The sequence below is a fragment of the Bradyrhizobium sp. HKCCYLS20291 genome (assembly GCF_051167715.1).
Taxonomy (GTDB): Bacteria; Pseudomonadota; Alphaproteobacteria; order Rhizobiales; family Xanthobacteraceae; genus Bradyrhizobium.
The window spans coordinates 1-57,671 of sequence record NZ_JBNPTO010000004.1; the positions used below are offsets into that span (position 1 = coordinate 1).

Below are 57,671 nucleotides of genomic sequence, written 5' to 3' on the forward strand. Positions count from 1 at the left end.
GGCGGTTTTGCGAGAACCGCCCGTTTGCGCATTCTGGCAGATCTGGCGCACACAAGGGGCGCTTCGCGGTCGTCACGAACGTCGAGGCGGGATGCGGTGGGCGTGTTGCCGTCGCAGCGTGGGGTGATCCTGCGCCGACGAACGATGGCGATGCGCACGGTCAAGTCGCGTGGTCCTGACACCCCGACGCTGGTGTCACGCCTGTGCCGGCGCTCACGCGCCGCGCGGGCAACGGTGGCCAGAAAGCCCGGCGCACCGGGGAGAACGCGAAGCAGCCGTTAAAACCATTGCGCGGGGAATGCCGGGTGTTCTCGGCTGAACCTGTGGTGACTGCCGCCTGCTTTTTTTCTGCAGGCGGGCCATGGGTGCGGCCGGCGCCCGGCATTCCCCGTGCCCTCTTCTCAAGAGAGGGCGGTCGATCAGCACAGCTCGGACGCGACAGCGCGCCGCGAGACAGCGAAGCCATGTTCATTCATCCGATCGAAGACTTTGAGCCCGCCGCGTCGGTGCCGCCGACGGCACCAACCGACATCGCGGCTTCGGCCGCCGCCCCATCCGGCGCACGTCCGCCTCCGCGCACGGCGATCCGCTCGCCAACGACCGGGCCTTCGATGCTCGTGATTCGATGATCGTGAAATGGACGAGGCTGGGTCACCGGCCGTTTCGGCCGATGGTGGGCACGACAGGGATCGAACCTGTGACCCCTACCATGTCAAGGTAGTGCTCTCCCGCTGAGCTACGTGCCCTAATCCAGAAAGTCCATTCGGGTGGGCGTCCCTATATCGGCTCCCACGCAGGCAGGCAAGGACGCAAAATGCCGAAATTGGGAATAATCCGCGTTTTCGCAGACACCGTTCCCGGCGGCTCAGGCCGCCAGCATCTTGTTGACTTCGCTGACGAGCTCGCGGAGGTGCACCGGCTTGGACAGCACCTTGGCGTTCTTGGGCGCCTCCGAATCGGAGTTGAGCGCGACCGCGGCGAAGCCCGTGATGAACATGATCTTGATGTCCGGGTCGAGCTCGGAGGCGCGGCGCGCCAGCTCGATGCCGTCCATCTCCGGCATCACGATGTCGGTCAGGAGCATCTCGAACGGCTCCTCGCGCAGCCGCTGGTAGGCCGACATGCCGTTGTCGTGGGGCGAGACCTGGAACCCGGCATTTTCCAATGCCTTGACCAGGAAGCGGCGCATGTCGTTGTCGTCTTCGGCGAGCAGGATTTTGTGCATGGCGAGGGATCGTGGTCCGGTGAGAGGCGGAGCGTTGCCGCCACTAAGCCTGACGGGCGGTAAATTTCGGGTGAAAGATTGCGCCTTTTGATCCGACATCGGCAAGGCAATTTGAGGGCCGAGCGTGCACTCTCCGCCCGAACGATCACGGCTGCTCAGAGTTGTTCCAAACCGCGGTTGAACTTTTTCATTGCTTTTCGCTTGGCAGAACGACCGGGATTATCGAAGATGCAGCTTGGCGAACGACTTGGCGAAACCTTGGCGAACAAGCAGTGCCTGCGTTGTCCAGCGCTCCACGGCCGGAGGATACCGGCGCATCAACGGACGTACCCCAAGGAAACACCCAAGGAAACGGCGCCCAGAGATGACGGACTTTGAAGGCGAGTTGCCGCCGTTCGAGATCATGGAGCCGGCCGAATGGCGCGCCCCCATCATCTTCAATTCGCCGCACTCGGGCTCGGTCTATCCCGACGATTTCCTCAGGGCGTCGCGAATCGATCTGCCGACGCTGCGGCGGTCGGAAGATTCGTTCATGGACGAATTGATCGCCGACCTGCTGACACGCGGCTTTCCGACCGTGCGGGTGAATTTCCCGCGCTGCTATGTCGACGTCAACCGCGAGCCCTATGAGCTCGATCCGCGGATGTTCACCGGCCGGCTGCCGAGCTTCGCCAACACCCGGTCGATGCGCGTCGCCGGCGGCCTCGGCACCATCCCGCGCGTGGTCGGCGACGGCCAGGAGATCTATCGCGACCGGCTCGTGGTCGACGACGCCCTGCACCGCATCGAGACGCTGTACAAGCCGTATCACCGCGCGTTGCGCCGGCTGATCAACCGGGTGCACCAGCAGTTCGGCACCGTCATCCTGGTCGATTGCCACTCGATGCCGTCGGTCGGCGTGTCCCGCGACGAGCCGCGGCGGCCCGACATGGTGATCGGCGACCGCTACGGCACGAGCTGCGCGGCGCTGCTGCCGAACCTGTTCGAGGACGTGCTTGGCCGTCTCGGCTATTCGGTCGGCCGCAACAAACCCTATGCCGGCGGCTTCATCACCGAGCATTACGGCAATCCGGCCAGCGGACTGCATGCGATCCAGATCGAGCTCAACCGCGCCATCTACATGGACGAGCGCCGGCGCGAGCGCGGGCCGCGCTTCACCCAGGTCGCGTCCGATCTCACCGTGCTCGCCGAGGTGCTGGCAACCGTGCCGCTCGGCGACCTCGGCCCGTTCCAGGCCGCCGCCGAATAGAGGTTTCTTGCGCTCTGTTGTCGGAGGGGCCGCGGCGCAAGACGCGCAAAAAAAAGGGCCGCTTGAATGACAAGCGGCCCAAGTCTAGGGAGGAAACGCCCAAGGAGGGCAGCGATAACGCGAAGCGCTACCGCACCGCAACAATATGCGGCCGCGCTGCACAAAGCGCAAGAGTTTTTCCGTCGAATCCCATGCAAAAAAGCATAGGCCGGGTTGCACACAGCGCGTGTCCGATCGAAATCCATCATGACTGCCAATGGGTTGATCAAAAAGTCTGATTGATGGATCGGACCACCTGGTTTCGCTTTCACTTTCGAATGATTGCGCGTCGCAGGACCCGTCGTCCTGCTCGGCGGTGACGAAACGCTATCCAAGATCCCAAGCGGCCGTTCCATATCCGGATGCACGCCAGACCGCTTTGCGATACGCATGAATGGCTTTGCCATCCGATTCCCTCACCGAAGGACGCGTTGTGACGGTCATCGACTTCTCAGCCTTTATCGGTCGCCTCGCGACCGCCTCGGGCGAAACCATCCTGCCGTTCTTCCGCACCTCGCTGTCGGTCGACAACAAGAGCAGCCGGCATGATTTCGACCCGGTGACCGAGGCCGATCGCGCCGCCGAGGCCGTGATGCGCCGCCTGATCAAGGCGAACTTCCCGCAGCACGGCATCGTCGGCGAGGAGTTCGGCAACGAGCGCGAGGACGCCGATTACGTCTGGGTGCTCGACCCGATCGACGGCACCAAATCCTTCATCGCCGGGTTCCCGATCTGGGGCACGCTGATCGCGCTGCTGCACAAGGGCATGCCGGTGTTCGGCATGATGCATCAGCCGTTCATCGGCGAGCGCTTCTCCGGCGACAACGGCTTCGCAAATTACAGGAATTCGGCCGGCGAGCGCCGGCTGTCGGTGCGCCGCTGCGAGCGGCTGCAGGACGCCGTCTGCTACACCACGTCGCCGCTGTTGATGAACGAGACCGACCGGGCCGCCTTCGCCCGCGCCGAATCCGAGGTCCGGCTGTCGCGCTATGGCGGCGACTGCTACTCCTATTGCATGCTCGCGGCGGGTCACCTCGATCTCGTGATCGAGACCGAGCTCAAGCCTTACGACATCGCGGCGCTGATCCCGATCATCAACGGCGCCGGCGGTGTCGTCACCGACTGGAACGGCGGCCCGGCGCAGAACGGCGGACGGATCATCGCCGCCGGTGACAAGCGCGTGCACGAGGCGGCGCTGAAGCTGTTGGCTGCGGGAGGATGATGTTCAAGGGAAGTTCTGGCGCCAGTAGAATTACGGTAAAAGCACCACAGGATACATTGTTAACGGCGGGTTGACCGCGCCTGACTAGATTACAGGCAATTTGACGAGAACGCGTAGCATTCTCGTCGCTGCATGTCTTTCTGGAGGGCGCGCTCGATGAGTCAAATCAGCTTCCGACTCACTCACAAGATCATGGCCATCGCGCTGATCGGAGTATCCGCACTGGCGGCGTTCGGTGCGATCTATCTGTTGGGTAACCGGTCGCAGGAGACTTCGCGCCAGCTCGCCGACACGGCCCGCGCCGCGTCTGATCTCAATCAGAAGCTGCTGACCGACCTGCTCGAAGCCCGACGCGCGGAAAAGGATTTTCTGCTGCGGCGCGATCAGAAATACGCGGCCCGGCACGCTGAATTGAGCACCGGCATCAAACGCGAGCTCGACGAGCTCAGGAGCATGAGCCGGACGTTCGACCAAGCCGCGATCGGCGATCGCATCGATACGGTCGCCAAGGGGTTTGCGGCCTACAGCACCGAGTTCAGCGCCACCGAACAGGCCGAAAACCGCCTCGGCCTGAACGAGACGCTCGGCCTGTCCGGCTCGCTGCGCTCTGCCGTCCACGACATCGAGGCCAAGCTGAAGGAGGTCAACGATCCCCGGCTGACGAGCGGGATGCTGACGCTGCGCCGGCACGAGAAGGACTTCATGCTGCGGCGTGATCCGAAATACGTCGCCGAGCTCAAGGCAGCCGCCGCCGAGTTCGGCAAAGCCATCGCCGGCGCAGACCTTGCGCCTTCCCTCAAAGCCGACATCGGTCAGAAGCTCGAGAAATATCAGAAGGACTTCCTGTCCTGGGCCGACGGATCCCAGGAGGCCGCGCGGCACAGCGCGGCGATGTCCAAGGCCTTCGCCGAGATCGAGCCGGTCATCGCCGAGATCGGCAAGACCGTTGGACGGCAATATTCGATGGCTCAGACTGCAGCGGCCGAGACCAGCAACACCGTCAAGCAGGGCATGCTGGTGACGCTCGGCATCTCGCTGCTGCTGGTTGGCGGCGCATCGTTCCTGATCGGCCGCGGCATTTCCAACGCGATCCGCAGCATGGTGCAGGCCATGACACGTTTGGCGGGCGGAGACTCCTCCATCCGGATTCCGGGACTTGGCCGCCGCGATGAGATCGGCGAGATGGCCGGCGCCGTGGAAGTGTTCAAGACCAACATGATCGAGGCCGAGCGGCTGCGTGCCGAGCAGGCCGAGGTCGAGCAGCGGCAGCTTCAGCAGCGCAAGGCGGACATGGCGGCCCTCGCCGACGGCTTCGAAACCGCGGTTGGAGAGATCATCGAGACGGTCTCCTCCGCCTCGACGGAGCTCGAAGCCTCCGCGACGACCCTGACGCGAAATGCCCAGCACGGCCAGTCGCTCGCCACCACGGTTGCGTCCGCCTCCGAAGAGGCTGCGGCGGGCGTGCAGTCCGTCGCCTCGGCGACCGAGGAGCTCTCGGCCTCCGTCAACGAGATCAGCCGCCAGGTGCAGGAATCGGCGCGCATCGCCGGCGAGGCGGTCGGACAGGCGCGCCGCACCAATGAACGCGTCAGCGAGCTGTCGAAGGCGGCGACGCGGATCGGCGACGTCGTCGAGCTGATCAACACCATCGCCGGCCAGACCAACCTGCTCGCGCTGAACGCCACCATCGAGGCCGCCCGCGCCGGTGACGCCGGCCGCGGCTTTGCCGTCGTCGCCTCGGAGGTCAAGGCGCTGGCCGAGCAGACCGCCAAGGCGACCGGCGAGATCGGCCAGCAGATCGCGAGTATCCAGTCAGCCACTGCCGAATCCGTCGACAACATTCGCGAGGTCTCGGGAACCATCGAGCGGCTGTCGCAGATTAGCTCGACCATCGCGGCTGCGATCGAGGAGCAGGGTGCCGCCACCCAGGACATCTCCCGCAATGTGCAACACACGGCGCAGGGCACTCAGCGCGTCTCCGACAACATCGTCGAGGTCCAGCACGGCGCCACCGAAACCGGTTCGGCGTCCGCTCAGGTGCTGTCGGCGGCCCAGTCGCTGTCGGAGGAGAGCAATCGCCTCAAGCTCGAGGTCGGCCGCTTCCTCGAGACGGTCCGCGCAGCCTAGGTTCATCACGAGGCCGCCCTGCGCAGATGATCGACCAGCAGTTTCGCAGGACGGGGCAGCGCCTTGAAGCTGCGCGCGCAGATCACGAGCCTGCGGCTGGCCCAGGCGTCGCGCAGTGCAATCAGGCCGATCGGCATCAATCGCGCGCAGCGCCGTGCGGCCGCCTCCGGCACGATGGCGATCCCGACACCTGCGGCGACCATCTGGCAGATGGCGTCGAAGTCGCGCAGGCGGGCGCGCACGTGCTGGCGAATGCCGAGCCGCGCGGCATGCTTGCCGATGTGGACGTTGAGGGCAGTCCCCTGCGTCAGCCCGATGAAGTCCTGCCCAGCGGTCTCGGCGAAGTCGACCTGCCGGCGGCCTGCGAAGGGACCGCGGCGGCCGGCGACGAGGATGAGCCGGTCCTCGCCGAACGCGAAGCGCTCGAGCGTGTCGGGCAGCGCGTGCTCCGCCGCGAAGCCGAGATCGGCGCGCCCCGACGCGACGGCCTCCGCGATGTCGGTGCTCTCTCGCTCCTCCACGTCGACATTGATGTCGGGATGCTCACGGAGGAACGCAGCCAGCGCCTGCGGCAGATGCTCGGCAAGGCCGACCGTGTTGGCGAGCAGCTGCACGTTCGCCCGCAGACCGGAGGCGAAGGTCGCGAGATCGCCCTGCATGATCTCGACATTGGCGATGATGATGCGGGCATGGTCGAGCAGGCTTTCGCCGGCCGCCGTCAGCACGACGCCGCGGCGCCCGCGCTTGAACAGTTCAACGCCAAACGTCTGTTCCAGCCCCTTGATCCGGGCGCTGGCGGACGCGAGCGCCAGATGAGCCCGCTCCGCGCCGGCGGTAATGCTGTGCGCTTCGGCGACGGCGATGAGCAGCTTCAGATCGACGAGATCGAACCGCATGTCGGCTTCTGCCTCAGGCAAACGCGAAGGCTCGCTCCGGAAGCTCCACATTGTGCCGCCGGCCCGGTTTGGTCAATGTCATCGCCATGATCGATCCGCTCCTCATCTTCATCGCCTTCGCGCTGACCCTTGCCGGCTTCGTCAAGGGCGCGCTCGGGCTGGGCCTGCCGACCATCTCGGTCGGCCTGCTCGCGATCGCCATGCCGCCCGGCCGGGCGCTGGCGATCGTGATCCTGCCTGCCGTCATCACCAACATCTGGCAGACCTTCGCCGGCCCCTACCTGCGCGACATCGCCAAGCGTCTCTGGCCGCTGATGCTCGGCACGGCGATCGGCATCTGCCTCAATGCCGGCGCCCTCAGCCATGCATCGACCCGCTGGGGCAACATCGCGCTCGGCGTGCTGCTGATGGTCTATGCCGTGCTCGGCCTCACCCGGCTGGCCTTCACGGTGGCGCGCCGGCACGAGAAGTGGGTCGGCGGCATCGTCGGCCTGGTGACCGGCCTGATCTCCGCGGCGACCGGCGTGCAGGTGGTGCCGTCACTGCCCTACATGCAGGCGATCGGGCTCGAAAAGGACGAGCTCGTGCAGGCGCTCGGCGTCTTCTTCACGGTGGCGACCGTCACCCTTGCCTTCAACCTCACGAATGCCGGCCTGCTCAGCACGGCGATCGCCCTGCCCGGCGCCGTCGCGATGGCCTGCGCGTTTCTCGGCATGTTTGTGGGCCAGGCGGCGCGGGCACGGCTGCCCGCCGCGGCCTTCCGCCGCGTGTTCCTGATCGCGATGATCCTGCTCGGCCTCTATCTGGCCGGAAGCGCCGCGATCGAGCTGATGTGGTGATCACCGCGCCTCCAGCATGGCGATCCGAACACCCAGATAGACGAACAGGCCGCCGATCACGCGATTGATCCAGAGCAGCGCGGCGGACGAGCCTCTCACGCGCCGCGCCGTCCGCGCGGCCACTGCCGCGACGCCGAGACACCACAACGTAGAGTTGACGATGAAGACTATGCCGAGCAGCAGGAAAGCGAGCGCCTTGTGGGGCGCGTCGGCCGCGACGAATTGCGGGATGAAGGCCAGGAAAAACATCGCGACCTTCGGATTCAGAACGTTGGTGAGCGCGCCCTGCCAGAACACCTGACGCAGCGAAGCCTGCCTGACAGCCGTGTCGGCGTCCGGCTGGGCAGCCGCGGGCTGCGCGCGCGCAAACAATTGCGTGATCCCGAGATACACGAGATAGGCGGCACCCGCCCATTTCACGGCGGAGAACGCCGTCGCCGATGCCATCAGCAGCGCCGACAGCCCGACCGCGCTCGCCAGCACATGAACGAGACAACCCGTGCTGATGCCGAGCGCGGCTGCTGCGCCGCCACGCCACCCCATCTGGGCGCTCCGGCCGACGATATAGGCCGTGTCCGGCCCAGGCGTCATGTTCAGCAGCAGGCCGGACACCAGGAACAGCAGCGGATCGTGAATTCCAAGCATGGTTGAACGTTTCCTAACAGTTCGGCTCTAATGATACGGGCGGTGGGATACGCCGCTCGATCCTCTGCGTGCAGGCGAGGTTCACGGTACACACCTGGGCGCCGGAAAAAAATTGGATTTGGCCGCCTGCGGCGTGGTATGCGCGGAGGCGGGAGCAAGACGTGATGGATAGACGCCTGGCCGCCATCGTTTGCGCTGATGTCGCCGGCTATTCGCGCATGATGGGGATCGACGAGGCCGGCACCCACGCCGCCTTCAAGGCCCATCGCGCCGCCATCCATCCCCTCATCCTCAACCACGCCGGGCGCATCGTCAAACACACCGGCGACGGCTTCCTTCTCGAGTTCGCGAGCATCGTCAGCGCGATCCAGTTCGGGATCGAGATGCAGCAGCTGATGGCCGACCGCAACGCCCATCTGCCGGCCGACCGCAACATGCGCTTCCGCGTCGGCATCCACATGGGCGACGTGATCATCGACGAGGGTGAGGTGTTCGGTGACGGCGTCAACATCGCCGTTCGTCTCGAATCGGTCGCGACGCCGGGAGGAATCGCGGTCTCCGCAAAGGCCCAGCAGGAAGCCGGCCGGCATCTGTCCGTGAGCCTCGTCGATGCCGGCGTGTTCCGCTTCAAGAACATCGACGAGCCGATGCAGGTGTGGAGTTGGAACGCCCCTGGTGAGCTCAAGGAGGTCCTTGAGCCGAGGAGCGGCGCCGGGCTGCCCAATTATCGGACCGCGGTGGTCGGCGTGCTGCCGTTCGTGAACCTTGCCGACAGCGCCGACGAATATCTCGCCGATGGCGTGGCCGACGACCTCATCCACGCGCTGTCGCTGCAATCCTTCTTCCGCGTTCTCAGCCGGACCTCGACGTTCGCCTTCCGAGGCCTCGGCCTCAGCCCCCGCCTGATCGCGCGCGAGATCGACGCCACCTACCTGATCCAAGGCACCCTCCGTCGGTCCGATGCCAAGATCCGAGTGACCGCGGAATTGATCGCCCCGGAAACCGGCGCGCAGCTCTGGGCCGGCCGCTATGACCGTCACATCAGCGATCTGTTCGCGATGCAGGACGAGATCACCACGAGTCTCTGCGCCGCTCTGATGCCCGAGATCTACCGCGCCGAGGCGTCGGTGCCGCTGCGCTCGCAGACGACCGACGCAACGGCCTGGGACCGGTTCCTGCGCGGCCTGTCGCACTATTACCGTTCCACCAAGGCCGACTATGAGAGTTCGATCGCCCTGTTCCGTGAAGCCATCGCGCTCGATCCGGCGCTCGGAATTGCCCACGCCTATCTGGCAACGATCCTGATGCAGGGCATCAGCTTCGGTTGGATCAAGGGCTCGCGCGAATTGTGGAGCGAGGCGCTGGGGCTGGCGCTGGCCAGTGTGAGGCTCGATCCGCGGTCGTCCTTTGCCTATTCGATTCTTGCGTTCGTCCACGCCATGGAGGGCGCCCATGACGACGGCATGAAAGCGGCGCGCAAGGCGACCGAGCTCAATGCCTATGACATGGGCGCGCGCGGGGTGCTCGGTCTTTGCCATCTCGTGGCGGGAGAGCATCAGAAGGCGATCGAGCTGTTCTCGATCGCGGCGCAACGCGGCAACAGCGATCCCCGCTATCAATGGCCGGCGCTGAATGCCTATAGCCATTATCTGCTCGGCCAATATGCCCCAGCGCTGTCCTGGGCGCGCGAGGAGCTGTTCCTCTATCCAAATCACCTGCAGGCGCTGACGATCCGCGCCGCGACGCTGGCGCAATTGGGCGAAAAAACCCTGGCGCAGGCGGCCGTCGCCGACCTGATCGAGCAATATCCCTGGCTGACGCTCGACCGCCATGTGAAGAATATCCGTTGGAGGCGCCCCGAGGACGTCGCCCATTATCGCGACGGGCTGCTCAAAGCAGGCTTGAAATAGGTCTAATTGCAAGCTGAGCCATTGCGCGGCCATATGTCCCGCGCATTCTTGACCCAAAAACATGGATTTCAGTAGGACTGCCGTGGTATCGCCCAATCCGGGAGCAAGATAACGATGGAGAGACGGCTGGCCGCCATTGTCTGTGCAGATGTGGCCGGTTACGCGCGGATGATGGGCGCCGACGAAGCGGGCACCCATGCCGCCTTCAAGGCCCATCGCAGCGCCATTCACCCGATCATCCTCAATCACGGCGGCCGTGTGGTGAAAAGCACGGGCGACGGGTTTCTGATTGAGTTCCCGAGCGTGGTCGGAGCGATCGAATCCGCCATCGAGATGCAGCTGCTGATGGCGGAGCGCAACTCCCATCTGCCGGCTGACCGCGTCATGGAGTTCCGCGTCGGCGTCAACATGGGCGACGTCATCTTTGACGAAGGCGAAGTGTTCGGTGACGGCGTCAATACCGCGGTTCGTCTCGAGGCGGCGGCTCAGCCCGGCGGAATCGCAGTGTCCGAGAAAGCCTACCTCGAAGCCAACAAGCACCTGAAGGTCGCTTTCGTGAACGGCGGCCCGTTCCGCTTCAAGAACATCGAGGAAACCATTCACGTCTGGACCTGGTCGCCCGGGGCCGACAAGGGCCGTGAGCCGCGCTCGGCTGCGGGGCTGCCGGGGCAGTATCGCACTGCGATCGTCGGCGTGCTCCCGTTCGTCAACCTCAGCGACGAGAGCGACGACTATTTCTCGGATGGGCTGGCCGAGGACCTGATCCATGCACTCTCGCTGCAATCGTTCTTCCGGGTGCTGAGCCGGAACTCGACCTTTGTGTTCAAGAATGCCGGGCTGAGCGGCCGGCTGATCGCCCGGGAAATCGATGCGAGCTACCTGATCCAGGGATCGGTCCGGCGCTCCGGCAACAAGGTCAGGGTGACCGCGGAACTGGTGACCCCGGAAAGCGGCGAGCAGCTGTGGGTCGGCCGCTACGACCGCGATATCGGCGATCTGTTCGCCGTTCAGGACGACATCACCGCCAATCTCTGCACGGCCCTCATTCCCGAGATCTACCGCGCGGAAGCCTCGGTGCCTGTGCGCTTCGTGAATACCGACCTGACCGCCTGGGACCGCTTTCTGCGCGGGCTTTCGCACTACTACCGGCCGACCAAGGCCGACTACGAGACCTCGATTACGCTGTTCCGGGAAGCCATCGCGCTCGATCCGGGCCTGGCGATTGCCCATACCTATCTCGGCACCATCCTGCTGCAAGGCATTCATTTCGGCTGGATCAGGAACACGAGCCTGTTGTGGGACGAGGCGATGACGCTCGCAGAGGCCGGCGTCCGTCTCGACCCGCGCGCGTCGTTCTCCTATTCGCTGCTGGCCTACGTCCACGCGATGCAGGGACAGGTCGAAGCCGGAATGGAGGCCGCCGAGAAGGCGCTGCGGCTCAATTCCTACGACATGGGCGCCCGCGGCGTGCTCGGCGTCTGTCATTTCGTCAAGGGCAGTCATCGCGAGGCAATCGACCTGTTCTCGATCGCCGCCCAGCGCGGCAACAGCGATCCGCGTTATCAATGGTCGGTGCTGAGCGCCTTCAGCCATTACCTGCTCGGGCAGTACGACGCGTCGCTGTCCTGGGCGCGGGAATCGCACTACCAGAACCCGAACCATTTGCAGTGCCTGTCCATCCAGGCCGCCGCCCTGGCCCAGCTTGGCCGCACTGCGGAAGCCGCCGACGCCGTTGCCGCCCTGCTGCGCGTCTATCCGTGGATGACGGTCGAGCGGCTGATCAGCAATCTGCGTTGGAGCAATCCGGCCGACGTCGCGCATTATCGCGACGGGCTTGGCAAGGCCGGCATTCCCCCGACGAAGCTGACGCTGGTCGAACCGAGGGCCAAATTCGGCACGGCGACTTGAGGTTGACACCGGACAGGGGTACTTCTCGTCTACGGTTGTATTGTCGTGTTCGGATAGCACTTGCTCGGCCTGCGCCTTAGCGCCGGCCTGAGGCGATCTGGTTTCTCTCGTTCGTTTTTCATGACTCGCTGCATTCCAAGGATGTTTTTCCATGCAAGAAGACAGCGCCCGCGTCCGTGACGCCCTGCCGGGACAGATCCCGGTCTCGTCCGACAATCCCTGCCCGTTCCTGCGTGCCCTGGTGGCCGGCGGCCTCGTCGACGGCCACAGCGTTCCGCTGAAGACGATCGCCGGCCGGATCGAGGCTGCGAGCGGCGAAACCGGATTCAAGAAGCAGGTGGTCGGGTTCCAGAGCTTCGGCGTCGCGCTGATGGCCAACGGCCTGTCCCCGCTGCGGCTGCTGAAGAGCCTGGTCTCGGGGGCCGATCTCGACCAGTTGCGCAACGGGCCGCTCGACAAGCATGGCGCCGGCTCGCGCATCCTCGATGCGGAAGCCAAGGTGCATCCCGAGGAAATCGAGCGGCTGGCGGGCTTCGGCTCCGACTATCCCGATCCCAATGGCGGCACCGAGCGGGGCCTGAACGCCAGGCAGATCGACGCCTTCATGGCGGCCAATATGACGCGCGCCGGTGACGAGGCGCGCTGGTACTATCCAAAGCTGATGGAGGGCGAGTGGCCGGTCCTGCTGAAGATTTTCGGCAAGGGTGACGGCGACGGCCGCTATCTCTCGGTGGCCGAGGTTCGCACCCTGTTCGTCGAGCGCCGCTTCCCGCAGCGGATCATGACGCGGCTGATGGTGAAGCCGAAGCCCGCCAACCTCATCGTTCGCATCGGCAAGGCGCTGGTTGGCGGCGCGATCGTCGCAGCGGTCGCCTTGTTGCTGGCCTGGATGGTTGCGCCCGACCCGGTCAGTGACAGGCTCAGCAAGATCCTGCCCGCGAAGGCCGCTGCGTTCATCCCACCCGCCCTGCCCGCGGTCGAGCCGACCAAGGCGGCGTACTGGCTTGACCAGGGCTGGACCACCAAGGACCGGCACTGGTTCCATCACGTGACGCAGGGCACGGCGACGTTTCCGATTCCCTACAATTGGTTCATGGCGATGGAGCAGCCTTATCTGTCGCTGTTCGGTACGCCCGGTCTGATCTCCGACACCGCCTATCTTGAACGCTTCGGTTTCATTCCGAGCCCCAAGAGCGTCGATGGCGACCCCAGTGCACTCCGTCCATTCGGCTATGCGGCCAATACGACGGCCAAGACGGCCATCGCCCCGGCGTTGCCCGCCGGACTGAAGCCGACGCCGGCCGGCAATGAAGGCGGCCTGCCGGTCGGCTTCGCAAAACTCTCCGGCGTGACCGATCCCGGCACCGGCGCCGCGCAATCCGACAAGATCGGCCTGACCTGTGCGGCCTGTCACGCCGGCAGCATTCACTACAAGGGTGTCAGCGTCCGCTTCGACGGCGGCCCCGGCATGGTCGACCTGCGCAAGCTGGAAGAGGCCATGGGCTTTGCGATGATCTTCACGCAATACGTGCCCGGCCGCTTCAGCCGCTTTGCGGACCGCGTGCTCGGGCCGAATGCCTCCGATGCCGATCGCGAGACGCTGAAGAAGGGGCTGAAGGCCGCGACCGCTTTCGCGCTCAACATGCAGGCCAACAACTACAAGAACACGATCGCGGCCAAGGGCCAGACCGAGACGGAAGAAGGCTTCGGCCGGCTCGACGCGCTCAACCGCATCGGCAATCAGGTGTTCTACCTCGACATGGCCGTGAGCGGGCTGCCGAACATGCTCGGCAACCAGGAGGCCATCGATGCGCCGGTGTCCTATCCGCCGATCTGGACCGTGCCCTGGTTCTCGTGGGCGCAGTATGACGGCTCGATCGCGCAGCCCCTGATCCGCAACGCCGGCGAGGCGCTCGGCGTCTCCGCACTGCTCAACGTCTCGCCCGAGCCGGCCAGCGACAGACTGTGGCGCTCGTCGATCGCGATCGAGAACCTGCTGCACATCGAGGACATGCTGCGCGGCCCGGATCCGTTCGCGACGACGACGCCCGCCTTCGGCGGCCTGACGTCGCCGAAATGGCCGGAGAAGCTGTTCGCCGACGACGATGCGTGGAAGCTCGATGCCGCGCGCATCGAGCGCGGCCGCAAGCTCTACGCCGCCATCTGCGTCGAATGCCATCTCGGCCCGGTCGCCGATCCGGTGTTCGACAAGACCTATCCGGACAAGAGCTTCTGGAAGATCAAGCCGGCCGAGGATTGGGAGAGCAAGGGCTGGAATGCCAAGGGCCCGCTGCTCGATCTCGTGCAGAAACCGGTCGAGGCGATGCAGACCGATCCTGGCCAGGCCAGCATTCTCGCCACCCGCAAGGTCACCGTGGCCGGCTTCCTCGAGGTCGACCCCGCCGAAGACCTCAAGGGCTGCGGCCTGCCGCAGGGGTCGACCACCGAGATGCCCTACGCGCTGGCATTGATGACGGTCGTGCAGAAGACCGGCGACAAGTGGATGGAGGACCGCAATCTGTCCGAAGCCGAGCGGACCGCGCTCTGGGGCGACCGCAAGAACTGTCCCAACCCCGCCGGCAAGAGCTATCGCGCCCGCCCGCTCAACGGCGTCTGGGCCACCGCGCCCTATCTGCACAACGGCTCGGTGCCCTCGCTGTACTGGCTGCTCACGCCAGCCGCCGAGCGGCCGACCTCGTTCTGCCAGGGCGCCCGCGACTACGATCCGAAGCAGGTCGGCTTCGCCGTCGCTCCTGGCGGCGAGAGCGATTGCAAGGTCGGCCAGACGCTGTTCAGGACCAAGGATTCCAGCGGCAAGCCGATCAAGGGCAACAGCACGCTCGGTCATTCGTTCGAAGGTCCCGCCAAGCCCAACAAGGACTACCCGAACGGCATCATCGGCGGCGCCTTCTCCGAGCAGGACCGCTGGGACCTGATCGAGTACCTGAAGACGCTGTGAGAATGCGAGGCGGCGGGTCTTTCTCAGTAAGGACTCGCCGTCGTCGCTGTGAGATCGAGATCTCGGCCGCGAAGCCGGTGGCCTCCCCTCCCCCTCTTGCGGGGAGGGGAGCGCACTGCTTGTGGTTCTTAGACACGAGCACCATGCACGACCTCGTCAGCGACACGCGCGTTGGACGGCACCGTCCAGCGTCGGCTCGCCAAGTTCATCCCCTGAGCAACGAACAAAGCGGCCAAACAAACATGCGATCGCGCTCTCGCGGCCTGGGAGGTCCGAGCTTTGTCGCCGATCGCCCTCGAAACTAACGGGAGGGCGCAGGGAAGGCCGGACCTCGACTGAGGCCCGTGGCCCGCCTGCGAAAAAAATGCAGGCGGCAGGAACCACAGGTCAGCCGGACGACCCGGCCCTCCCTGCGCGATGGCGTTACGGCTTATACGCGCTCTCCCCGGTGTACCGGCTTTTAGCCACCGTCACCCGCGCGCTTCGTGAAGAGAGCGCAGCAGGCTTGACGCCAGCATCGGGGCGCCAGGACCACGCGATTTCGCCGTGCGCACCGGATCGTTCGTCGGCATGATTCATCACGCTGCGACCCGTCGCGCCCACCGCATCCAGCCTCCGACGTTCGTGACGACCGCGATACGCCCCTCCTCGCGGAAGCCGGACGACGCGCAGACTACACGAATTCCGAAATTCGTAAATGGGAATATTTTTTGCGCGGGGGCTGGACAGCCTCTCGCCAGGCGTGGCCGACGGGCAAATCAGCAATGCGTCCGCGTGTTGCCGCAAGGGGCAACTCAGGGGGACGGGCCTCCGCCGCGCCTCTCGAAGGCATGGCGGGAAGGCCCGATCCCCGGCTGGTCAGAACATCGCCGGGCTGATGTCCACGCCCTGCTGAGCGAGCATGAGAGAGGCCACCAGGCCCACTAATCCGAACAGGGCCACCCAGACGAATCCGGACTCACGGGTGCTGCTCACCGACAGATTGGTCGCTAACGTAATCACTCGAGGCTCCTCCTGATTGAACCGGCGGAACCATGGGACGCGGCTGATTACGACAAAGTTTCAGAAATTGGAAAGCGCCGCGCTTGGTGAATGCTGCGTTGGATGCGCAGCGACCACGCGATGACTTTTTGGTTAACCGGACTCTCGACAGCGCTCATTCGCTTAGTCGAATACCACAAACAACGATGGCGCCGTCGCGGAGATGAATCGACCGGTGTCATAGTCCAGCTTCGAACTACCAGCCGTCAGCCCCCGCGTCCGTCCAAACACCGGGCCGGAGGCAGCGCCGGACCGTCCCCCGTTCATCCAAGGAATACAGCATGACCCAGCCATTGCTGACGAGGTCGCGCACACCCTGATGGCGCTGCATGATCGTGTCCATCGCGCTCTCCGGCGCGGCGATCACAACGTTGAGGCGGATCGGCTCGTGGATGAAGCTGGTGCCGTCATGCACGGATTGCCAGGGCAATCCGGTCCTGAGATCGCCGGCATTGCCTTCGAGCACACCGAGCTGGCCGACCACATTGTGCAGCACCTTGTTGCCGCTGCCGAACGCGGCGTTGTTCACCGACGAGCCGAAGTATTGCAGATTGATCCAGCTCGCGACCACCATCGGCGCCGTCATGATCAGTTCGAGCGTGCGGAAACCGTCGTCGCGCGCGGCCTCGTAGGAATGGAGGAAGGCGCGGCCACCGAGGTCGAGGCCACGGGTGAAGGACCGCGGCGCGGCGATGAAGGCGGCGTTGCCGGCGAGTCCCCATTCCGGCCGCACCTGCGACCAGTCGCGGCTGCGCGCGATCACGGCATCGTCGACATCGGGTGTGTCGCGGATGCCAAGCAGCACGCTGCGCTCGAGCCGCGCCAGCCGCGCGGCGTCGGCGAGCTTCACCTTCAGCCGCGCGAGATCCGGCGCGAGGCCGGCAGGGACGTCGCTCTCGTCGAACAGCGTCACCGCATCGGTCGTCGTATCGTGCAGCGCGCCGATGAACCAGCAATCGGCCGGGATGTCGATGCCCTTGGCGCGCAGTCCCTCGCGCACGCGCCAATCATTCAGCACGGCCGCAGCGACCCGCGCGTTGGCCTCGCCGGTGTGGCCGCCGCAGGCGCCGCAATCGAGCCCCGACGCATGCGGATTGTTGACCGTGGTGCTGCCGTGACCGGCGAGCACGACGAGCCGCGCAAAAGGCCCGGTCAGCGACATCGCCTTCAGCACCGCCTCGGCCATCGCGACGCGCTGGGCGTCGTCGAAGCCGGTGACGCGGCCGCCGAGCTCGCCCGGCGTCAGCCGCGGCTGCACACGCGCGGCGATCTCCGGATCGAGGCCGTCGACGACCGGCGACGGCACCGGCCGCGTCACGCCGGCGCTGTCGGTCGCGATCTTCGCGGCGAAGCCGAGGCCCGCGGTCTCGACGAAGGAGAACGACGAGACGGCCGAGACCTTGAACGACTTCCAGGCCTTCGCGGCCCGCCGCCGCAACAGCCGCAGGCCGAGCACCTCGGCCTCCTCGACGCCGTCGGCATCCCTGACCGCTTCGCAGACAATGAAGGCCGGCTTGAGCAGAACGGGGCACTGCGCGCCGCCCTTGGTGTGGCCAATCGGGACGTACTCGATCGGGAAGCCGAAGAAGCCGGCGAAGCCGATGGTCTCGGCGTCCGGATAGGCTGTCTCCAGCGCCCGCCGGAAGATCTCCGAACGCACGTCGATGCAGAAGGCCGCCTGCACCGGCGGGCGCGCTGGCGTCGGCGCGACGGCGGTTCGCCAACCGTGCTGCGCGAGCTGCGCAATCAGCTTGCGCCGGAAGGCGATCTCATAGGCCTCATGCAGGATGAGATCGATGGCGAGCTCGGGCGTCTCGTCGAGCCGGTGATCGGCCGGCAGCCTTGCGGCCTCCGCCATCGCCTGCGCCCAGGCCGCCGTGAACGCCTCGTCGGTGCGCGCCTGAAACAGCGCAAAACCCCAGGCGAGCCGGATGGCGAGCAGCTCGAGCAGCGTGTCGTCCCGTCCGCCGTCGAGCTCGGCGCCCCAGCCGATGTAGCGCGCATAGGCGGACCAGCCGCCGATGTCGAACAGCGCCCGCACCAGATAGTCCTCGACCGCGCGTTCGGGAATGCCGAGCCGATCGATAATGAGGCCGATCGCCTGCACCGGATCGGCCGGCAGCTCGGCGATCGCCTTGCGGAAGCCTGTGAGCCCCATGACCTCGGGATTGCGATCATGGGCGGCGAGCTTGCGCCAGGCGGCGTATGGCCTGAGCTTGCGCGCCGGGTTCGGCCAGCTCGCCTGGCCCTCGTCGAAATAGCTGGCGCAGAACGCCGAGATCTCGTCGATCATGAAAGTGACCAGCGACACGTCGCGATCGCCCTTGGCCAGCCGGTCCAGCACCTCCGCGACCGTCGCCACGACCGCGGGCGGCGACGATGGCCCGGGCTCCGCGTGTGCCTTGAGCTTCAACTGATCGACATCGAGTCCCATCGATGGATGAACGCCGAGCGCCTGCGCCAGCGCGGCGTCGTCGATCCGGCCATCCTCGATCGCCCCGCGATAGAACGCCCGCGGCATCAGCATGCGCGTCCGTACCACGCGGTCGAAGGTGGCGGCAGTCGCGGCAAAACTCTGGCCGGTGAAGCCGAGGAACGGGTTGACCGCGACGAAGTGCTTCAGCGGCCACAGCGGCGCGATGCGCCGGCAGGCCGCATCGATCCGGGCCATCAGCCCGGCATCGGCGGGAGCATCGATCGGCTCGATCGTAGACAGGGCGAGGGCGGCTCGGGTCATGGCAGATCTCGGATCACGGGTTGGACGGGAGACGCACGGCAGACCGGCGCGGCCACAGCGTCAGCACGAGGCGGTTGGCGAGCGTGTTGAGATAGAGGCCGTTGCGGAGGTGGACATAGGCCGCGATCCAGAACGGCGCGTCGGCGCGGCGCATCATCTGGTTCTGGAACAGTGTGACGGCGGCAAACGAGATCACGACGGCCACCGCAATCAGCATCGGCACCATGCCGTCGACCGGACGCGCCGCGGGGATGCTACCGCGGACCAGCCACGCCGTCGCCGCCTGCAGCGCGAAGTAGATCAGCGCGACGCCGGCCGCGGTCGCCGCGGCGCGAGCGACGACGAAGGCGTTCGGCCGCTCGTCGATGGCGTTGGCCATCAGGTGCACCAGTCCCATCAACAGCACCGAGCCCAGCGCGATCTGCGCCGGATTGCTGCGCAGGGTCATGCCGAAGGCGAGCCCGGTCAGCAGCGCCAGGCCGATCACGGCGGCGAGCGCCAGAACGAGCCGGGCGGGATGCGGCTGGCCGCCGGGGCTCGGCGTCCACGACGCGCGGGCGAGATCGATGATGCTGCCGGACGACAGGAAGGCATGCGCCTTGTAGAGCGAGTGCGCCACGATGTGCAGCAGCGCCGCCGAGAACGCGCCGAGCCCGCATTGCAGCAGCATGAAGCCCATCTGCGCGACGGTCGAATACGCCAGCTGCACCTTCACCGAGCTCTGGGTCAGCATGACCAGCGAGCCGAACAGCGCGGTGGCGCCGCCGACCAGCGCGAGCACGTCGAGCGCGGGCGTCGCCAGCAGCAGCACGTCGCTGAGCCGCAGCACCAGGAAGCCGCCGGCATTGATGATGCCGGCATGCAGCAGCGCCGACACCGGCGTCGGCGTCTCCATCACCTCGATCAGCCAGCCATGCAGCGGCAGCTGCGCGGATTTGAGCATCGCGGTCGCGACGATCAGCACGGCCGCCATCGTGGCGAGCCCTGAGCCGGCCGCGCCGCTGCGGGCTTGGTCGGCCAGACTACCGATCTCCAGCGTGCCGAAGCGGATGTAGAGCAGCAGCGAAGCGAGCGCGAGGCAGGCATCGCCGAGCCGGCTGGCGACGAACTTCTTGCGCGAGGCGCGGATCGCGGCCGGCCTGACGTCGTAGAACAGCAACAGCCTGCCGAGCGCCAGGCTGGTCGCGACCCAGGCGGCGAGCAGCAGCACCAGATTGCCCGAGATCAGCACCGTCAGCACCGCGGCCACGGTCAGCAGCAGCCAGCGCGTGAACCGGACCTGTCCGGGATCGCCGTCGAGATAGTTGCGGCTGTAGCGGACGACGACCAGCCCGATGAAGCCGACCAGCACGATCATGATCGCGCCGAGGGCGTCTAGCTGGAGGGAGAGCCCAAGCCCATGAGCGCCGAGCAGCGGCGTCCGCCCGGCGCCGAGCACGGCGGCGGCGAGGCTCGCGGTCACGGCGATGCCGAACGCGGACGCGGCGGCGACGATGGCGCGCCGGGCAACGGCTTTGGCGGCGGCATCTCGGCGGGTGCAGGTGAGCGCAACGGCGCAGAGCGTGAGCGGCGCAAGCGCGGCGAGGCAGGGAAGCAGCGAGGTCATGACGGCCCGGACGGTTCGATCGGATGAGACGATGGCTCGTCTGGCTTACCGGTTCGGGAGCCTTCCTAAAATTTCAATCATTGAACGTGGTCGTTATAAAATATAGAACGATGCCATGCCGCACCTGAACTACCATCATCTGCGCTATTTCTGGATCATCGCCAGCGAAGGCAGCATGAGCCGGGCGGCGCAGCGGCTCAACGTCTCGCCCTCCTCGCTCTCGGTGCAGGTCAAGGCGCTGGAGGATCAGCTCGGGCAGAAGCTGTTCGATCGCGTCGGCCGCACGCTGCAACTCACCGAGGCCGGACGCATCGCGCTCGACTATGCCGGCAGCGTGTTCAAGTCCGGCCACGAGCTGATCGAGACGCTGTCCGGCCTGCGCCCGGGACGGCAGCTGCTCCGGGTCGGCGCGGCGGCGAACCTGTCGCGCAACTTCCAGATCGCGTTTTTGAAGCCGCTGATCGGCCGCGGCGACGTCGAGCTGATCATCCGCACCGGCCTGTTCGGCGATCTGCTCGAGCAGCTCGATGCGCACAAGCTCGACCTCGTGCTCGCCAACCACCCGGCGGCGCCGGACACGCGCAGCAATTTCGACAATGCGCTGATCGACGAGCAGCGCGTCAGCCTGGTCGGCCGCAAGCCGGCCAAGCCCTCCCGCTTCCGCTTTCCGCAGGACCTGGCGACGACGCCGATCATCCTGCCCGGCCGCGGCAGCGCGCTGCGCTCGGCCTTCGACGCGCTGGTCGGCGCCAGCGGCATACGCCCGGTGATCGCCGCTGAAGTCGACGACATGGCGATGCTGCGCCTGATGGCGCGCGAGAGCGGCGGCCTCACTCTGGTGCCGTCGATCGTCGTGATCGACGAGCTCAGGTCGGGTGTGCTGGTCGAGCGCGCCCGCCTCAGCGCACTGAAGGAGCAGTTCTTCGCCGTCAGCCAGCAGCGCCGCTATCCCAACCCGCTGGTGGCCGAACTGATCGGATCGCGGGGCAGGAAGACCGCCTAGACGGGATCAGGCGCAGGAAGACGAAAGCACGGCTGGACGGAGCGGAGCTCGCGCGCATCGGTCGACGATACGGTACGCCGGCCGATCGTGCGCCGGGATGGTGCTGCCGCTTGCGTCAGGGAAATGTCGTTCGCGGCACCGATCGGCGAGAGCTCACAAATGGCCTGCCCCCAATCCATCGTTCGAATCGGGAGCGAGGCATGTCGTCGGGACAGAGTGATCAGAACATCGCCGGCGGACTGAGATTCACACCGTGCTGAGCCAGCACGAGAGAAGCGACGACGCCCGTCAAAGTGAACATCGTCACCAGGCCAAAACCGGAATTGAGTGCGTGAGGTCCAACAAGCTTACGTGCGATTATCATGACCATGAATGTTTCCTCGTGAATGTTCTTAGCGGCAGCACTAGAGGAGACGGCGCGTTACTGGCTGGTTTCCAGACATGAACAGATGGCCGCGTGGTGAACGCATCCTTGTGCATCCCGCCGCCTCGGCATGAAGTTCGTTTAACGCTGACGACGGTGCTGTATTACTTCGAGAAAGGGACCGCGCTTACTCACCAAAAAGTTGAACCCCGCTCCACGCACCCGTCTGACGGAGCGCAATTATTGCGACTGCGCATAGCCAATTTCACGCCTAGCGCGATCAACATGCACCCGGCGACACGATACGGTCGCGGACAAGAGGCTGTGTAACATCGGCGACCAGACTGCTGTTGCCTCCATAGCAGCATCGATGCCTCGGTGACTGTGACCCGACTAACAGACTGCATTCGAACTCATTAGTAGCTCACATGAACTTTCTCGGAAGAGAACGCACCGATGATGCGAAGATCCTCGCAACATCGACGAGCGCAGCGCGCCAACCGGGCGTCGCACGCTCATGCCGACCGGACCAATGCCGGGATGGCCCGCGACGGTTGTTGTTGACGGACGGGCACGACAGCGCGATTTCTGATGAGCGGCTGAAGCGCGTCAGACCCGCTGGAACAAAAGTTCCGCATCAGAGTTCGCGTACCGTGGCAGGCAGAAGATTTCGTTGCAGGGCAGTTCCGACGACGCGCGGCGGAGGCGGTGAACGACGCAGCGGGAGGAGACGTGGTTTTTCGTGGAGCATTGCGGAGGGCTGCCAGGTCCGGCACCTGGCCGATCTCGGCCTATCTCCTCGTTCTGGCGATCGCCGCCTCCATACCGATTGCGGCCTCCGCAGCGTTCCTCGCCTATCACTTCGTCGCGGAGTCCTCGCAGAATCGCAAGGTCGAATATGAGGACCGGCTGCGGCTGATGCGGAACGCGACCGAGCTTCGGGTCGCCAACATCATCGAGGATCTGCAGGTCCTGGCACTGTCGCCGCTGCTCGCAAGCGGACGCTTCGACGAATTCAGGTCGCACGCGATCGACGCCGTCAAGCTGATCGGCGGCGTGGCGATCGCATTGTACGCGCCCGACGGACAGCAGCTCGTCAACACAAGGCTTGAACCCGGCACGCCGCTGCCGAAGCGCGTCGCCTTCGACGCCGAGCGGCGGGCGATCGACACCGGGCGTCCGCAGGTCTCCGGCCTACAGAAGGCAGTGGTCGACGGCCAGCCCATTGTCACGATCGCGGTGCCAGTGCGGATCGACGGCCAAGTCCGCTACGCCCTCAACGTCGGACTGTCGCCCCGCTATCTGTCGACGCTGCTCGACGACTACGTCTCGCCAGGACTGGTCGGCAGCATCATCGACCAGCAGGGACTGCTGCTGGCCCGGCGCCCATTGCTCGGCGACGACGATCTGATCGGCCAGCCGACCATTCCGGCCGTGCGAGCCCGCATCGGACAAGCCTCAGGCTGGTGGATCAAGGCCGTCTCGCGGTCCGGCGTCGCCACCTACACGTCGCTCCTGCGCTCCGACCAGAGCGGCTGGACCGTCAACCTCGCGGTCCCCCGCGACGTCATCGACGGACCATTGCACCGGACCGTCGAATGGATCGTCGCGCTGACCGTCCTCACCTTTGCGCTCAGCATGGTGCTGGCGCGGCTGCTCACGCACCGCTTCGTCGCCGAATTCGCCGACCTGGAGCGCTACGTTTCGGGGCTGCAGGCCGGCGCCACGGCGCCGAGCATGGGACGGATCGCCGAGGTCAATCGCATGAAGCGGGTGCTCTTCAAGGTCGGCGGCGAGCTGGCGAGCGCCCTGCGCCAGCAGCGCGATCTGCTCGACGAGATCAATCACCGCGTCAAGAACACGCTGGGCACCGTGCAGTCGATCGCGCGGCTGTCGCGCGCGAGCGCCAGCGACGTCGATCACTACGTCGCCGCTTTCGAAGGGCGCATCCTCGCGCTGTCCGAGGCCTACAATCTCCTGACCGAGAACAACTGGGTCGGCGCCGACGTCCGGGCGATCGTCGCGCGCACGCTCGCTCCCTATGCGGGCCCCGACCGCCTGACCATCAGCGGCCCGAGCCTGCTGCTGCCGCCAAAGCCGACGCTGGCGTTGTCGGCGGCGATCCAGGAGCTCAGCACCAATGCCGCCAAATACGGAGCGTTCTCGACGCCGTCCGGAAAGCTGGACATCTCCTGGACCGGGCAGGACAGCGGCATCGTCCGCCTCTCCTGGATCGAGCGCGACGGACCAGCGGTCCGCAAACCGACCCGGCGCGGTTTCGGCACCAGGATGATCATGGGCATGTTCGGCTCCGAGACCGGCTGGTCGGTCGAACTCGATTTCGACCCGGCCGGCCTGCGCTGCACGATGCGGTTCGGGGTGGCGGACGAGGACCGGACCGAGGTGAGGCTGACGGGTTGAGCGCGTGAAACGGTTGACGCTCGCATGCGCTCGTGCGCGGGCAGGAGCGCAGCCGAGATTCATCGTGGCCCGCTCATCGCCGCAGTGGCGAGCAGCGCGGCTTCGATCGTATCCCGGGTCCTGCAGAGGTGCGCCGTCATCAGGGCGGCCGCGCTGTCGGCGTCGCGCGCCAACGCCGCCTCCAGCAACTCGCGGTGCTCGCGCGCGACATCGCGGTGGCCGCCGTCAGCCTTGCGCGCGAGATCGAGATAGCGCTCGTTGTGCGCAAACAGCAGCGCGCGCACCCGCATCATCCAGGCGCTGCCGCAGGCCTGGGCCAGCGCCGCATGAAAATTGTCGTGCGCGACGCTCCAGGGCGGGGAGAAGCTGCCGTCGGCGGCGGCAATCGGCGTCGCGGCCATCCGGTGGTGGGCGGCAACCACGGACGTCTCCCACGCCAGGTCGCCATTGGCGATGGCGCGGCGCAGGCACTTGGTCTCGATCTCGATGCGCATGTCGGTGAGATCGCGCAAATCATCGACCGAGACCGGCGCGACGCGAAAACCGCGCTGGGGCATCGCGATGACCAGCCCTTCCGCCGTCAGCCGCGCCAGCGCTTCCCGGATCGCCCCCGTGCTGACCGAAAAGGCCGACCCGAGCTCGCTGATCTTCAGCCGTTCCTCGGGCTGGTAGAGGCCGGCGAGCAGGCTGGCACGCAGCTGTTCGTAGACGGTGTGGGTGGCGCTTGCGGACATCGACTCACGTCTCGGGGCGGGTTTACGCATCTTAGCAGAAGCATAAAGTACATTTTTTGAGAAAAATATATTTTTGTTGCCGGGCCGTCAGGCGCTCCCTATGCTCCCGATCAACTTGCCGACAGGACATTCGGCCATCAGGGAGGTTCTCATGCGCAGCGTCATCGCCGCCGCCGGGCTGCTCGTCGTCTCGTCGGTCCTCGGATCATCGGCGCGCGCCGCGGATCAGCCCGGCATCACCGCCGGCGAGATCCGGATCGGGCAGACCATGCCGTACAGCGGCCCGGTGTCGGCCTTCGGCATCCTCGGCAAGGGCGAGGTCGCCTATTTCAAGATGGTCAACGACCGCGGCGGCATCAACGGCCGCAAGGTCAGCCTGATTTCGCTCGACGACAGCTACGTGCCGCCGAAGACGGTCGAGCAGACGCGGCGCCTGGTCGAGAGCGACGAGGTCTCCTTCATCTTCTCGACCATGGGCACCGCGCACAACACCGCGATTGCCAAATATCTGCAGGGCAAGCAGGTGCCGCAGCTGTTCGTCGCCTCCGGCGCCTCGAAGTTCGGCGACCCCGCCCAGTTTCCGCTGGCGCTGATGGGCGTCATGGCGCCATTCCGCAACGAGGCGCGGATGTATGCGCGCTACGCGCTGCAGAAGAAGCCGGATGCGACCTTTGCCGTGCTGGCGCAGAATGACGATTTCGGCCGCGACTATCTGGCCGGGCTGAAGGATGTGCTCGGCGAGCGCTTCGACAGCGCTGTCAGCGTCGCGACCTACGAGCCCACCGAACCGACCATCGACTCGCAGCTCGTGAAGCTGAAATCGACCGGAGCCGATGCGCTGGTCATCGCGGCGACGCCGAAATTCGCGGCGCAGGCGATCCGCAAGACCTTTGAGATCAACTGGCGTCCGATGACGTTCCTCACCAATGTCTCGGTGTGGATGTCGTCGGTGATGGAGCCGGCCGGACTCGAGGCCGGCACCGGCATCATCTCGACCGCTTACGTCAAGGATCCGCTCGATCCGGCCTGGGCGGACGATCCCGGCGTCAAGGGCTGGCGCGACTACATGGCGAAATATGCGCCGGACGGCGACATCCGCGATTCCAACTACGTCAACGGCTACAACAACGGCATGGTGCTGGAGCACGTGCTGAAAGCCGCAGGCAACGACCTGTCGCGCGAGAACATCCTCAAGCAGGCGCTGGCGATCAAGGACCTGGAGCTGCCGATGCTGTTGCCGGGCATCAAAGTCAACACGTCGGAGGGCGACCATCTTCCGGTCGAGCAGGTGCAATTCATGCGCTTCACCGGCAAGCAGTGGGAACGCTTCGGCGAGGTGCTCTCGACCAAGTAGGGCCGACGGGTTCTCGAACTTCGTACGCCGCGGCGTGCACGACGGCGGCTGAACCTCGCGAGGCTCGGCGAAGCCGCCTCACCCGAACAGCGGCGTTCCCGGCACGAAGGCGTCGAAGGCGGCCCAGAACTGTGAGCGATAGCGATCCTGCTCCTGCAGGATCTCGTGCTTGGCGCCGGCGATGACGAGATGCGAGCCGGCACGCAGATGATAGGCGAATTCCTCGATCGCGGCCGTCGACACCACGGTGTCGCTGGAGGCGGCCAGCATCAGGATCGGCTGGCGGATCTGCAAGGGATAGCTGGCGCCGCGGAAGGTCATCATCGCCGAGAACGCCGCATCGGCCCAGGCGACGGTGGGCGAGGCGATGCCGAGCGTCGGGTCCTCCTCGAGGATCGCGACGTTGCGGGCATAGCGGACGGGATCCGAGGTCAGCGGATTGTTGACGAACGGCGCCAGCCCGCTGATCTCGTCAGTGCCGCCGGGCACGGTGCGACCGCCCTGCCCCGCAGCCCGCATGGCGCGCAGCAACAGCCGCGCCGGCAGCGAGGTGCGCTTGCCCGGCAGGTCGATCATCGGCGCCGACAGCACCACGCGATCGAACCAGCGCTTCCCGCCATGCGCGAGCCGCAGCAGCACGGTGCCGCCCATCGAATGCGCCAGCGCGAAGTAGGGCGGCGGACAATCCGGCAGCACCACCTGCGTCACGAAGGTCTCGACGTCGAGCTCGTAGTCGGAGAACGAGCGCACGTAGCCCTTGCGGGAATCGCGCAGCCGCCGCGACGAATGGCCCTGGCCGCGCCAGTCGATGATGGCGACCGCAAAGCCGCGGTCGCGCAGGTCGCGCACGGTCTCGAAATACTTCTCGATCATCTCGCTGCGGCCGGTGAACACGCAGACGGTGCCCTTGCGGCCAGAGGGCGGCGCCCAGCGCGCAAAGCGCAGCTCGGCGCCATCGGGAGTCTTGATGGTGCCGGCCGTGGCGTTTTCGGGGACGGGATTGGCGGGAATCGAGACGAGCGTCATGAGGCGCCCATCGAATAGGTGAAAGGCAGCGGGAATCAAGAGGCGGAACGGCAAAAAGAGCCGGTTTTGGCCCCTCTTGAACGTCGAAACGTCTGCCCCATATCGAAATCGTGCAGGCCGCATCAGGCTGCACGACAGCCCGGCCCGATGGCGGGCGGGTTTGCCAATAGTCGCTCAATGGAGGACTTTGACCATGCGTACCTACGACCTCACCCCGTTCTACCGTTCCACCGTCGGTTTCGACCGTCTGTTTTCGCTGCTCGACCAGGCGACCGCCGAGCCCAGCCCCGGCTATCCGCCCTACAATATCGAGCGCACCGGTGAGAACGCCTACCGCATCACCGTCGCCGTCTCCGGCTTTGGCAAGGATGAGCTCTCCCTCGTCGCGAAGGAAAACACGCTGACGATCAAGGGCGAGAAAGCCGCCAACGAAAACGGCAAGAAGAGCGAGGTGCTGTATCGCGGCATCGCCGCCCGCGCCTTCGAGCGCTCCTTCCAGCTCGCCGACCACGTGGTGGTGAAGAACGCCAGCCTCGAGAACGGCCTGCTCCACGTCGACCTCGTCCGCGAGATCCCTGAGGCCAAGAAGCCGCGGTCGATTCCGATCTCGACCAATGCGCAGGGCTCCGAGCAGCCGGTGATCGAAGGCACCGCCGAGAAGGCCGCCGCGTAACCGGCACACCTCCCTCCAGGATTGCAAACGCCCCGGGCAGCCGGGGCGTTTTTTTGTGCGATTGATCGGCCTGCTCTGATGCGATTGCAGCCGCTCCAAGCACGCTGTCATGCCCGCGAAGGCGGGCATCCAGTACGCCGCGGCGGTCGTGATGAACCGAGAGATGCCGGAGAGTACTGGATCGCCCGGTCCAGCCGGGCGACGACAGCTGTGGGGGGCGGCAGCAGCGCGGCAGCAACTGCTCGCAATCGTCAATCCAGCCCCTGGGCCGGCGGCATCTTTGCCGTTGGCAGGATCTGCGGCGCCGGCTTCGCGGCCGGCGGGGTGACGGAGCCGGTCGTCTGCGGCGCGGCCGCGGCCGACTGCACGGGCTTGACGTCTGCCGGCTTCGCTTCCGGCGCCTTGGCCTCAGCCGGCTTGGCCTCCGAGGCTTTTGCCTCCGTCGGCTTCGCCTCATCCGCCTTTGGCGGCTCCGCCTTGGCCTCGACCGGCTTCGTCTCGACGGGCTTCACGTCGACAGGCTTGACCTCTGCGGGCTTGATATCCGCAGCCTTGGGCGCGACCGCCTTGGCCGCCTCGGCCGGCTTCGGATTGAGCGCGGCCGTCTGCGGTGCCGGGGCCACCGGCCGGGCTGCTGGCGTCGGAACCTTTGGCGACTGGGCCGGCATCGCATTGGCCATCCGCGGCGCGAGCGGTGCCGGCGGCACGACGCGCGGATCGGCGCGGATCACCGTTGGCGGCGGCAGCCGGTCGAGACCGCCGCGCGGCTCGAAGCGCATGCGCTCGTAGTCTTCGCCCCATTGGGAGGCGCGCACGAAGCGGAGGATGCGGCCCGAGCGGGCATCGACCACGAGCTTGCCGTCCTCGCCGTCGCGATCGAGCACCGCCACGACATAGACGTTGCCACGCTGGCGCGGCGCCCCCAGCGGCGAGAAGCCGTTGTCGCGGAGGATGGCGTAGACCTCATGCACCGGCAGGTAGGCCGGCGCATAGCCATAGTCCTGCTGGTAGCCGTCCCGATAAGTGTCCCGATAGGTGTCCGGGCGGTAGACCGGCGCCGGCGGCGGCGCATAGCGCTCGCCGCGATAGCCGTAGTCAGGGCCCGGTCCGTAGCCGTAACGCGGCGGCGGCGCCGGGATCACGGCTGGCGGCGGCGCCTCGGAATAAGGCGCATCAAAATCGGAGACCGCCCGATACGGAACGCGCAAACCCGACGGTGGCAGCGGCTCGGCCTGCGCGGCGGCAAATGTCGCGATCAAGGCGGCTGAGACGGCTCCAACTAGCAACTTCATGGCTCAAAGCTCCTGCATGCCCCCGCACGTGAAGCTGTCGCTTCATTCCTTAGTGGGGCGGAAGTTCTGCCGTGATTCCGGCGGCCCTGCGTCGGAGAGTGGGCGGGATCGGGGCGTTGAGTTTCAAAATCGCGCGCAGCACGTGATCGGCCCGTCCGGCCGCATCGTTCGGTCAGCGGAAGAAACGGAAGATTTGCCGGGAGAATGGGGCCATCGCGGCGCCTGAACCGGGGACTCCGATGCGCTTGTGTGATAGGTTAAAGTTTGGCATCTTACGGTTTAGGACAGAAATGCTGTCTAAAATTTCGTTGCAAAGGTGACCGAGACTTTGCAATGATGTTACGGCGCCCAATGACCTCAAGACCTGGGCGCTGCGACATGAACAGGCCGTGATCGTCCAGAGGGGACTTGGTCCCCCGGCGGCTGGCCTGAATTCTGCAAATGCGGCTCGCTGAGAAGGACGAGCGTTGGCTCCGGAGAGGGGCCCGCGCAGCGCCCGGGGTGCGCCGGACTGTGTACCGGACTGTGGTGAAGGCCCTGACCAATAACTGATGGGGACGGATATGAGCGGATCGAAGGTCGAGCACGGGAAGTTGAGCGGCGCGGTGCTGGCTGTGGATTCGCACGAAAAACCGGCCGAGATCACCCGCGAGCTGCATACGTGGCGCCCCGAAGCCGAGGGTCTCTATGACCCGAGCCAGGAGAAGGACTCCTGCGGCGTCGGCTTCATCGCCAACATCAAGGGCCAGAAGTCGCATCAGATCGTCTCCGACGCGCTGAACATCCTCTGCAATCTCGAGCATCGTGGCGCGGTCGGCGCCGACCCGCGCTTCGGCGACGGCGCCGGCATCCTGGTGCAGATCCCCCACGCCTTCTTCTCGCGCAAGGCGAAGGAGCTCGGCTTCACCCTGCCCGCCCCCGGCGAATACGCCATCGGCGCGCTGTTCATGCCGCGCGACGAGGCCTGGCGGAACGTCATTAAGAGCATCATCGCCGACCAGATCGAGGACGAGGGTCTGGTGCTGCTCGGCTGGCGCGACGTGCCGACCGACAACTCCTCGCTGGGCGAGACGGTCAAGCCGACCGAGCCGCGCAGCATGCAGGTGTTCATCGGCCGCAACGGCGCCGCCAAGAGCGAGGACGAGTTCGAGCGCAGGCTCTACATTCTCCGCAAGTCGATCTCGCAGGCGATCTATCAGCGCCGCGACCGCGGCATGTCGGGCTACTACCCGTGCTCGATGTCGTGCCGGACCGTGATCTACAAGGGCATGTTCCTGGCCGACCAGCTCGGCAAGTACTACGCCGACCTGCACGAGCCGGACTTCGAGAGCGCGCTGGCGCTGGTGCATCAGCGCTTCTCGACCAACACCTTCCCGACCTGGTCGCTGGCGCATCCGTACCGGATGATCGCACATAACGGCGAGATCAACACGCTGCGCGGCAACGTCAACTGGATGGCGGCGCGGCAGGCGTCGGTGTCGTCGGAGCTGTTCGGCAAGGACATCAGCCGGCTCTGGCCGATCTCCTATGAAGGCCAGTCCGACACCGCCTGCTTCGACAACGCGCTCGAATTCCTGGTGCAGGGCGGCTACTCGCTGCCGCACGCGGTCATGATGATGATCCCGGAGGCGTGGGCCGGCAATCCGCTGATGACCGAAGAGCGCCGTTCGTTCTACGAATATCACGCCGCTCTCATGGAGCCGTGGGACGGCCCGGCGGCGATCGCCTTCACCGACGGCCGCCAGATCGGCGCCACGCTCGACCGCAACGGCCTGCGGCCGGCGCGCTATCTCGTGACCAAGGACGACCGCATCGTGATGGCGTCCGAAATGGGCGTGCTGAAGATTCCGGAGGACCAGATTGTCACCAAGTGGCGTCTGCAGCCCGGCAAGATGCTGCTGGTCGATCTCGATCAGGGCCGCCTGATTCCGGACGACGAGATCAAGGCGCAGCTTGCCGCCAGCCATCCCTACACCGAGTGGCTGACGCGCACGCAGATCCAGGTCGAGAAGCTGCCGGACGCGCCGACCAAGGGCGCGCGCACCAACCTGCCGTTGCTCGATCGCCAGCAGGCGTTCGGCTACAGCCAGGAAGACATCGCGATCCTGATGACCCCGATGGCCGCCACCGGCGAGGAGGCTACGGGCTCGATGGGCAACGACACGCCGATCTCGGCGCTGTCGAACAAGCCGAAGCTCTTGTTCACCTACTTCAAGCAGAACTTCGCGCAGGTCACCAACCCGCCGATCGACCCGATCCGCGAAGAGCTGGTGATGAGCCTGGTCTCGATCATCGGTCCGCGGCCGAACCTGTTCGACCTTGAAGGCGTCGCCTCGACCAAGCGGCTGGAGGTGCATCAGCCGATCCTGACGGATGCGGACCTCGAGAAGATCCGCTCGATCTCGCAGGTCTCCGACAGCCACTTCGTCTCGCGCACGCTCGACACCACGTTCGATGCGAGCCTGGGCGCGGCCGGCTTCGAGCAGGTGCTCGACGATCTCTGCGGTCGCGCCGAAGCTGCCGTGCGCGAGGGCGTCAACATCATCATCCTGTCTGACCGCATGGTGTCGGGCGATCGGATCCCGATCCCGTCGCTGCTCGCCTGCGCCGCCGTGCATCATCATCTGATCCGCACCGGCCTGCGCACGTCGGTCGGCCTGGTCGTCGAGAGCGGTGAGCCGCGCGAGGTGCATCACTTCGCGTGCCTGGCCGGGTATGGCGCCGAAGCGATCAACCCGTATCTCGCCTTCGAGACCATCATCGCGCTCAAGGACAAGCTGCCGGGCGCGCTGAGCGACTACGAGGTCGTCAAGCGCTACATCAAGTCGATCGGCAAGGGCCTGCTCAAGGTCATGTCGAAGATGGGCATCTCGACCTACCAGTCGTATTGCGGCGCGCAGATCTTCGACGCGGTCGGCCTGCGCGGCGAATTCGTGCAGAAGTTCTTCGCCGGCACCCACACCCGCATCGAAGGCGTCGGCCTCGCCGAGATCGCCGAGGAGACCACGCGCCGCCATCGCGATGCGTTCGGCGATGCGCTGGTCTACAAGTCGGCGCTCGACGTCGGCGGCGAATACGCCTTCCGCACCCGCGGCGAGGACCATGCGTGGACGGCCGAGTCGGTCGCGACCTTGCAGCATGCGGTGCGCGGCAATTCGCGGGAGCGTTACCAGGCGTTCGCCAAGCTGCTCAATGAGCAGTCCGAGCGGCTGCTGACCCTGCGCGGCCTGTTCCGGATCAAGTCGGCCGAGGACGACAAGCGCAAGCCGGTGCCGCTCGACGAGGTCGAGCCGGCCAAGGACATCGTCAAGCGTTTCGCGACCGGTGCGATGAGCTTCGGCTCGATCTCGCGCGAGGCGCACACGACGCTCGCGATTGCGATGAACCGGATCGGCGGCAAGTCGAACACCGGCGAGGGTGGCGAAGAGGCTGATCGCTTCAAGCCGCTTCCGAATGGCGACTCGATGCGCTCGGCGATCAAGCAGGTCGCCTCGGGCCGGTTCGGCGTGACGACGGAATACCTCGTCAACTCCGACATGATGCAGATCAAGATGGCGCAGGGCGCGAAGCCCGGCGAAGGCGGCCAGCTCCCCGGCCACAAGGTCGACGCCACCATCGCCAAGGTGCGCCACTCGACCCCGGGCGTCGGCCTGATCTCGCCGCCGCCGCATCACGACATCTACTCGATCGAGGATCTCGCGCAGCTGATCTACGACCTGAAGAACGTCAATCCCGACGGCCAGGTCTCGGTCAAGCTCGTGTCCGAAGTGGGCGTCGGCACGGTTGCCGCCGGCGTCGCCAAGGCACGCGCCGACCATGTGACGATCGCGGGCTTCGAGGGCGGCACCGGTGCCTCTCCCCTCACCTCGATCAAGCATGCGGGCTCGCCGTGGGAGATCGGCCTTGCCGAGACGCACCAGACCCTGGTGCGCGAGCGGCTGCGCAGCCGCATCGTGGTCCAGGTCGACGGCGGCTTCCGCACCGGACGTGACGTCGTCATCGGCGCTCTCCTTGGCGCCGACGAGTTCGGCTTCGCCACGGCGCCCTTGATCGCGGCCGGCTGCATCATGATGCGCAAGTGCCATCTCAACACCTGCCCGGTCGGCGTCGCCACCCAGGACCCGGTGCTGCGCAAGCGCTTCACCGGCCAGCCCGAGCACGTCATCAACTTCTTCTTCTTCGTCGCCGAGGAAGTCCGCGAGATCATGGCAGCCCTCGGCTACCGCTCGTTCAACGAGATGATCGGCCAGGTGCAGATGCTCGACCAGAGCAAGCTGGTGGCGCATTGGAAGGCCAAGGGCCTCGACTTCTCCAAGCTGTTCGTCAAGCAGAAGGAAGAGCCCGGCCAGAAGATCCATCACGCCGAGAAGCAGGACCATCACCTCGAGGCCGTGCTCGACCGCAGACTGATCGAGCAGGCCAAGCCCGCGCTCGACCGCGGCGCGCCGGTCAAGATCGAGGCCGAGATCAACAACACCGACCGTTCGGCGGGCGCGATGCTCTCCGGCGCGGTGGCCAAGATCTACGGCCATGCTGGCCTGCCGCAGGATACGATCCATGTCAGCCTGAAGGGCACCGCCGGCCAGGCGTTCGGCGCCTGGCTCGCCAACGGCGTGACCTTCGAGCTCGAAGGCGAAGGCAACGACTATGTCGGCAAGGGCCTGTCGGGCGGCCGCATCATCGTCAAGCCGCCGCGCAACTCCGGCATCGTGCCGGAGGAGTCGATCATCGTCGGCAACACCGTGATGTACGGCGCCATCTCCGGCGAGTGCTTCTTCCGCGGCATCGCCGGCGAACGCTTCGCGGTGCGTAACTCCGGCGCCGTCGCGGTCGTCGAGGGCGCGGGCGATCATTGCTGCGAGTACATGACCGGCGGCATCGTGGTGGTGCTCGGCAAGACCGGGCGCAACTTCGCGGCCGGCATGTCCGGCGGCGTCGCCTATGTGCTCGACGAGGCCGGCGACTTCGACAAGCATTGCAACATGGCGATGGTCGAGCTCGAGCCGGTGCTGTCGGAGGAGATGATCGCGGAGGCCTCCTATCACCAGATGGGCGACCTCGAGGCGCATGGCCGCGTCGACGTGTTCAAGAACCTGCTGGCCTCGGACATCGAGCGCCTGCACGTCCTGATCTCGCGTCACGCCAAGGCCACCGGCTCCAAGCGCGCCGCCGATATCCTGGCGAACTGGAAGGACTTTGCGCCGAAGTTCCGCAAGGTCATGCCGGTCGAGTACCGCCGCGCCCTTCGCGAGCTCGCGGCCAAGGCCGACGCCGAGCCGAAGATCGCGATCGGGGCTTGAGGCACAGGCACTAACCAAGGCGTCATTGCGAGCGCAGCGACGCAATCCAGGGCCAGGAAGAAAGTCTGGATTGCTTCGTGCTGACGCTCCTCGCAATGACGGAATGAAGCAGACGGGCCTCACCCTTCGAGACGCGGCGCAAGCGCCGCTCCTCAGGGTGAGGAGAAGCAGGAAACTAGATCCTCATGGTGAGGAGGCGCGAAAGCGCCGTCTCGAACCATGAGGCCCGAGCAGTCAGGGACGTCGTAGGTCATGGGCAAGGTCACAGGTTTTCTCGAAATCGAGCGGCACGATCGCAAGTACGCGCCGGTTGCCGAACGGCTGAAGAACTTCAACGAGTTCGTGGTGCCGCTCTCCGAGAAGGAGCTGCGCGATCAGGCAGCGCGCTGCATGAATTGCGGCATCCCCTATTGCCACGGCACCGGCTCGGCCGCGCCGGGCACCACCGGCTGCCCGGTCAACAACCAGATCCCGGACTGGAATGACCTGATCTACAACGGCAACTGGGAAGAGGCGTCGCGCAACCTGCACTCGACCAACAACTTCCCGGAGTTCACCGGCCGCATCTGCCCCGCTCCGTGCGAGGCGTCGTGCACCTTGAACATCGACGACAATCCGGTGACCATCAAGACGATCGAATGCGCGATCGTCGACAAGGCGTTCGAGCAGGGCTGGATCAAGCCCGAGCCCGCCGCGGTCAAGACCGGCAAGAAGGTGGCCGTCGTCGGCGCCGGCCCGGCCGGGCTCGCTGCCGCCCAGCAACTGGCGCGCGCCGGCCATGACGTCCATGTGTTCGAGAAGAACGCCAAGGCCGGCGGCCTGCTGCGCTATGGCATTCCCGACTTCAAGATGGAGAAGGGTATCATCGACCGCCGCATCGCGCAGATGGAAGGCGAAGGCATCACCTTCCACTACGGCGTGAACGTCGGCGGCAAGGACGGCCTCGATTCCAAGACGCTCTTGAAGGACTACGACGCCGTGGCGCTGACCGGCGGCGCGGAAGCGCCGCGCGACCTGCCGATCCCCGGCCGCGATCTCTCAGGCGTCCACTACGCGATGGATTTCCTGCCGCAGCAGAACCGCCGCGTCGGCAACGAGCCGGTCAACGCCACCGACATCCTCGCCGGCGGCAAGCATGTCGTCGTGATCGGCGGCGGCGACACCGGCAGCGACTGCATCGGCACCTCGCTGCGCCAGGGCGCGCTGTCGGTGACCCAGCTCGAGATCATGCCGGCCCCGCCGGAGCGCGAGAACAAGGAGCTGACCTGGCCGAACTGGCCGCTGAAGATGCGGACCTCGTCGAGCCAGGCCGAAGGCGCGGTGCGCGAATTCGCCGTGCTGACGCAAAAGTTCGAAGGCGAGAACGGCGCGGTCAAGAAGATGCACTGCGTGCGCGTCGACGCCCAGTTCAAGCCGATCCCCGGCACCGAGTTCGTGCTCGATGCGGACCTCGTGCTGCTCGCGATGGGCTTCGTCCATCCCGTGCATGAGGGCCTGCTGAAGAGCCTCGGTGTCGACCTCGACCCGCGCGGCAACGTCAAGGCCAACCTGTCGGACTACCAGACCTCGCTGCCAAAAGTGTTCTCCGCCGGCGACATGCGCCGCGGCCAGTCCCTGGTGGTGTGGGCGATCCGCGAAGGCCGCCTCTGCGCCCAGGCCGTCGACAAGTTCCTGATGGGCAAGACCGAGCTGCCGCGCTGAGGCGTACTTGAGGCTCGCGGCCTCTCAGCGGTGCGCTGATCGCGAATTGATATGAGCGCCGCCGTCGACGGCGAACTCGGTGCAACCTCGCCCCGCTTGCGGGGAGAGGTCGGATTGCATCGAAGATGCAATCCGGGTGAGGGGGTACAGGTCCCTCCACGAACACTTCCCGTGCGGCAGCCCCTCACCCCAACCCTCTCCCCGTAAGAACGGGGCGAGGGAGCGCACCACCCGTGCGGTCAGAGCTCGCGCGAATCTTCAGACTTACGTTTCAGAAAAAAAGGTGGGGGCTTCTTCGGCATGAGTCTACGCGCGGCCTGAAGTGGCAGGTCAGGCCGTGGTTTCATGTTCGATTGGATGAGCGTCGAAGCGTCAGAGTCGACGTTTCACCGTGAAGCCCCCACCCGTCCTGGCCGGGAGGCCAGCTCGGCGAGCCGCTGAATGCGCGGCTCTGATCTCAGGAGGGGTCAGACTGTCGTCCGCGAGAATTGCTCGTGTTCAAACCACCCTCAAAAAAATGCTCGCCTCAAGTGTATCACGATGTCAGTCATGCTGAATGTTCTCATTTTTTCAGCATCCAGACACCGAGAGTCCCTCAGGTTCCCTCAACCTAAAGATGCGACTCTTAAGATAATCACAATGGAACCGTCGGCATTCGCAGAAACAATGCGGTGAGCTGCAAAAAATTGAGCGTCTTGTCCGAGTCTCAATGCACCGACCGGGATCAGATCGTCGTCCGTGCCCAGATGTCTTCGATCGCCACGGGCGGCGTTACGCGGAAGATCTCGTCCATAACGCGGCCGAGTTCGGCTGCGCTCTCGATGATGCGCTCCACGATCAGCTCGCCATCGCGCGCCTGCCGCTGATAGCGGCGGCCGACCAGCTTGTGGCGCTCGCCAGGCTGCACGCGCTCCATCATCAGCGTGTGCGTGGCCGGCACCGTCGGGTTCGTGGAAGTGTACCAGCTGCCCAGCACGTAGTCGGCCTGGATCTGCGGCGTGAGATCGAACGCATACATCATGCGCCAGCCGGCCGGCTGCTTGGCACTCACCGTATAGAGGCTGTTCCACATGCCGATTCGAAACGTGCCCATCGGCGTCTGCTGCTCGGGCCCGATCTCCAGACGAACTGGCGCATCCATCATGCAGATGCCGAAGCCGACATCGACCAGATGCGGATGGCCGTCGATCTCGACCAGCAGCATCATGTGCTGGCGCGGCCCGAGCGGATCCTCCGGCGCCGAGCGCCAGCGCACCCGCCCCGTCAGGCCGGTGACGTGGAAGCCGATGGCCTCCAGCACGGCCTTGAACAGCACGTTCTGCTCGAAGCAGTAGCCGCCGCGGCGGCTATGCACCAGCTTCTGCTGCACCGACGGCAGGTCGACGTGAACCGGCCGGCCCAGCAGCGGATCGAGCGCCTCGAAGGTGATGGCGTCGACATGCGCGGCCTGCAGCGCCGTCAGTGTCGCCATGTCCGGCACCAGCGGACCGCGATGGCCGATGCGTGCGAGGTATGACTCCCGGTCGAACGCGTCCTGCATGGTCAGCTCTCGATGCGTGCCCAGATCTGCTCGACCGGCACCGGTGGCGAGACGCCGAACACCTCGTCGATCACGCGGCCCAGCGCTTCCGGCGTCTCGATGACCTGCTCGCTCCTGACCTCGCCATCACGGGCCTCGATGACCAGGCGGCGATTGACGAGCTTGTAGCGCGCCTCTGCCGTCAGCCGCTCCAGGATCAGCACCGAGGTGAACGGGGTGAGCGGACTGGTGGAGGTGAACCAGTTGCCGAGCACGTAGTCGGCGTGAATCTGCGGAGCGAGGTCGAACACATACATCATGCGCCAGCCGGTCGGCTGCTTCGCCGCGAGCCAATGCAGCCCGTCGGAGATGGTGAGGCGGAAGGTGCCCATCGCCGTCGCCTGCTCCACGTCCGGCAGCAGACGCAGCGGCGTATCGAGCAGGCAGGAGCCGAAGCCGACATCGGCGAGATAAAGGCCCTCCGGAAGGTCGACCTTGAGCATCATGTGCGTGCGCGGCGTCAGCGGCGCGTCGGCATCGAGCCGCCAGCGCACCCGCGCCGACAGCGGCGTCACCGCAAAGCCGATCGCCTCCAGCGCCGCCTTGAACAGCGCGTTCTGCTCGAAGCAATAGCCGCCGCGGCGGCCGTCGACGATCTTGGCCTGCACCGAAGCGAGATCGATGCTCACGGGGCGGCCGAGCAAGGGATCGATGCCTTCGAACGCGACAGCGTCGACATGCGCCGCCTGCAAGCCGGCCAGCGTCTCGAAGCTCGGCGTCCGCGGCCCGCGATAACCGATGCGCGCGAGATATTTGTCGAGATCGAATTGCTGAGGCATCGCTCCCCTCTCAGTCACTCCCGGAGCCATACCATGCCGGACGGATGGCAGACAGTCGACCGCCCGCATGGACGCCCTGCCCTGCCCTGCCGCTCATTGCACCTGCCTGCTCCAGCGATCGGCGAAGCGGTGCAGCGGGAGAAAGGTCTCCAGCAGTTCGCGTCCGAGCGGCGTCAAACCATAGCCGTCGTCGCCGAGCTGCAGAAAGCCGGCACCGCGCAGCTCGTCCAGCCGGGTCTGCAGCACGGTCGGAGAAGCATCGTCGCAGGCCGCACGCAGCGCGCGCGAGGTGAGCTCGCTTTGGCGCAGCTCCCACAGGATGCGCAGCGACCAGCGCCGGCCGAGCAGATCGAGCAGCGCCATGATCGGCCGGCCCGTGCGCGAGCCACGCGCCCGAAGCGGCTTGGTGGGGCGGGTCATTGAGCAATCTCCCGGGCCTTGCGGATTGCTACGGAAAGTGTAGCATACCGCTACCATATATGTAGCACACCGTCCGGAAGGACGCCATCATGCCACGCATCGCCGCCCTGCAGCCGCCCTACCCGGCCGATGTTCAGGCCCAGTTCGATCAGATCATGCGCGGCGCGCCACCCTTGATGCTGTTCCGCGTCATGGCCGGCCATGCTCGCGCCTGGGACAAATTCCGTAGCGGCAGCCTGCTCGATCGCGGCCCGCTGTCGCTGCGCGAGCGCGAAATCGTCATCGACCGGACCTGCGCCCTCAATTCTTGCGAATATGAATGGGGTGTCCACGTCGCAACCTTTGCATCGGCGGCCGGGCTGACGGCGCAGCAGATCGATGCGACGGTGCTTGGCCGGGCCGATGCGCCATGCTGGTCGAAGCAGGAGCAGGCGCTGATCGCGGCGGTGGACGCGCTGCATGCGCGGGCGAGCCTGGATGAGAACGAGTTTGCCGGGGTGAGCGCCTGCTACGACGACGACCAGGTGCTCGAGATCATCCTGCTGTGCGGCTTCTACCGCACGGTCTCCTGCCTGGCCAACGCGCTTGCGCTCCCGCTGGAGCCAGGCGCGACACGCTTCCCGCGGGCGGCCGAGGCGACCTAGGTGTTCACGCCACCCCGGCCCGCAGCAGGTCGTGCATGTGCAGGATGCCGACGGGCTTTAAGCCATCGGTCACGATCAGCGTCGTGATCTTGGCGGAGTTGAGGATCTCCAGCGCCTCGGAGGCGAGCGCCTCGCGGCGGACGGTGCGCGGGTTGGCGGTCATGATCTCGTCGACCGAGACCGACAACAGGTCGGCCCGCATCTTCCGGCGCAGATCGCCGTCGGTAATGATGCCCGCGACATGGCCGCGGCCGTCGACGATGATGACGCAGCCGAGGCCCTTGGCCGACATCTCGGTCAGCGCATCCGCCATGCCGGTGCCGAGCGGCTTCAGCGGCACCGCATCGCCGGAGCGCATCAGGTCGGAGATATGCTTGAGCATGGCGCCGAGCTTGCCGCCGGGATGGAAGTTGGCGAATTCCAGCGCGGTGAAGCCGCGGCCTTCGAGCAAGGCGATCGCCAGCGCGTCGCCGATCGCGGCCTGCATCAAGGTCGAGGTGGTCGGCGCCAGATTGTGCGGACAGGCCTCGCGCGCCTTCGGCAGCTCCAGCACGATGCGCGCCGCCTGCCCCAGCGACGACTGCGCGTTCGAGGTGATCGCAATCATCGGGATGGCGAAGCGCTTGGTGTAGTTGACCAGCGTCTTCATCTCCGGCTGCTCGCCGGACCACGAGAGCGCGATGACGACGTCGTCCGAGGTGATCATGCCGAGATCGCCGTGGCCGGCCTCGGCGGAGTGAACGAAGAAGGCAGGCGTCCCGGTCGAGGCCAGCGTCGCCGCCATCTTGCGCGCGACGTGGCCCGACTTGCCGAGCCCGGTCAGGATCGCGCGGCCCTTGGCCTGGCGGATCAGTTCGACGGCGGCGGCGAAGGCCGGGCCCAGCGGGCCGCGCAGGGCGGCGGAGATCGCGGCAATGCCGTTGCTGCCGGCGTCCAGCGTGCGCAGCGCCGATTGAATGTCCGCGTTGGCGGGAAGGGCTTGTTGCAACGGCTTCGATCTCGGCATTCGGCTTCCAAGGCTGAGACACTCAGGCGCCGCTCTTTAGCATGGGTAAGGCAGCAACGCGTCATCAACAGCCCATTAACCATATTTGTTTTTACTCCCTTAATGACGGCGTTTGCCGGCGGCGCTCGGCTGCCTGGCGAAATGAATGATTTTGTTGGAGTTTTCAGATCGTGGGGTGGAGGCCTGACAGCGGCCGCGCGGCGCGCGCGCGACGATGGCGCGGTGCCTCCGCGGCATGCCTGCTGCTCGGCGCGCTCGGCCCGGGCGTGGTGCAGGCGCAGACGATCGACGTGTTCCGTCCGATGCGCGACGGCTTTCTCGCTCCGCAGGACTCGCCGCTGCGGCGAACCGCGGTGAGCGGCTTGTCGGACGCCGTGGCGGCCCCCGGCCAGCCCGCCCCTGCCGGCTCCGCCGTGCGCCAGACGCGGGCTCCGCTGCCCGGCGTACCGGCCGCCAGCGGCGCCGCCGACGTCGGCTACGATTCGCTGAACCGGACGCGCAAGAAGCCGAAATACTATCCCGCCCAGGCGCGGCCGAAGCCGCCGCCGGGACCCGGCACGCGTCCCTCCGGCGAGCTGACCGGGCAGTTGCGCCCGACCCTGCCGCCCTCGGCCAGCGCCGCCAGGCCGCCGGTGCCGGCTGCGATCGCGGGGACCGTTCCCGGCCAGCCACCGCGCAAGCGGCTCAGAATCGACGACGACCCGTTCGGCGCGGTCGGCGACTATGTCGGCCCGTTCCTGATCAAGGGCGCGGTGGAGTTGTCGGCCGGCTACGACAGCAACCCGGCCCGGCTCGGCAATCCACGCGGCATGCCGGCCTGGATGGTCGCGCCGGAATTTCTCGCGGTGTCGAACTGGGACCGCCACGCTTTCGTCGCCGACCTGCGCGGCTCGTTCACCGGCTATGGCAGCACCCTGCCCGCCATGATGGACGGCGGCATCAATTCGGCGCCGACCACGCTCGACCGGCCCGACTTCACCGGCCATGTCGACGGCCGCCTCGATATCACGCGCGACACCTCCGTCGGCGCGCAACTGCGGCTGCGCGCGGCGACCGACAATCCCGGCAGCCCGAGCGTGCAGGCGGGCCTCGCGCGCTATCCGATCTACACGACGCTCGGCACCACCTTCGGCGTCGACCAGCGCTTCAACCGCCTGCAGGTCTCTGCCGGCGCCACCGCCGACCGCACAACCTATCAAGAGAGCAAGCTGACCGACGGCACGGTGACGTCGAATGACGACCGTAACTACAACCAGTTCGGCGGCATCGGCCGAGTGTCCTACGAGGTCACGCCCGGGCTGAAGCCGTTCGCGGAGGTCCAGGGCAACACCCGCACCTACGATCTGCGGCTCGACCGCTCCGGCTATCAGCGCGACTCGGCGGGCGGCTACGCCAAGGCCGGCACCTCGTTCGAGTTCACGCGGCTTCTGACCGGCGAGCTCTCGCTCGGCTACGCGACGCGCAGCTACACCGATCCGCGGCTCAACCGGCTGCAGGGATTTTTGACCTCGGCCTCGCTGGTGTGGTCGGTGACGTCGCTGACGACAGCGCGGTTCCTGTCCGACACGCAGGTCGCCGAAACCACGGTCGCCGGCGCTTCCGGCGTGCTGGTGCGCACCTACACGGTGCAGGTCGACCACGACTTCCGGCGCTGGCTGACCGGCATCGGCAAGTTCACCTTCGGCACGCTGGACTATCAGGGCTACAACCGCAACGACCGCACCTATTCGGCCGAAGGCAACCTCGTCTACAAGATGACGCGCGAACTCTGGGTCAAGGGCTCGCTGCGCTATGACAAGCTCGACTCGAACATCACGGGTGCGGGATCGTCGGGCACGGTGGTGATGCTCGGCGTGCGATTGCAGAACTGAGCAGCCGGCGTTACGCGTCACCCGCGACGGTCCAAACAGCCTCCCCGGTGCCCATGACTGCGCCCTCGCCCCCAAGGCGAAGCGAAGCTTCGCTAGGGTGGAAGAGGGCATGTAGGACAGCGCAGCATACTCGGTTGGGTGAGGGGTTCTCTCGACGGGCGTGCTCGCGGAGAGAACCCCTCACCCAACCGAGTATGTGGATCGGCTGGAGATGCCCTCTCCCACAGGGGGAGAGGGCGCTGTATCTAACAGCGCGGAAGGCCTACGCCGCGGTCACCGTCAGATGCGCGCCGTCGGCTTGCACGATCCGCACGCGGCTGCCGGCGGGGGTGTCGGGGCCGGCGACGCGCCACACGGTGTCGTCGATGCGGACGGTGCCGTTGCCGTCGATGATCGGCTTCTCCAGCGTGAACTCGCGCCCCACCAGCGCCGCGGAGCGGCGGTTGAGGAACGGGTTGTCCTGCGACGGCGCCGCGTTGGCGCGCGCCAGCCGCCGCCACAGCGGCACGGCGGCGAGCGAGAACAGCGCGAACAGCAGGATCTGCAGCTGCCATCCCGGCGCGAACGCAAAGGACAGCAGCCCGACCACGAGCGCGGCCAGCCCGAGCCAGATCAGGAACACGCCGGGCGCCAGCAGCTCCAGCGCCATCAGGATGATGCCGAAGATCAGCCAGTTCCAGGTGCCGAGCGTCACGAACATCTCGCTCATGAGATGACCTCCTGCGTCAGGCCTGCGGCGGCACGGGCGGCTTCGGCGGCGTGCCCGCTGATGGCACCGAGCCGCCGCGGCGCGCGGCCGACACGGCCGAGGCGGCACTCTCGCCGAACGTGGCCTTGGCGATCTCGCCGATGCCGGCGAGCGAGCCGAGCATGCCGGTCGCCTCGATCGGCAGCATGATGACCTTCTGGTTCGGTGAGTCCGCGAGCTGGCCGAACGCCTTGATGTATTTGTCGGCGATGAAGTAGTTCAGCGCCGCGACATCGCCCTTGCCGATCGCGTCCGACACCATCTGCGTCGCCTTGGCCTCGGCTTCGGCGGCGCGCTCGCGCGCCTCGGCGTCGAGGAAGGCGGATTGGCGGCGACCTTCGGCCTGCAGGATCTGGCTCTGCTTCGCGCCTTCCGCGCGAAGAATCTCCGACTGCCGCTGGCCCTCGGCCTGCAGGATGTCGGCGCGCTTGACGCGCTCGGCCTTCATCTGCCGGCCCATCGCCTCGACGAGGTCCGCCGGCGGCACGATGTCCTTGATCTCGATGCGGTTGACCTTGAGACCCCATGGCGACACCGCGGCGTCGACGACGCGCAGCAGCCGCTCGTTGATCTCGTCACGATGCGACAGCACCTGGTCGAGATCCATCGCGCCCATCACCGAGCGGATGTTGGTCATGGTCAAGGTGACGATCGCCTGGTTCAGGTTGGCGACCTCGTAGCTCGCTTTCGCCGCATCGAACACCTGGTAGAACGCGACGCCGTCCACCGTGACGGTGGCGTTGTCCTTGGTGATGACCTCCTGCTCGGGGATATCGATCACCTGCTCCATCATGTTGATCTTGCGGCCGATGCGATCGAAGAACGGCACGATGATGTTGAGGCCCGGCGACAGCGTGCGGGTGTATTTGCCGAACCGCTCCACGGTCCAGTCGAACCCCTGCGGCACGGTCTTCACGCCGGAATACAGGGTGAAGATGACCAGCAGCACCAGCGCTATGGCGAAAATGTCGAAACCGCTCATGGATCCTCCAAGGAAGGAGACAGCATCTCCTCACCAGCCTCCGCAGCAATCACAATCTAGGGATTGCTACATGATTTTGTCGGGGGTCCGAAGGTCGCGGTTCAGGAACATATTTTCGCCGGCCGCACGGCCGTTCATCTTGTGCTGACGTGCGGCTTACCTAGACGGCGGCAATACCGCCGGCGGCTCGGAGCCAGCCCGTTACAGCCAGCCCTGCAGCTCGCGCAGCACCAGTTGCCGCAGCACCTCCATGCCCGGGGCGCCGTCGTTCAGGCACGGTACGGCGGAGAATTCCTCGCCGCCATTGTGCTTGAAGATCTCGCAGTTCTCGCCGGAGATCTCCTCCAGCGTCTCCAGGCAGTCCGCCGAGAAGCCCGGCATGACCACGGCGATCCGCTTGACGCCGTCCTTGGCGAGCTTCTCGATGGTCTTGTCGGTGTAGGGCTGCAGCCACTCCGAGAAGCCGAAGCGCGATTGGAACGTCAGCAGCAGCTGGGTGTCGTCCATGCCGATCCGCTTGCGCAGCAGCTCCGTCGTCGCCACGCATTGCTCGCGATACGGATCGCCCTTGTCGACATATTCCTTGGGCATGCCGTGGAACGAGGCGACGATCAACTCGGGCTTGTACGGCAGCGTCTTGAGGTGATCCTCGATCGAGACCGCCAGCGCCTCGATGTAGAAATCGTCATTGTAATACGGCGGCGTTACCCGGATGGTCGGCTGCGCGCGCATCTCGGTCAGCACGCGGAACGCCTCGTCGCAGACGGTCGCCGAGGTCGCGGCGGAGTATTGCGGATAGAGCGGCACCACCAGGATGCGATCGCACCCCTTCGCCTTCAGTCCGTCGATCCCGGCCTTCATCGACGGATTGCCATAGCGCATCGCCCAGTCGACGATGACATGGCTGCGGTCGGCGATGGCAGCCGCGAGCTTCTCGCTCTGCGCCCGCGTGATCGTCTTCAGCGGCGATTCGTTCTTCTCATTGTTCCAGATCGACTGGTAGTCCTTGGCCTTCTTGCGCGGCCGGACGTTGAGGATGATGCCGTTGAGGATGATCTTCCACAGCAGGCCCTGGTCCTCGATCACGCGGCGGTCGGACAGGAATTCCTTCAGGTAGACGCGCACGCCGGCCGCGTCGGCGGTGTCGGGCGTTCCCAGATTGACCAGCAGCACACCGACGCGCGACGTGGGCGCGACCGGCAACGGCTTGGCATCGAGAACCTTGGCATCAAGAGCCTTGGCATCGACAGGCCTGGCATTGTCGAGAGAGATGGCGGCGGTCATGATGCCCGTGACTGGTGAAGGGCGTGGCTTGGCGGCTTGTTTCGACATTGTCAAGATAAGGGCCATTTCACCGATGTCATCGGGCCGGAGGAGCCATGACGATTGCAGAACTGTGCATTTTCGCCAGCGTAATGCTCTACCTCTTAACGATCGCGCCGGCGAAATGGATCAACGTCGACGGCGCCGGCCGCTTCGACAACGCCCGGCCCCGCGATCCCGCCTTTTATCAAGGCGGCCTCCGCGAACGGGCGCTGGGTGCCCACCAGAACGGCATCGAGGCCTTCCCGTTCTTCGCCGCGGCGGTCCTGCTGGCCGAGTTCCGCGCGGCGCCACAGAACCTGATCAACGAGCTGTCGGTGCTGTTCGTGATCGTGCGCATCGCCTACGTCCTGACTTACATCGGCGACCGCCCGTCGCTGCGCTCGATCCTGTGGGCCATCGGGTTCCTGATCACGGTCGGGATTTTCTTCCTCCCCCTGTTGCGCGGCTACCTGCCGGCTTGAGCAGACATGTCTCGGCACGTGAGGGACGTCACATCCCTGTCTGCGCGGAGATGCTAACCAAGACCGCTGAAGCTCCCTGTCTGTACGCTTTTCGTTGCCCTTTTGATCCGGTCAGCTACGGCCTGTTGATTGGATTTGGCGGCGAAATTTCCTATAGGGCGGGGTGAATTGCCGCGGCGCGATGGCGCCGCCAGAGGGATCGCGATGACTTTGACCAGCTCGGCCTCCGCGCGCGCGCCGCGCGACCCGGGAAATTACCAGACCGCCCTGCAGTCGACGGTGCGGGCGGCGGCGGACTGGCTGATCGCCAACCAGAAGCCCGACGGCCATTGGGTCGGCCGCGCCGAATCCAACGCCTGCATGGAGGCGCAATGGTGCCTCGCGCTGTGGTTCCTGGGGCTCGAGGACCATCCGTTGCGCCAGCGCCTGGGCCAGTCGCTGCTCGACACCCAGCGCCCCGACGGCGCCTGGCAGGTCTATTTCGGCGCGCCCAATGGCGACATCAACGCGACCGTCGAGGGCTACGCCGCGCTTCGCTCGCTCGGTTTCCGCGACGACGAGCCGGCGGTGCGCCGCGCCCGCGAATGGATCGAGGCCAAGGGCGGCCTGCGCAACATCCGCGTCTTCACCCGCTACTGGCTGGCGCTGATCGGCGAATGGCCGTGGGAGAAGACGCCGAACATCCCGCCCGAGGTGATCTGGTTTCCGCTGTGGTTTCCGTTCTCGATATACAATTTCGCGCAATGGGCGCGCGCCACTTTGATGCCGATCGCGGTGCTGTCGACGCGGCGGCCGAGCCGGCCGCTGCCGCCGGAGAACCGGCTCGACGCGCTGTTTCCGCGCGGGCGCGATGCGTTCGACTATGAGCTGCCGGTCAAGGCCAATGCCGGCGGCTGGGACAAGTTCTTCCGCGGCGCCGACAAGGTGCTGCACGCCCTGCAGAACCTCGGCAACAGGCTCAATCTCGGCCTGTTCCGCCCCGCAGCGACCAGCCGCGTGCTGGAATGGATGATCCGCCACCAGGATTTCGACGGCGCCTGGGGCGGCATCCAGCCACCCTGGATCTACGGCCTGATGGCGCTCTACACCGAAGGCTATCCGCTCAATCATCCCGTGCTCGCCAAGGGCCTCGAGGCGCTGAACGATCCCGGCTGGCGCGTCGACGTCGGTGACGCCACCTTCATCCAGGCCACCAACAGCCCGGTGTGGGACACCATCCTCACCCTGCTCGCCTTCGACGATTCCGGCGTGCTCGGCGACTATCCGGACGCGGTCGACAAGGCCGTCAACTGGGTGCTCGACCGCCAGGTGCTCGTGCCCGGCGACTGGTCGATGAAGCTGCCGCACGTCAAGCCGGGCGGCTGGGCGTTCGAATACGCCAACAACTACTACCCCGACACGGACGACACCGCGGTCGCGCTGATCGCGCTGGCGCCGCTGCGCCATGACCCGAAGTGGAAAGCCAAGGGCATCGACGAGGCCATTCAGCTTGGCGTCGACTGGCTGATCGGCATGCAGAGCCAGGGCGGCGGCTGGGGCGCGTTCGACAAGGACAACAACCAGCAGATCCTGACCAAGATCCCGTTCTGCGACTACGGCGAGGCGCTCGATCCGCCCTCGGTCGATGTGACCGCGCACATCGTCGAAGCGTTCGGCAAGCTCGGCATCTCCCGCAATCATCCCGCCATGGTGCGCGCGCTGGACTATATCCGGCGCGAGCAGGAACCGAGCGGCCCGTGGTTCGGCCGCTGGGGCGTCAACTACGTCTACGGCACCGCCGCGGTGCTGCCGGCGCTGGCCGCGATCGGCGAGGACATGACCCAGCCCTATATCATCAGCGCCTGCGATTGGCTGGTTGCCCATCAGCAGGCCGACGGCGGCTGGGGCGAGAGCTGCGCCTCCTACATGGACATCAGCGCGGTCGGCCGCGGCACGACGACCGCGTCGCAGACGGCGTGGGCGTTGATGGCGCTGCTCGCGGCCAATCGTCCTGATGACAAGGACGCGATCGAACGCGGCTGCATGTGGCTGGTCGAGCGCCAGTCCGCTGGCACCTGGGACGAGCCCGAATTCACCGGCACCGGCTTCCCCGGCTACGGCGTCGGCCAGACCATCAAGCTGAACGATCCCGCTCTTCAGGAGCGGCTGATGCAGGGCCCCGAACTGTCCCGCGCATTCATGCTGCGTTATGGCATGTACCGCCATTATTTCCCGCTGATGGCGCTGGGACGCGCGCTGCGGCCGCAGGGGCATGGGTAGCGGCGAGCGGTGACACCGCTACGTCGTAATAATCACCTCCGCGCGGTGCCAGTTAATGCGCCTCGCCCCTTGTGGGAGAGGGCATGTAGGAAAGCGCCGCAAACGCGGTTGGGTGAGGGGTATGCCTCAGCGAGCAAGACTCGTGGAAAGATACCCCTCACCCAACCGCGTTTGCCGCTCTGTCCTACATGCCCTCTCCCACAAGGGGCGAGGGCGCTGTATCGCGCAGCGTATTTGCTGCGACAGTGAATAGGTCTTCAGAAGCAGGTCGTGCGTTCCGCCGCCATGTAGCCGAGCAGCAATCCCACGCCGAACAACAGCACCAGGCCCGCCGCGCCGAATTCCAGGCCGCGCATGATCAGGGCGCCGCCGCCGTCGCGGCCGGCGCTGAGGCGGCGGGCGATGTCCTTGGCGGCGACGGCGAGCACAGCAATGGTCGCGACGGTGATCGCTGTGCCGATGCCCATCACGATGGTGGCGGCGACGCCGGCCCAGAACAGGCCCTGCGCCAGCGCGAACACCAGCACCAGGATGGCGCCCGAGCACGGGCGGATGCCGGCGGCGAAGATCGCCTGAAACCCGCGCTGCCAGCCGCCGGGGCCGGCGAGTTCGCTCGGCGCCGGGCCGTGGGAGTGGCCGCAGCCGCAATCGTCGCCATGGACGTGATCGTGATGCACATGGTCATGATCGGCATGACCGTGCGCCGCCGCCTGCGCGTGAGCGTGGTGATGATCATGACCGTGGTGATCGTGGCCGTGGTCATGGCCATGATGGTGATCATGACCATGATGATCATGAAGCCCACGGTGCTGATGATCATGTGCATGGCCATGATCATGTGCTGATGGCGCAACCGCGCCCGCCGACGGCGCGCCGGCCAGCGCGAGCGCCGGCGCCGCCGGCTGCCACGTGCGCAGGAACGCCGCGCCCTTGACCCAGACCAGCCGCGCGCCGAGCAGCGCGATCAGGCCGTAGCTTGCGATCTCCACCACCTTCTCGGCGCTGCACATGCTGGCCGCCGTCGCGTTGAGCAGCACGGCGCCGATGCCGACGATGGCCACCGCCACCAGCGCCTGCATCAGGCCCGAGGCGAACGACAGCACGATGCCGCGCTTCGCCGTCTCCTGGTTGGCGACGAGATAGGACGCGATCACCGCCTTGCCGTGTCCAGGACCGGCCGCATGGAAGATGCCGTAGGCGAACGAGATCGCCAGCAACCACCACACCGCCGAGCCGTCCTCCTTCGCGGCGCGGATCGCGCCCGACATCTGGCGGTAGAACTCGGACTGCTTGGCCAGGATCCAACCGACGATGCCTCCGACCTGCGGCTCGGCCGGCGCGCCGAACGGCGACTTGGCGAACAGGGCATGGGAGGCAGCGTCGGCCGCAACCAGCGTTGCGAGGATCGCGGCGCAGATCAGGAGCGGCCGGGCCGAGTTGGGGCGACGCGTCATCATGGGCAGTCCACCGAGATCTTGTTGGCGAAGTTCATCCCGAAATTGGCGTTCGCCCCGCCGCTCAGGAATGTCTGCTCGTTCATCGTCTGCGCGACGGAGCCGCCGTCGTTCGGTCTGACCAGGCCGAACTTGCAGCCCTGGGGAGCGCTGACCAGCTTGACGGGGTCTTTCTCCGCCATCTGAAAATCGATGAAGTAGCTCGGATCGTAGACCTCGACCTGGAGCTCCCTGGGCTTCACCGGCGCCTTCAGCGGCAAGGTGAAGTGCAAGGTCAGCTTGGTGTCCTTGTATTCGAGATAATAATCGACGGGATCGACCAGCTTCTGCTTGCGGCCGTCGGCCTTGACGAAGGTGAAGTAGGCATATTCCTTCAGCGACTCGGCGTTGGTCTGCGCCAGCGGCGCCAGCTCCTCACGGGTGTAGACGCCCTTCTGCTTGGTCTCGAGACCCTGCAGCGCGTAGGTCGCGAACATGTCGTCGAACGTCCAGGCATGGCGCACGCCGGTCAGCGAGCCGTCGGCCGCGTAGAGCAGCTCGCTGGTTGCGGTGACCCAGACATGCGGATGGGCGTGGGCTGCGCCGGCGCCGAGCATCAGCGCGAGCACAGCAAGAACGGTCCTGAGCATCCTCACCGCGTCACGCCGCCTTTCAAGCCGCCTTGGGAACGTCGAGCAGGCCGCGCCGGCGGAGCAGCGCGTCGGGCTCGGGCTCGCGGCCGCGGAACGCGACATAGGCCGCTTCCGGATCGAGCGAGCCGCCCGAGGAGTAGACGTTGTCGTGGAGCCGCTTGGCGACGGCGGGATCGAAGATGTTGCCGGCTTCCTCGAAGGCCCCGAAGGCATCCGCATCCATCACCTCCGACCACATGTAGCTGTAGTAGCCCGCCGCATAGTGGTCTCCCGAGAAGATGTGGCCGAATTGGGTCGGCCGGTGGCGCAGCGCGATCTCCTGGGGCATGCCGATCTTCTCCAGCTCGGCCTTCTCGAACGCACGCACATCCTTGGACGCAGACGCCGGCTGGGTGTGGAATTCGAGATCGATCAGCGCCGAGGAGACGAACTCGACGGTGGCAAAGCCCTGGTTGAAGCGGCGCGCCGCCAGGAAGCGCTCGAGCAGATCCTGCGGCAGCGGCTCGCCGGTCTGGTAATGCCGCGCGAAGGTCTGCAGCACCTCGGGACGCTCCTGCCAGTGCTCGTAGAGCTGCGACGGCAGCTCGACGAAGTCGGTGAACACCGACGTGCCCGACAGCGAGGGGTAGGTCACGTTGGAGAGGATGCCGTGCAGGCCGTGGCCGAACTCGTGGAACAGGGTGCGAGCGTCATCCGGCGACAGCAGCGAGGGCTGGCCGTCGGCGCCCTTGGCGAAGTTGCAGACGTTGATGATCAGCGGCGCGGTGTCGCCGTCGAGCTTCTGCTGGTCGCGCAGCGAGGTCATCCAGGCGCCGGAGCGCTTCGAGGGACGGGCGAAGTAGTCGCCGTAGAACAGCGCCTTGTGGCTGCCGTCGGCGGCCTTGATCTCCCAGACGCGCACGTCCGGATGCCAGACCGGGATGTCCTTGCGCTCGGCGAAGGTGATGCCGAACAGGCGCGTCGCGCAGTCGAACGCGGCCGCGACCATGTGGTCGAGCGAAAGATACGGCTTGATCGACGCGTCGTCGAAGTTGGCCTTCGCCTGGCGCAGCTTCTCGGCGTAGTAGCGCCAGTCCCAGGCCGCGAGCTTGAAGTTGCCGCCCTCCGCCGTGATCATCTCCTGCAGCTGGTCGCGGTCGGCCAGCGCCTTGGCGCGCGCCGGCTTCCACACCCGCTCCAGGAGGCCACGCACCGCCTCCGGCGTCTTCGCCATGGAGTCCTCCAGGCGATAGGCCGCGAAGTTCGGGAAGCCCATGATCTGGGCGGCTTCCTCGCGCAGCCTGAGGATGTCGCCGATCACGGCGTTGTTGTCGTTGGCATTGCCATTGTCGCCGCGCGCGGTGAAGGCCTTGAACACCTTCTCGCGCAGGTCGCGTCGGGCGGAGCTCTGCAGAAACGGCTCGACCGAAGAGCGCGACAGGGTCACGATCGCCTTGCCGGGCTTGCCGCGCTCCTCGGCGGCTGCCTTGGCGGCGGCGACGAAGCTGTCGGACAGGCCGGCGCGGTCATCCTCGCCGAGCTCCAGGAACCAGTCCTGCTCGTCGCCGAGCACGTGATGGCTGAAGGTGGTGCCGAGCTGGGCGAGCTGCTCGTTGATCTCGGCCATGCGCGCCTTGGCCTCGTCCTTGAGGCCGGCGCCGGCGCGGTGGAAGCGGGTGTAGGTGCGCTCGAGCAGCCGCTGCTCCTCGCCCGTGAGCTTGAGCGTCTTGCGGTTGTCGTGCAGCAGCGCGATGCGGCCAAACAGCACGGCGTTCATCATGATCGGGTTCCAGTGCCGCGCCATCCGCAGCGACACCTCCTTGTCGATCTCCAGGATCGCCGGGTTGGAATGCGCCGAGACCAGATCGTAGAACACGGCCGCGACCTTCGACAGCAGCTTGCCCGAGCGCTCCAGCGCCGTGATGGTATTGGCGAAGTCGGGCTCCGCCGGATCGTGGGTAATCGCGGTGATTTCGGCGGTGTGATCGGCGAAAGCGCGCTCGAAGGCCGGCAGGAAGTGCTCGGGCCTGATCGCGTCGAAGGGCGGTGTCTGGTGCGGGGTCTCCCAGGCTCCGAGCAGCGGATTGCTCTGGGCGTCGATCGAGGCGGTCGTATCGGACATCGGCTCTTGCTCTCCGGATCAAACAGGCGCCCCTCTTACCACGGAGAGGGTCCTTTTTGGGTCATTTCCCCTTGAAGACCGGGACCATTTCGGAGAGATTGCGCCCCTCAAAAGGACCCGGACCATGAGCGCAGACAACACCTCGAAGCCCGCCCGCCAGATCGCCTGGCAGACCGTGATCACCGTGGTCTCGGCGGCGATCCTGATCGGCGCGGAAGTGTTCGGCGCGGCCTTCGCCGGCGGCTGGGCGCTGGCTATCCTGTTCGGGCTCGGCGACCAGGGCGCACACATCCTGCAGGCCGTGCTGTTCGCGCTCGGCGTGTTCGTGATGATTGGCTTCATCCGCGGCGCACAGCGCGTCGAGCCGTTCACCAAGCGCGCCTGAGTCGCAGGAAACACTGTCCTGCAAGCGTGAAAGCGTTACGAAAGTTTAAGCTCGCTTAACGTTCGTTCAGCTCGCCGCAGCGCTCGGTGTGTCGCGTAAGCACAGATTAGGGAAATCTTTCCCGGCGCCGAAAAATTCCTTGCGAACGAAATTCAAAACGCATATTTCCCGTTCTGCCCAATTTCGCACGTGCCTGTGGTCGTGTGTCAGTCGGTAGGTATCCGGACAAGAGGCCGGACAGCCGCCAAGGGATGAGGAACCGAGGGGCCCTCGGATCGTTGCGATCAAGATCAGTTCGATCGAGATCGTCATGCTCCAAGAGCCCAGCATCTCTCTCAAGAGATGCCGCTGAAGGTCACCTCACCTCTTGCAACCGTGACTGGCAGCCGGAGGCGAACCGGCGCACCCCGCTCTCAACGGGGGACGCGACTTAAAGCAACGACGGATCGGGCTTTTTTGGTCTCTACCGGCAGTCCAAAGCCGGCGCGGGCTACTGAAAAGGCTTGTCCTTCATTGCCAGGTGTGCGGGCGGGAAATTCCCAACCAATCCACGGCAGCACAATTCGGCTACGGGTTCGAGGTCTTGTCGCCTTTCCATCGGGCGGCGAGGCCAAGGCACCCGTGTCGGGATCATTTTGAACGGGCCACGTCGCAAACGGGCCGTTTGGAGGGTGCTATGACCGAACGTATCCGGGAATTCCTGCGCAACCGCCGCGAGGAAGGTCTGGACCACGAGCCCTGTCTCGTCGTCGACCTCGACATCGTGCGCGACAACTACATGAGCTTCGCTCGGGCGTTGCCGGACAGCCGCGTGTTCTATGCGGTCAAGGCCAACCCGGCGCCTGAGGTGCTGTCGCTGCTCGCCTCGCTCGGCTCGTCGTTCGACACGGCGACTGTGGCCGAGATCGAGATGGCGCTGGCCGCCGGTGCGACGCCGGATCGCATCTCGTATGGCAACACCATCAAGAAGGAGCGCGACATCGCGCGCGCCTACACGCTCGGCATTCGCCTGTTCGCGGTCGACTGCGCCGCTGAGGTCGAGAAGATCGCGCGCGTGGCGCCCGGTGCGAAGGTGTTCTGCCGCATCCTGTACGATTGCGCCGGCGCCGAGTGGCCGCTGTCGCGCAAGTTCGGCTGCGATCCGGAGATGGCGGTCGAGGTGCTGGACCTGGCGAAGCGCCTGGGGCTGGAGCCGTGCGGCATCTCGTTCCATGTCGGCTCGCAGCAGCGCAAGGTGAAGGCGTGGGACCGCGCGCTGGCGATGGCCTCGACCGTGTTCCGCGACTGCGCCGAGCGCGGCATCAACCTGACCATGGTGAACATGGGCGGGGGCTTCCCGACCAAGTACCTGAAGGACGTGCCGCCGGTCGTGCAGTACGGCCGCTCGATCTTCCGTGCGCTGCGCAAGCATTTCGGCAACCAGATCCCGGAGACGATCATCGAGCCGGGCCGCGGCATGGTCGGCAATGCCGGGATCATCGAGTCGGAAGTGGTGCTGATCTCGAAGAAGAGCGACGAGGACGAGCTGCGCTGGGTCTACCTCGACATCGGCAAGTTCGGCGGCCTCGCCGAGACGATGGACGAGTCGATCCGCTACGCCATCCGCACCCCGCATGACGGCGCGGACATGACCCCGTGCGTGCTCGCCGGCCCGACCTGCGATTCGGCCGACGTGATGTACGAGAAGCTGCCGTATCCGCTGCCGGTGACGCTCTCGATCGGCGACAAGGTGCTGATCGAGGGGACCGGGGCGTATACCTCGACCTACTCGTCGGTGGCCTTCAACGGCATCCCGCCGCTGAAGACCTATCACATCTGATCCGGCCTGCTGCCTCACCGCGGTGAGGCGATCAGAAGCCCGGGTGGTCAACCCACCCCGACCCTTCCCCGCTTGCGGGGAAGGGAGCGATCCACCGTCATCTTCAATCTGACATCACGTGTTTGCGCGCGGCCGAAGGCCCGTGGCGCAGGCCGGGGACTGACGTGCCATGACCGCTTTTCGCATCCCGATGACTGCGCCTGTTCGGACTGCTGCTCCGTTCGTGATCCGTGCGGAACGAGCCTCCGACGTGACGGCGCGCGAGACGCTGCTCGACGTGTGCTTTGGCGACAACCGCCATGAGCGCACCTGCCAGCGCCTGCGCAACGGACGCGCGCCCGCCGCAGGCCTTGCCCTGTCGGCGGTGCGCGGCGGCGCCCTCGTGGGAACGCTGCGGCTGTGGCACGTCAGCGCCGGCGGACGCGACGCGCTGATGCTCGGGCCGCTGGCGGTCGACGCCGAGGCGCGCAGCCTTGGCGTCGGCGCTGCGCTGATGAATGCCGCGCTGATGATCGCGGCGTCGCGCGGCCATGGCGCGGTGGTCCTGCTCGGCGATGCGCCCTATTACGCCCGGTTCGGCTTCGAGGCCGCCAAGGCGTCACAGCTCGAGCTGCCCGGTACATTCGAGCGCGCGCGCCTGCTCGGCCTCGAGCTGGTCGATGGCGCGCTGGATGGCGCGTCCGGCATGATCGTCGCCACCGGCGCGCCGGAGCGGAAGGTCCGCCGCGCGCGCCGCGAGCGGCCGTTGCCATGCGCGGCGTGAGCGCCAGGGCGGCAGCAGAGCCGCGGCGGCGAACGTGGCTTCCGACGCTGGTGCTGATCCTGCTCGGCATCATGATCGTCCGCGACATCGTGATCAGGCGCTGGAACAGCCCGCCGCCGGGCGGATCCGACGTCACGCGGCTGCGTTAGGCATGCCGGAACTGCGCGCCGCGGCCGCCCCGCCAGGGGTTGCGCAGGTGCAGCAAAAGCTCTTTAACCGCCGAAAATCCCCCGACGAGGTCGCAAAATGCCCCGCCGTTTGATCTCTACCGGATCACCGTTTGAGAAGACCGCCGGCTACAGCCGCGCGGTCATCGACGGCGATTTCGCCTTCGTCGCCGGGACCACCGGCTACGACTACAGCACCATGACGATGCCGGCCGATGTCACGAGCCAGTCACGTAACTGCTTCAAGACCATTGCCGCCGCCCTGCAGGAGGGCGGCTTCGAGATGGCCGACATCGTCCGCGCGACCTACTACCTGACCGACGTCAACGACGCCGATGCGCATTTCGCCGTCTGCGGCGAGGTGCTCGGCGACATCCGCCCGGCCGCCACGCTGCTGGTCGTCGCGGCGCTGCTCAAGCCCGAGATGAAGGTCGAGATCGAAGTCACCGCCAAGCGCCGCAGCCCATAAACGCTGCGCCCCCCTCAACGAACGCGGAAGCACCTGTCCGGAGACAATCCCCATTATGAGCTCGCAGATCCACGCCAAGATTTCCGGCCCCATCGTGATGATCGGCTTCGGCTCGATCGGCAAGGGCACCCTGCCCCTGATCGAACGCCATTTCGACTACGACAAGAGCCGCTTCGTCATCATCGATCCGCATGACGACGGCGCGCTGGCGAAGAAGCATGGCGTGCGCTTCATCCAGCAGGGCGTGACCCGCGACAATTACCGCGAGCTGCTGGTGCCGCTGCTCACCGCCGGCGGCGGCCAGGGCTTTTGCGTCAACCTCTCGGTCGACACCTCCTCGGTCGACCTGATGACGCTGTGCCGTGAGATCGGCGCGCTCTACATCGACACAGTGGTCGAGCCGTGGGCCGGCTTCTATTTCGACAAGCAGATGGGCGTCGAGCAGCGTTCGAACTACGCGCTGCGCGAAACGCTGCTGGCCGCCCGCCGCAAGAGCCCGGGCGGCACCACCGCCGTGTCGACCTGCGGCGCCAATCCCGGCATGGTCTCCTGGTTCGTCAAGCAGGCGCTGCTCGACATCGCCAAGGACACCAAGACCGAGATCGTCGAGCCGAAGAGCCGCGAGGGCTGGGCGCAGCTGATGCAGAAGCTCGGCGTCAAGGGCGTGCACATCGCCGAGCGCGACACCCAGCGCTCCAGGAACCCGAAGCCGATGGACGTGTTCGTCAACACCTGGTCGGTCGAGGGTTTCGTCTCCGAGGGCATGCAGCCGGCCGAGCTCGGCTGGGGCACGCATGAGACATGGATGCCGGAGAACGGCCGCCGCCACGCCGAGGGCTGTGGCGCTGCGATCTACCTGCTGCAGCCGGGCGCCAACACCCGCGTGCGCTCGTGGTGCCCGACGCCGGGCGCGCAATACGGCTTCCTGGTGACCCACAACGAGTCGATCTCGATCGCCGACTACTACACCGTGCGCGACGGCGACAAGGTCGTCTACCGCCCGACCTGCCACTACGCCTATCACCCGGCCAACGACGCGGTGTTGTCGCTGCACGAGATCTTCGGCGCCACCGGCAAGATGCAGGAGAAGTGGCACATCCTGGATGAGAACGAGATCGTCGACGGCATCGACGAGCTCGGCGTACTGCTCTACGGCCACGGCAAGAACGCCTATTGGTACGGCTCGCAGCTCTCGATCGAGGAAACCCGCCGCGTCGCGCCGTATCAGAACGCGACCGGCATGCAGGTGTCGTCAGCCGTGCTCGCCGGCATGGTGTGGGCGCTGGAGAATCCGAACGCCGGCATCGTCGAGGCCGACGAGATGGACTTCCGCCGCTGCCTCGAGATCCAGACGCCGTATCTCGGCCCGGTGAAGGGCTACTACACGGATTGGACCCCGCTGAACGACCGCCCGGGCCTGTTCCCGGAGGACATCGACACGTCAGATCCCTGGCAGTTCCGGAATATTCTGGTGCGGTAAATCTCAGCTGTCGTCCCGGACAAGTCGCGACGCGCATCAGCGCGGCGCGGCGCCG

General features: G+C 66.1%; 43 protein-coding genes and 1 tRNA gene. 23 read left to right on the forward strand and 21 right to left on the reverse strand.

The genetic code is table 11. From position 1 onward, the window contains the following. Positions 1 to 671: 671 nt before the first annotated feature. Positions 672 to 746 (reverse strand) — tRNA-Val (locus ACQR07_RS10865). A gap of 119 nt (positions 747 to 865) precedes the next feature. Continuing rightward, positions 866 to 1,225, reverse strand: coding sequence for a cell cycle two-component system response regulator CpdR (gene cpdR / locus ACQR07_RS10870; protein ID WP_006610087.1), 360 nt, complete (start codon positions 1,223 to 1,225; stop codon positions 866 to 868). A 364-nt stretch (positions 1,226 to 1,589) separates the two neighbouring features. Here cpdR and ACQR07_RS10875 point away from each other — a divergent pair, with 364 nt between their 5' ends. From ACQR07_RS10875 to ACQR07_RS10885, 3 genes are all read left to right on the forward strand, one after another. Further along, positions 1,590 to 2,474, forward strand: coding sequence for an N-formylglutamate amidohydrolase (locus ACQR07_RS10875; protein ID WP_434902305.1), 885 nt, complete (start codon positions 1,590 to 1,592; stop codon positions 2,472 to 2,474). A 472-nt stretch (positions 2,475 to 2,946) separates the two neighbouring features. Then, positions 2,947 to 3,735: a histidinol-phosphatase gene (hisN, locus tag ACQR07_RS10880; protein WP_434902663.1), complete on the forward strand. Its 789-nt coding sequence runs from the start codon at positions 2,947 to 2,949 to the stop codon at positions 3,733 to 3,735. Between the two features lie 156 nt (positions 3,736 to 3,891). After that, positions 3,892 to 5,862 carry a methyl-accepting chemotaxis protein gene (locus ACQR07_RS10885; protein ID WP_434902306.1) on the forward strand — a complete coding sequence of 657 codons (1,971 nt, stop codon included), beginning with the start codon at positions 3,892 to 3,894 and terminating at the stop codon, positions 5,860 to 5,862. Between the two features lie 5 nt (positions 5,863 to 5,867). Here the strand turns inward: ACQR07_RS10885 and ACQR07_RS10890 are convergent, their stop codons facing one another. Next, positions 5,868 to 6,758, reverse strand: coding sequence for a LysR substrate-binding domain-containing protein (locus tag ACQR07_RS10890; RefSeq protein WP_434902307.1), 891 nt, complete (start codon positions 6,756 to 6,758; stop codon positions 5,868 to 5,870). Between the two features lie 86 nt (positions 6,759 to 6,844). Between ACQR07_RS10890 and ACQR07_RS10895 the strand changes: the two genes are divergently transcribed. Further along, on the forward strand, positions 6,845 to 7,597 hold the full coding sequence (locus ACQR07_RS10895) for a sulfite exporter TauE/SafE family protein (protein WP_434902308.1): 753 nt from the start codon (positions 6,845 to 6,847) through the stop codon (positions 7,595 to 7,597). Here the strand turns inward: ACQR07_RS10895 and ACQR07_RS10900 are convergent, their stop codons facing one another. Beyond that, positions 7,598 to 8,242, reverse strand: a complete 645-nt coding sequence (locus tag ACQR07_RS10900; RefSeq protein WP_434902309.1) for a LysE family translocator — start codon at positions 8,240 to 8,242, stop codon at positions 7,598 to 7,600. A 164-nt stretch (positions 8,243 to 8,406) separates the two neighbouring features. On the opposite strand from ACQR07_RS10900, the gene ACQR07_RS10905 reads away from it, so the two are divergent. From ACQR07_RS10905 to ACQR07_RS10915, 3 genes are all read left to right on the forward strand, one after another. Continuing rightward, on the forward strand, positions 8,407 to 10,152 hold the full coding sequence (locus ACQR07_RS10905; protein ID WP_434902310.1) for an adenylate/guanylate cyclase domain-containing protein: 1,746 nt from the start codon (positions 8,407 to 8,409) through the stop codon (positions 10,150 to 10,152). 114 nt (positions 10,153 to 10,266) lie between these two features. Beyond that, on the forward strand, positions 10,267 to 12,060 hold the full coding sequence (locus ACQR07_RS10910; RefSeq protein WP_434902311.1) for an adenylate/guanylate cyclase domain-containing protein: 1,794 nt from the start codon (positions 10,267 to 10,269) through the stop codon (positions 12,058 to 12,060). A gap of 151 nt (positions 12,061 to 12,211) precedes the next feature. Then, positions 12,212 to 15,019 (forward strand): di-heme-cytochrome C peroxidase, encoded by a 2,808-nt coding sequence (locus tag ACQR07_RS10915; protein ID WP_434902312.1) that lies wholly within the window; start codon positions 12,212 to 12,214, stop codon positions 15,017 to 15,019. Positions 15,020 to 15,877: 858 nt separating this feature from the next. Here the strand turns inward: ACQR07_RS10915 and ACQR07_RS10920 are convergent. The 3 genes from ACQR07_RS10920 to ACQR07_RS10930 form a co-directional block, all read right to left on the reverse strand. Beyond that, positions 15,878 to 16,021 (reverse strand): hypothetical protein, encoded by a 144-nt coding sequence (locus tag ACQR07_RS10920; RefSeq protein WP_434902313.1) that lies wholly within the window; start codon positions 16,019 to 16,021, stop codon positions 15,878 to 15,880. 235 nt (positions 16,022 to 16,256) lie between these two features. Next, positions 16,257 to 18,797, reverse strand: coding sequence for a YbcC family protein (locus ACQR07_RS10925; RefSeq protein WP_434902314.1), 2,541 nt, complete (start codon positions 18,795 to 18,797; stop codon positions 16,257 to 16,259). 13 nt (positions 18,798 to 18,810) lie between these two features. Next, positions 18,811 to 20,403 carry an NADH-quinone oxidoreductase subunit L gene (locus tag ACQR07_RS10930; RefSeq protein WP_434902315.1) on the reverse strand — a complete coding sequence of 531 codons (1,593 nt, stop codon included), beginning with the start codon at positions 20,401 to 20,403 and terminating at the stop codon, positions 18,811 to 18,813. Positions 20,404 to 20,518: 115 nt separating this feature from the next. Between ACQR07_RS10930 and ACQR07_RS10935 the strand changes: the two genes are divergently transcribed. Next, positions 20,519 to 21,406, forward strand: coding sequence for a LysR family transcriptional regulator (locus tag ACQR07_RS10935; RefSeq protein WP_434902316.1), 888 nt, complete (start codon positions 20,519 to 20,521; stop codon positions 21,404 to 21,406). Between the two features lie 220 nt (positions 21,407 to 21,626). Here ACQR07_RS10935 and ACQR07_RS10940 read toward each other — a convergent pair whose 3' ends face one another. After that, a complete protein-coding gene (locus tag ACQR07_RS10940; protein ID WP_434869258.1) occupies positions 21,627 to 21,776 on the reverse strand; it encodes a hypothetical protein in 150 nt (49 codons plus the stop codon). Positions 21,777 to 22,502: 726 nt separating this feature from the next. Here ACQR07_RS10940 and ACQR07_RS10945 point away from each other — a divergent pair. Continuing rightward, positions 22,503 to 24,191 (forward strand): sensor histidine kinase, encoded by a 1,689-nt coding sequence (locus tag ACQR07_RS10945; protein ID WP_434902317.1) that lies wholly within the window; start codon positions 22,503 to 22,505, stop codon positions 24,189 to 24,191. Positions 24,192 to 24,250: 59 nt separating this feature from the next. Here the strand turns inward: ACQR07_RS10945 and ACQR07_RS10950 are convergent, their stop codons facing one another. Further along, the gene (locus tag ACQR07_RS10950; RefSeq protein WP_434902318.1) at positions 24,251 to 24,925 is read right to left on the reverse strand and encodes a GntR family transcriptional regulator; all 675 of its coding nucleotides are present in this window, start codon (positions 24,923 to 24,925) and stop codon (positions 24,251 to 24,253) included. A 151-nt stretch (positions 24,926 to 25,076) separates the two neighbouring features. On the opposite strand from ACQR07_RS10950, the gene ACQR07_RS10955 reads away from it, so the two are divergent. Continuing rightward, positions 25,077 to 26,279, forward strand: coding sequence for an ABC transporter substrate-binding protein (locus ACQR07_RS10955; protein WP_434902319.1), 1,203 nt, complete (start codon positions 25,077 to 25,079; stop codon positions 26,277 to 26,279). Positions 26,280 to 26,357: 78 nt separating this feature from the next. Here the strand turns inward: ACQR07_RS10955 and ACQR07_RS10960 are convergent, their stop codons facing one another. After that, positions 26,358 to 27,305 (reverse strand): alpha/beta fold hydrolase, encoded by a 948-nt coding sequence (locus ACQR07_RS10960; protein WP_434902320.1) that lies wholly within the window; start codon positions 27,303 to 27,305, stop codon positions 26,358 to 26,360. 193 nt (positions 27,306 to 27,498) lie between these two features. Here ACQR07_RS10960 and ACQR07_RS10965 point away from each other — a divergent pair, with 193 nt between their 5' ends. After that, the gene (locus tag ACQR07_RS10965; RefSeq protein ID WP_434902321.1) at positions 27,499 to 27,978 is read left to right on the forward strand and encodes an Hsp20 family protein; all 480 of its coding nucleotides are present in this window, start codon (positions 27,499 to 27,501) and stop codon (positions 27,976 to 27,978) included. Between the two features lie 251 nt (positions 27,979 to 28,229). Here ACQR07_RS10965 and ACQR07_RS10970 read toward each other — a convergent pair whose 3' ends face one another. After that, positions 28,230 to 29,270: a hypothetical protein gene (locus ACQR07_RS10970; protein ID WP_434902322.1), complete on the reverse strand. Its 1,041-nt coding sequence runs from the start codon at positions 29,268 to 29,270 to the stop codon at positions 28,230 to 28,232. Positions 29,271 to 29,833: 563 nt separating this feature from the next. Between ACQR07_RS10970 and gltB the strand changes: the two genes are divergently transcribed. Both gltB and ACQR07_RS10980 read left to right on the forward strand, forming a co-directional pair. Beyond that, the gene (gltB, locus tag ACQR07_RS10975; RefSeq protein ID WP_434902323.1) at positions 29,834 to 34,570 is read left to right on the forward strand and encodes a glutamate synthase large subunit; all 4,737 of its coding nucleotides are present in this window, start codon (positions 29,834 to 29,836) and stop codon (positions 34,568 to 34,570) included. Positions 34,571 to 34,822: 252 nt separating this feature from the next. Further along, positions 34,823 to 36,271 (forward strand): glutamate synthase subunit beta, encoded by a 1,449-nt coding sequence (locus tag ACQR07_RS10980; protein ID WP_434902324.1) that lies wholly within the window; start codon positions 34,823 to 34,825, stop codon positions 36,269 to 36,271. A 724-nt stretch (positions 36,272 to 36,995) separates the two neighbouring features. Here ACQR07_RS10980 and ACQR07_RS10985 read toward each other — a convergent pair. The 3 genes from ACQR07_RS10985 to ACQR07_RS10995 form a co-directional block, all read right to left on the reverse strand. Beyond that, entirely contained in the window at positions 36,996 to 37,811 is an 816-nt protein-coding gene (locus ACQR07_RS10985) for an arylamine N-acetyltransferase family protein (RefSeq protein ID WP_434902325.1), read from the reverse strand. Positions 37,812 to 37,813: 2 nt separating this feature from the next. Continuing rightward, positions 37,814 to 38,629 carry an arylamine N-acetyltransferase family protein gene (locus tag ACQR07_RS10990; RefSeq protein WP_434902326.1) on the reverse strand — a complete coding sequence of 272 codons (816 nt, stop codon included), beginning with the start codon at positions 38,627 to 38,629 and terminating at the stop codon, positions 37,814 to 37,816. Between the two features lie 93 nt (positions 38,630 to 38,722). Beyond that, positions 38,723 to 39,049: a winged helix-turn-helix transcriptional regulator gene (locus ACQR07_RS10995; protein WP_434902327.1), complete on the reverse strand. Its 327-nt coding sequence runs from the start codon at positions 39,047 to 39,049 to the stop codon at positions 38,723 to 38,725. 89 nt (positions 39,050 to 39,138) lie between these two features. Here ACQR07_RS10995 and ACQR07_RS11000 point away from each other — a divergent pair, with 89 nt between their 5' ends. After that, positions 39,139 to 39,693: a carboxymuconolactone decarboxylase family protein gene (locus ACQR07_RS11000; protein WP_434902328.1), complete on the forward strand. Its 555-nt coding sequence runs from the start codon at positions 39,139 to 39,141 to the stop codon at positions 39,691 to 39,693. A 4-nt stretch (positions 39,694 to 39,697) separates the two neighbouring features. On the opposite strand, the gene ACQR07_RS11005 is transcribed toward ACQR07_RS11000, so the two are convergent. Further along, positions 39,698 to 40,699, reverse strand: coding sequence for a KpsF/GutQ family sugar-phosphate isomerase (locus ACQR07_RS11005; RefSeq protein ID WP_434869245.1), 1,002 nt, complete (start codon positions 40,697 to 40,699; stop codon positions 39,698 to 39,700). A 170-nt stretch (positions 40,700 to 40,869) separates the two neighbouring features. Here ACQR07_RS11005 and ACQR07_RS11010 point away from each other — a divergent pair, with 170 nt between their 5' ends. Beyond that, on the forward strand, positions 40,870 to 42,570 hold the full coding sequence (locus ACQR07_RS11010) for an outer membrane beta-barrel protein (RefSeq protein WP_434902329.1): 1,701 nt from the start codon (positions 40,870 to 40,872) through the stop codon (positions 42,568 to 42,570). A gap of 262 nt (positions 42,571 to 42,832) precedes the next feature. On the opposite strand, the gene ACQR07_RS11015 is transcribed toward ACQR07_RS11010, so the two are convergent. The 3 genes from ACQR07_RS11015 to hemH form a co-directional block, all read right to left on the reverse strand. Further along, positions 42,833 to 43,279, reverse strand: coding sequence for an NfeD family protein (locus ACQR07_RS11015; RefSeq protein WP_434902330.1), 447 nt, complete (start codon positions 43,277 to 43,279; stop codon positions 42,833 to 42,835). Between the two features lie 16 nt (positions 43,280 to 43,295). Next, complete coding sequence (locus ACQR07_RS11020; protein ID WP_434902331.1) at positions 43,296 to 44,300, reverse strand: SPFH domain-containing protein; 1,005 nt, start codon at positions 44,298 to 44,300, stop codon at positions 43,296 to 43,298. A gap of 201 nt (positions 44,301 to 44,501) precedes the next feature. Beyond that, on the reverse strand, positions 44,502 to 45,584 hold the full coding sequence (gene hemH, locus ACQR07_RS11025) for a ferrochelatase (protein ID WP_434902332.1): 1,083 nt from the start codon (positions 45,582 to 45,584) through the stop codon (positions 44,502 to 44,504). A 95-nt stretch (positions 45,585 to 45,679) separates the two neighbouring features. On the opposite strand from hemH, the gene ACQR07_RS11030 reads away from it, so the two are divergent. After that, on the forward strand, positions 45,680 to 46,087 hold the full coding sequence (locus ACQR07_RS11030; protein WP_434902333.1) for an MAPEG family protein: 408 nt from the start codon (positions 45,680 to 45,682) through the stop codon (positions 46,085 to 46,087). A gap of 204 nt (positions 46,088 to 46,291) precedes the next feature. Beyond that, positions 46,292 to 48,346 (forward strand): squalene--hopene cyclase, encoded by a 2,055-nt coding sequence (gene shc, locus ACQR07_RS11035; protein WP_434902334.1) that lies wholly within the window; start codon positions 46,292 to 46,294, stop codon positions 48,344 to 48,346. A gap of 257 nt (positions 48,347 to 48,603) precedes the next feature. Here shc and ACQR07_RS11040 read toward each other — a convergent pair whose 3' ends face one another. The 3 genes from ACQR07_RS11040 to ACQR07_RS11050 are packed head-to-tail and all read right to left on the reverse strand — an operon-like array spanning position 48,604 to position 52,533. Beyond that, positions 48,604 to 49,800, reverse strand: a complete 1,197-nt coding sequence (locus tag ACQR07_RS11040) for a nickel/cobalt transporter (RefSeq protein ID WP_434902664.1) — start codon at positions 49,798 to 49,800, stop codon at positions 48,604 to 48,606. Then, positions 49,800 to 50,429, reverse strand: a complete 630-nt coding sequence (locus tag ACQR07_RS11045) for a DUF1007 family protein (RefSeq protein ID WP_434902335.1) — start codon at positions 50,427 to 50,429, stop codon at positions 49,800 to 49,802. The genes ACQR07_RS11040 and ACQR07_RS11045 overlap by 1 nt, the downstream gene beginning before the upstream one ends. Before the next feature lie 22 nt (positions 50,430 to 50,451). Then, a complete protein-coding gene (locus ACQR07_RS11050; RefSeq protein WP_434902336.1) occupies positions 50,452 to 52,533 on the reverse strand; it encodes a M3 family metallopeptidase in 2,082 nt (693 codons plus the stop codon). Between the two features lie 124 nt (positions 52,534 to 52,657). On the opposite strand from ACQR07_RS11050, the gene ACQR07_RS11055 reads away from it, so the two are divergent. The 6 genes from ACQR07_RS11055 (at position 52,658) to ACQR07_RS11080 (ending at position 57,616) form a co-directional block, all read left to right on the forward strand. Next, positions 52,658 to 52,918 (forward strand): hypothetical protein, encoded by a 261-nt coding sequence (locus tag ACQR07_RS11055; protein ID WP_434902337.1) that lies wholly within the window; start codon positions 52,658 to 52,660, stop codon positions 52,916 to 52,918. 676 nt (positions 52,919 to 53,594) lie between these two features. After that, positions 53,595 to 54,737, forward strand: coding sequence for a type III PLP-dependent enzyme (locus ACQR07_RS11060; RefSeq protein ID WP_434902338.1), 1,143 nt, complete (start codon positions 53,595 to 53,597; stop codon positions 54,735 to 54,737). 169 nt (positions 54,738 to 54,906) lie between these two features. After that, on the forward strand, positions 54,907 to 55,500 hold the full coding sequence (locus ACQR07_RS11065) for a GNAT family N-acetyltransferase (RefSeq protein WP_434902339.1): 594 nt from the start codon (positions 54,907 to 54,909) through the stop codon (positions 55,498 to 55,500). Then, complete coding sequence (locus ACQR07_RS11070) at positions 55,488 to 55,649, forward strand: hypothetical protein (RefSeq protein ID WP_434902340.1); 162 nt, start codon at positions 55,488 to 55,490, stop codon at positions 55,647 to 55,649. Before ACQR07_RS11065 ends, ACQR07_RS11070 begins: the two co-directional genes overlap by 13 nt. 97 nt (positions 55,650 to 55,746) lie before the next feature. Next, complete coding sequence (locus ACQR07_RS11075; protein ID WP_434902341.1) at positions 55,747 to 56,136, forward strand: RidA family protein; 390 nt, start codon at positions 55,747 to 55,749, stop codon at positions 56,134 to 56,136. 55 nt (positions 56,137 to 56,191) lie between these two features. Beyond that, the gene (locus ACQR07_RS11080; protein ID WP_434902342.1) at positions 56,192 to 57,616 is read left to right on the forward strand and encodes a homospermidine synthase; all 1,425 of its coding nucleotides are present in this window, start codon (positions 56,192 to 56,194) and stop codon (positions 57,614 to 57,616) included. Positions 57,617 to 57,671 lie beyond the last annotated feature (55 nt).

What these genes read in the sequence shown, in the direction of transcription:
- ACQR07_RS11055 (WP_434902337.1), top strand. Translation starts at nt 52,658, where the DNA reads ATGAGCGCAGACAACACCTCGAAGCCCGCCCGCCAGATCGCCTGGCAG.
- ACQR07_RS10890 (WP_434902307.1), bottom strand. Translation starts at nt 6,758, where the DNA reads ATGCGGTTCGATCTCGTCGATCTGAAGCTGCTCATCGCCGTCGCCGAA.
- ACQR07_RS10985 (WP_434902325.1), bottom strand. Translation starts at nt 37,811, where the DNA reads ATGCAGGACGCGTTCGACCGGGAGTCATACCTCGCACGCATCGGCCAT.
- ACQR07_RS10935 (WP_434902316.1), top strand. Translation starts at nt 20,519, where the DNA reads ATGCCGCACCTGAACTACCATCATCTGCGCTATTTCTGGATCATCGCC.
- ACQR07_RS11060 (WP_434902338.1), top strand. Translation starts at nt 53,595, where the DNA reads ATGACCGAACGTATCCGGGAATTCCTGCGCAACCGCCGCGAGGAAGGT.
- ACQR07_RS10940 (WP_434869258.1), bottom strand. Translation starts at nt 21,776, where the DNA reads ATGGTCATGATAATCGCACGTAAGCTTGTTGGACCTCACGCACTCAAT.
- ACQR07_RS10925 (WP_434902314.1), bottom strand. Translation starts at nt 18,797, where the DNA reads ATGACCCGAGCCGCCCTCGCCCTGTCTACGATCGAGCCGATCGATGCT.
- ACQR07_RS10990 (WP_434902326.1), bottom strand. Translation starts at nt 38,629, where the DNA reads ATGCCTCAGCAATTCGATCTCGACAAATATCTCGCGCGCATCGGTTAT.
- ACQR07_RS11005 (WP_434869245.1), bottom strand. Translation starts at nt 40,699, where the DNA reads ATGCCGAGATCGAAGCCGTTGCAACAAGCCCTTCCCGCCAACGCGGAC.
- ACQR07_RS11020 (WP_434902331.1), bottom strand. Translation starts at nt 44,300, where the DNA reads ATGAGCGGTTTCGACATTTTCGCCATAGCGCTGGTGCTGCTGGTCATC.
- ACQR07_RS10910 (WP_434902311.1), top strand. Translation starts at nt 10,267, where the DNA reads ATGGAGAGACGGCTGGCCGCCATTGTCTGTGCAGATGTGGCCGGTTAC.
- hemH (WP_434902332.1), bottom strand. Translation starts at nt 45,584, where the DNA reads ATGACCGCCGCCATCTCTCTCGACAATGCCAGGCCTGTCGATGCCAAG.
- ACQR07_RS10980 (WP_434902324.1), top strand. Translation starts at nt 34,823, where the DNA reads ATGGGCAAGGTCACAGGTTTTCTCGAAATCGAGCGGCACGATCGCAAG.
- ACQR07_RS11015 (WP_434902330.1), bottom strand. Translation starts at nt 43,279, where the DNA reads ATGAGCGAGATGTTCGTGACGCTCGGCACCTGGAACTGGCTGATCTTC.
- ACQR07_RS10995 (WP_434902327.1), bottom strand. Translation starts at nt 39,049, where the DNA reads ATGACCCGCCCCACCAAGCCGCTTCGGGCGCGTGGCTCGCGCACGGGC.
- ACQR07_RS10970 (WP_434902322.1), bottom strand. Translation starts at nt 29,270, where the DNA reads ATGAAGTTGCTAGTTGGAGCCGTCTCAGCCGCCTTGATCGCGACATTT.
- ACQR07_RS10875 (WP_434902305.1), top strand. Translation starts at nt 1,590, where the DNA reads ATGACGGACTTTGAAGGCGAGTTGCCGCCGTTCGAGATCATGGAGCCG.
- ACQR07_RS11075 (WP_434902341.1), top strand. Translation starts at nt 55,747, where the DNA reads ATGCCCCGCCGTTTGATCTCTACCGGATCACCGTTTGAGAAGACCGCC.
- ACQR07_RS10965 (WP_434902321.1), top strand. Translation starts at nt 27,499, where the DNA reads ATGCGTACCTACGACCTCACCCCGTTCTACCGTTCCACCGTCGGTTTC.
- ACQR07_RS11045 (WP_434902335.1), bottom strand. Translation starts at nt 50,429, where the DNA reads ATGCTCAGGACCGTTCTTGCTGTGCTCGCGCTGATGCTCGGCGCCGGC.
- ACQR07_RS10905 (WP_434902310.1), top strand. Translation starts at nt 8,407, where the DNA reads ATGGATAGACGCCTGGCCGCCATCGTTTGCGCTGATGTCGCCGGCTAT.
- ACQR07_RS11040 (WP_434902664.1), bottom strand. Translation starts at nt 49,800, where the DNA reads ATGACGCGTCGCCCCAACTCGGCCCGGCCGCTCCTGATCTGCGCCGCG.
- ACQR07_RS10960 (WP_434902320.1), bottom strand. Translation starts at nt 27,305, where the DNA reads ATGACGCTCGTCTCGATTCCCGCCAATCCCGTCCCCGAAAACGCCACG.
- ACQR07_RS11030 (WP_434902333.1), top strand. Translation starts at nt 45,680, where the DNA reads ATGACGATTGCAGAACTGTGCATTTTCGCCAGCGTAATGCTCTACCTC.
- shc (WP_434902334.1), top strand. Translation starts at nt 46,292, where the DNA reads ATGACTTTGACCAGCTCGGCCTCCGCGCGCGCGCCGCGCGACCCGGGA.
- ACQR07_RS10900 (WP_434902309.1), bottom strand. Translation starts at nt 8,242, where the DNA reads ATGCTTGGAATTCACGATCCGCTGCTGTTCCTGGTGTCCGGCCTGCTG.
- ACQR07_RS11080 (WP_434902342.1), top strand. Translation starts at nt 56,192, where the DNA reads ATGAGCTCGCAGATCCACGCCAAGATTTCCGGCCCCATCGTGATGATC.
- ACQR07_RS11065 (WP_434902339.1), top strand. Translation starts at nt 54,907, where the DNA reads ATGACCGCTTTTCGCATCCCGATGACTGCGCCTGTTCGGACTGCTGCT.
- cpdR (WP_006610087.1), bottom strand. Translation starts at nt 1,225, where the DNA reads ATGCACAAAATCCTGCTCGCCGAAGACGACAACGACATGCGCCGCTTC.
- ACQR07_RS10885 (WP_434902306.1), top strand. Translation starts at nt 3,892, where the DNA reads ATGAGTCAAATCAGCTTCCGACTCACTCACAAGATCATGGCCATCGCG.
- ACQR07_RS10930 (WP_434902315.1), bottom strand. Translation starts at nt 20,403, where the DNA reads ATGACCTCGCTGCTTCCCTGCCTCGCCGCGCTTGCGCCGCTCACGCTC.
- ACQR07_RS11050 (WP_434902336.1), bottom strand. Translation starts at nt 52,533, where the DNA reads ATGTCCGATACGACCGCCTCGATCGACGCCCAGAGCAATCCGCTGCTC.
- ACQR07_RS10955 (WP_434902319.1), top strand. Translation starts at nt 25,077, where the DNA reads ATGCGCAGCGTCATCGCCGCCGCCGGGCTGCTCGTCGTCTCGTCGGTC.
- ACQR07_RS10895 (WP_434902308.1), top strand. Translation starts at nt 6,845, where the DNA reads ATGATCGATCCGCTCCTCATCTTCATCGCCTTCGCGCTGACCCTTGCC.
- ACQR07_RS10915 (WP_434902312.1), top strand. Translation starts at nt 12,212, where the DNA reads ATGCAAGAAGACAGCGCCCGCGTCCGTGACGCCCTGCCGGGACAGATC.
- ACQR07_RS11000 (WP_434902328.1), top strand. Translation starts at nt 39,139, where the DNA reads ATGCCACGCATCGCCGCCCTGCAGCCGCCCTACCCGGCCGATGTTCAG.
- ACQR07_RS11070 (WP_434902340.1), top strand. Translation starts at nt 55,488, where the DNA reads ATGCGCGGCGTGAGCGCCAGGGCGGCAGCAGAGCCGCGGCGGCGAACG.
- gltB (WP_434902323.1), top strand. Translation starts at nt 29,834, where the DNA reads ATGAGCGGATCGAAGGTCGAGCACGGGAAGTTGAGCGGCGCGGTGCTG.
- ACQR07_RS10950 (WP_434902318.1), bottom strand. Translation starts at nt 24,925, where the DNA reads ATGTCCGCAAGCGCCACCCACACCGTCTACGAACAGCTGCGTGCCAGC.